This is a genomic window from Fibrobacterota bacterium (assembly GCA_019509785.1).
Lineage (GTDB): Bacteria > Fibrobacterota > Fibrobacteria > UBA11236 > UBA11236 > Chersky-265.
In genome coordinates this window covers 57,672-98,205 of sequence record JAEKLQ010000043.1, presented here as the reverse complement: position 1 = coordinate 98,205, position 40,534 = coordinate 57,672, and the positions used below count along the sequence as shown (strand labels likewise).

Annotated in this window: 38 protein-coding genes (1 of these 38 running past the window's edge); 30 read left to right on the top strand and 8 right to left on the bottom strand. The window is 62.4% G+C overall.

The window, feature by feature from the left end:
* Positions 1–1,566, top strand: a 1,566-nt coding sequence (locus JF616_13010; GenBank protein ID MBW8888669.1) for a class I tRNA ligase family protein, incomplete at its 5' end; no start/stop codon positions are given.
* Positions 1,567–1,588: 22 nt separating this feature from the next.
* Here the strand turns inward: JF616_13010 and JF616_13005 are convergent.
* Positions 1,589–2,224, bottom strand: coding sequence for an SGNH/GDSL hydrolase family protein (locus JF616_13005; GenBank protein ID MBW8888668.1), 636 nt, complete (start codon positions 2,222–2,224; stop codon positions 1,589–1,591).
* A 298-nt stretch (positions 2,225–2,522) separates the two neighbouring features.
* Between JF616_13005 and JF616_13000 the strand changes: the two genes are divergently transcribed.
* The 6 genes from JF616_13000 (at position 2,523) to JF616_12975 (ending at position 7,673) form a co-directional block, all read left to right on the top strand.
* Entirely contained in the window at positions 2,523–3,977 is a 1,455-nt protein-coding gene (locus JF616_13000; protein ID MBW8888667.1) for a DEAD/DEAH box helicase, read from the top strand.
* Between the two features lie 146 nt (positions 3,978–4,123).
* Positions 4,124–4,876, top strand: coding sequence for a type I methionyl aminopeptidase (gene map / locus JF616_12995; protein MBW8888666.1), 753 nt, complete (start codon positions 4,124–4,126; stop codon positions 4,874–4,876).
* Positions 4,877–5,029: 153 nt separating this feature from the next.
* Positions 5,030–5,869 carry a TIGR02147 family protein gene (locus tag JF616_12990; protein ID MBW8888665.1) on the top strand — a complete coding sequence of 280 codons (840 nt, stop codon included), beginning with the start codon at positions 5,030–5,032 and terminating at the stop codon, positions 5,867–5,869.
* Complete coding sequence (locus tag JF616_12985; protein ID MBW8888664.1) at positions 5,866–6,513, top strand: carboxypeptidase regulatory-like domain-containing protein; 648 nt, start codon at positions 5,866–5,868, stop codon at positions 6,511–6,513. The genes JF616_12990 and JF616_12985 overlap by 4 nt, the downstream gene beginning before the upstream one ends.
* 62 nt (positions 6,514–6,575) lie before the next feature.
* Positions 6,576–7,310 carry a hypothetical protein gene (locus JF616_12980; protein MBW8888663.1) on the top strand — a complete coding sequence of 245 codons (735 nt, stop codon included), beginning with the start codon at positions 6,576–6,578 and terminating at the stop codon, positions 7,308–7,310.
* Between the two features lie 24 nt (positions 7,311–7,334).
* A complete protein-coding gene (locus JF616_12975; protein ID MBW8888662.1) occupies positions 7,335–7,673 on the top strand; it encodes a hypothetical protein in 339 nt (112 codons plus the stop codon).
* Positions 7,674–7,712: 39 nt separating this feature from the next.
* On the opposite strand, the gene JF616_12970 is transcribed toward JF616_12975, so the two are convergent.
* Positions 7,713–8,234, bottom strand: coding sequence for a hypothetical protein (locus JF616_12970; protein ID MBW8888661.1), 522 nt, complete (start codon positions 8,232–8,234; stop codon positions 7,713–7,715).
* Between the two features lie 74 nt (positions 8,235–8,308).
* Positions 8,309–9,229, bottom strand: coding sequence for a serine/threonine protein kinase (locus JF616_12965; protein MBW8888660.1), 921 nt, complete (start codon positions 9,227–9,229; stop codon positions 8,309–8,311).
* A 124-nt stretch (positions 9,230–9,353) separates the two neighbouring features.
* Here JF616_12965 and JF616_12960 point away from each other — a divergent pair, with 124 nt between their 5' ends.
* Both JF616_12960 and JF616_12955 read left to right on the top strand, forming a co-directional pair.
* Positions 9,354–11,609 (top strand): hypothetical protein, encoded by a 2,256-nt coding sequence (locus tag JF616_12960; GenBank protein MBW8888659.1) that lies wholly within the window; start codon positions 9,354–9,356, stop codon positions 11,607–11,609.
* A 40-nt stretch (positions 11,610–11,649) separates the two neighbouring features.
* Positions 11,650–13,095 (top strand): sigma-54-dependent Fis family transcriptional regulator, encoded by a 1,446-nt coding sequence (locus JF616_12955; protein ID MBW8888658.1) that lies wholly within the window; start codon positions 11,650–11,652, stop codon positions 13,093–13,095.
* Positions 13,096–13,185: 90 nt separating this feature from the next.
* On the opposite strand, the gene JF616_12950 is transcribed toward JF616_12955, so the two are convergent.
* Positions 13,186–13,437: a helix-turn-helix domain-containing protein gene (locus JF616_12950; protein MBW8888657.1), complete on the bottom strand. Its 252-nt coding sequence runs from the start codon at positions 13,435–13,437 to the stop codon at positions 13,186–13,188.
* 243 nt (positions 13,438–13,680) lie between these two features.
* On the opposite strand from JF616_12950, the gene obgE reads away from it, so the two are divergent.
* Positions 13,681–14,676, top strand: coding sequence for a GTPase ObgE (gene obgE, locus JF616_12945; GenBank protein ID MBW8888656.1), 996 nt, complete (start codon positions 13,681–13,683; stop codon positions 14,674–14,676).
* Positions 14,677–14,803: 127 nt separating this feature from the next.
* On the opposite strand, the gene JF616_12940 is transcribed toward obgE, so the two are convergent.
* Entirely contained in the window at positions 14,804–15,262 is a 459-nt protein-coding gene (locus tag JF616_12940; GenBank protein ID MBW8888655.1) for a hypothetical protein, read from the bottom strand.
* Between the two features lie 381 nt (positions 15,263–15,643).
* Here JF616_12940 and JF616_12935 point away from each other — a divergent pair, with 381 nt between their 5' ends.
* The 17 genes from JF616_12935 (at position 15,644) to mltG (ending at position 34,658) form a co-directional block, all read left to right on the top strand.
* Positions 15,644–16,318, top strand: a complete 675-nt coding sequence (locus JF616_12935) for a MotA/TolQ/ExbB proton channel family protein (protein MBW8888654.1) — start codon at positions 15,644–15,646, stop codon at positions 16,316–16,318.
* Between the two features lie 74 nt (positions 16,319–16,392).
* Positions 16,393–16,848 carry a biopolymer transporter ExbD gene (locus tag JF616_12930; GenBank protein ID MBW8888653.1) on the top strand — a complete coding sequence of 152 codons (456 nt, stop codon included), beginning with the start codon at positions 16,393–16,395 and terminating at the stop codon, positions 16,846–16,848.
* On the top strand, positions 16,845–17,336 hold the full coding sequence (locus tag JF616_12925; protein MBW8888652.1) for a biopolymer transporter ExbD: 492 nt from the start codon (positions 16,845–16,847) through the stop codon (positions 17,334–17,336). The genes JF616_12930 and JF616_12925 overlap by 4 nt, the downstream gene beginning before the upstream one ends.
* The gene (locus tag JF616_12920; GenBank protein ID MBW8888651.1) at positions 17,326–18,366 is read left to right on the top strand and encodes a TonB family protein; all 1,041 of its coding nucleotides are present in this window, start codon (positions 17,326–17,328) and stop codon (positions 18,364–18,366) included. The genes JF616_12925 and JF616_12920 overlap by 11 nt, the downstream gene beginning before the upstream one ends.
* Positions 18,367–18,516: 150 nt before the next feature.
* Positions 18,517–19,428 carry an SLBB domain-containing protein gene (locus JF616_12915; protein MBW8888650.1) on the top strand — a complete coding sequence of 304 codons (912 nt, stop codon included), beginning with the start codon at positions 18,517–18,519 and terminating at the stop codon, positions 19,426–19,428.
* The gene (locus JF616_12910) at positions 19,425–21,581 is read left to right on the top strand and encodes a polysaccharide biosynthesis tyrosine autokinase (GenBank protein ID MBW8888649.1); all 2,157 of its coding nucleotides are present in this window, start codon (positions 19,425–19,427) and stop codon (positions 21,579–21,581) included. The genes JF616_12915 and JF616_12910 overlap by 4 nt, the downstream gene beginning before the upstream one ends.
* Before the next feature lie 48 nt (positions 21,582–21,629).
* Entirely contained in the window at positions 21,630–23,255 is a 1,626-nt protein-coding gene (locus JF616_12905; GenBank protein ID MBW8888648.1) for an oligosaccharide flippase family protein, read from the top strand.
* A 19-nt stretch (positions 23,256–23,274) separates the two neighbouring features.
* Entirely contained in the window at positions 23,275–24,624 is a 1,350-nt protein-coding gene (locus JF616_12900; protein MBW8888647.1) for a glycosyltransferase family 4 protein, read from the top strand.
* The gene (locus tag JF616_12895) at positions 24,621–25,856 is read left to right on the top strand and encodes a glycosyltransferase family 4 protein (GenBank protein MBW8888646.1); all 1,236 of its coding nucleotides are present in this window, start codon (positions 24,621–24,623) and stop codon (positions 25,854–25,856) included. The genes JF616_12900 and JF616_12895 overlap by 4 nt, the downstream gene beginning before the upstream one ends.
* Positions 25,822–26,457 carry a sugar transferase gene (locus tag JF616_12890; protein ID MBW8888645.1) on the top strand — a complete coding sequence of 212 codons (636 nt, stop codon included), beginning with the start codon at positions 25,822–25,824 and terminating at the stop codon, positions 26,455–26,457. Before JF616_12895 ends, JF616_12890 begins: the two co-directional genes overlap by 35 nt.
* 1 nt (position 26,458) lies before the next feature.
* Positions 26,459–27,382, top strand: a complete 924-nt coding sequence (locus tag JF616_12885; GenBank protein MBW8888644.1) for a glycosyltransferase — start codon at positions 26,459–26,461, stop codon at positions 27,380–27,382.
* Positions 27,379–28,518, top strand: coding sequence for a glycosyltransferase family 4 protein (locus JF616_12880; protein MBW8888643.1), 1,140 nt, complete (start codon positions 27,379–27,381; stop codon positions 28,516–28,518). The genes JF616_12885 and JF616_12880 overlap by 4 nt, the downstream gene beginning before the upstream one ends.
* On the top strand, positions 28,515–29,633 hold the full coding sequence (locus JF616_12875) for a glycosyltransferase family 4 protein (GenBank protein ID MBW8888642.1): 1,119 nt from the start codon (positions 28,515–28,517) through the stop codon (positions 29,631–29,633). The genes JF616_12880 and JF616_12875 overlap by 4 nt, the downstream gene beginning before the upstream one ends.
* A complete protein-coding gene (locus JF616_12870) occupies positions 29,630–31,195 on the top strand; it encodes a hypothetical protein (GenBank protein ID MBW8888641.1) in 1,566 nt (521 codons plus the stop codon). The genes JF616_12875 and JF616_12870 overlap by 4 nt, the downstream gene beginning before the upstream one ends.
* Complete coding sequence (locus JF616_12865) at positions 31,188–32,297, top strand: glycosyltransferase (protein MBW8888640.1); 1,110 nt, start codon at positions 31,188–31,190, stop codon at positions 32,295–32,297. Before JF616_12870 ends, JF616_12865 begins: the two co-directional genes overlap by 8 nt.
* Positions 32,294–33,478 (top strand): glycosyltransferase family 9 protein, encoded by a 1,185-nt coding sequence (locus JF616_12860; GenBank protein ID MBW8888639.1) that lies wholly within the window; start codon positions 32,294–32,296, stop codon positions 33,476–33,478. Before JF616_12865 ends, JF616_12860 begins: the two co-directional genes overlap by 4 nt.
* 61 nt (positions 33,479–33,539) lie before the next feature.
* Complete coding sequence (mltG, locus tag JF616_12855) at positions 33,540–34,658, top strand: endolytic transglycosylase MltG (protein ID MBW8888638.1); 1,119 nt, start codon at positions 33,540–33,542, stop codon at positions 34,656–34,658.
* A 16-nt stretch (positions 34,659–34,674) separates the two neighbouring features.
* Here mltG and JF616_12850 read toward each other — a convergent pair whose 3' ends face one another.
* A complete protein-coding gene (locus JF616_12850; GenBank protein MBW8888637.1) occupies positions 34,675–35,685 on the bottom strand; it encodes a polyprenyl synthetase family protein in 1,011 nt (336 codons plus the stop codon).
* A 103-nt stretch (positions 35,686–35,788) separates the two neighbouring features.
* Between JF616_12850 and JF616_12845 the strand changes: the two genes are divergently transcribed.
* From JF616_12845 to JF616_12835, 3 genes are all read left to right on the top strand, one after another.
* Complete coding sequence (locus tag JF616_12845) at positions 35,789–36,700, top strand: 50S ribosomal protein L11 methyltransferase (GenBank protein MBW8888636.1); 912 nt, start codon at positions 35,789–35,791, stop codon at positions 36,698–36,700.
* 79 nt (positions 36,701–36,779) lie between these two features.
* Positions 36,780–37,841 (top strand): uroporphyrinogen decarboxylase, encoded by a 1,062-nt coding sequence (gene hemE, locus JF616_12840; GenBank protein MBW8888635.1) that lies wholly within the window; start codon positions 36,780–36,782, stop codon positions 37,839–37,841.
* 163 nt (positions 37,842–38,004) lie between these two features.
* Complete coding sequence (locus JF616_12835; GenBank protein MBW8888634.1) at positions 38,005–39,132, top strand: hypothetical protein; 1,128 nt, start codon at positions 38,005–38,007, stop codon at positions 39,130–39,132.
* Between the two features lie 56 nt (positions 39,133–39,188).
* Here JF616_12835 and JF616_12830 read toward each other — a convergent pair whose 3' ends face one another.
* Positions 39,189–39,893, bottom strand: coding sequence for a hypothetical protein (locus JF616_12830; protein ID MBW8888633.1), 705 nt, complete (start codon positions 39,891–39,893; stop codon positions 39,189–39,191).
* 73 nt (positions 39,894–39,966) lie between these two features.
* A protein-coding gene (gene queA / locus JF616_12825; GenBank protein ID MBW8888632.1) for a tRNA preQ1(34) S-adenosylmethionine ribosyltransferase-isomerase QueA crosses the window boundary here: on the bottom strand, positions 39,967–40,534 show its 3' portion. 473 nt of this gene lie beyond the right edge of the window; only the last 568 of its 1,041 coding nucleotides appear in the window; the start codon falls outside the window, past its right edge — the gene reads right to left on this strand; its stop codon occupies positions 39,967–39,969.

Below are 40,534 nucleotides of genomic sequence, written 5' to 3'. Positions count from 1 at the left end.
GGGCACATCGAAGCCAATCCCGATTTCATCCTGCCGGATTTCCGGCGCAACGAGGTGCTGGGCTTCCTGCGCCAGCCCCTGAACGACCTTTGCATCAGCCGTCCTAAATCCCGGCTCTCTTGGGGCATCACTTTGCCCTTCGCTCCGGACTTCGTCGCCTACGTCTGGGTCGACGCGCTCTTCAATTACCAATCGGCCGTGGATGGGAAAACCTTTCCCGACGGAAGCCCCATCTGGCCCGCCGATTACCATCTGATCGGCAAGGACATCCTCACCACCCACGCCGTCTATTGGCCCACCCTTCTCAAAGCGGTGGACGCGCCGTTGCCCAAGCATATCCTGGCCCACGGCTGGTGGTTGGTGGACAACGCGCGCATGAGCAAGACCACGGGGAACGTCATCAATCCCTGGGCCATGAAGGATAAATACAGCGTGGACGCCCTACGCTACTTCCTCATCCGCGAGATGGTCGTCGGCCAGGACGCATCCTTCACGGAAGCGGCCCTGATCGGCCGCATCAATTCCGATTTGGCCAACGACGTGGGCAACGGCCTCAGCCGAATCCTTAAGCTGGCCGCGACGGGGCTCGATAAACGGCTCTCCCCGGTAGCCGCGGAAGGCGACGAGGAAAAAGCCCTGGTTGCGGGCGCCGCCAGCGCCATATCCGCCGCCCTCGACAAGGTCAAAGCGCTCAAGCTCTCCTTCGCCGTGGAAGACGTCCTGCAGTTGATCCGCTCGGTCAATCGCTACCTGGAAGTGAAGGCCCCCTGGAAGCTGGCCAAGGAAGGCGAGGCCGGCAAGGTCAAGCTCAATGGCGTCCTGTACCATGCCGCCGAGGCCCTTCGCATCGGTTTCTCGCTCCTGCATCCGGTGATGCCCGCCAAGATGGAAGAGGCCCTGGCGGCCTTGGGCGCCACTCCGGAAACTTCGGCGCTCCGTTGGGGCGCATGGGATTATTCCCGGCCCCTGGGCGAAGGCGTGAACCTGTTCCCGCGCATTCAGATCGAGGGCCGCATCGCCGCTGGCGAAGCCAACGATACCTCCGGGATATCGGCTCGCCCGGGCGCGGGCCCAGCCAAAGGCGCCCCCCCCGCCGATCCCTTCTCCTTGGTCCACCTCAAGGTGGCCGAGGTGGCAAGCATCGAAGACCATCCCAATGCGGATTCGCTCTACGTACTCAAGATCCGCCTCGGCGCCGAGGAACGAACCATCTGCGCCGGCTTGAAGAAGCACGTCCCCAAGGATGATCTATTGGGACGCAAGGTCGTGGTGGTCTATAACCTGAAGCCCGCCAACTTGCGGGGCGTGGAGAGCCAAGGCATGCTCTTGGCCGCGGAAGCCGAGGGCGGTAAACTCGCACCCGTCGATCCCCTGACGGGAGCACCCGGGGACGATGTGCGCCTGCCCGATCTCCCCTTTACGCCCAAGGCGGATTTGACCCTAAAGGAGTTCGACAAGGCCCCTTTGTCGGTGGTCGGCGGCTGGGTGGCCTATAAGGGCCAGGCGCTGCGAAGCCCGAAAGGCCCCATCCAGGCGCAAGCCCCGGACGGGACCGTAGTCCACTGAGCCAGGTTCCGCGCGCCGAACCTCAGGCGTCCAGGGCGTTTTTCACGATCCCCGCCACCGCTTCGGCCAGCTGCCGATGCGCCTCTTTGTCGAGATGGATCCCGTCCCGCGCCGAGGCCCGCGCCACGGGGGCGGCATCGAGGAAAAGGCATTTGCGTTGCGCGGCGATTTCCGCGTAAGCGGCCGCGAAGGCATGGGACTTCGGGATCGCCCCGTCGAACTTCCGGCCGAACGGCGTCGGCGTTTCCACCACGTGGGGAGGGGACACCACCAGCAAAGCCGGCCGCCCTCCGGATGGGCCGCAGGGGGCCCCCTCGATGGCTTCGATCAAGCCATCCAGGGCCAGGGCGCAGTCCACCGCTTCCAGGCGCATGAATCGCTTGAGATCATTGGTCCCCAGCATCACGACGATCATATCCAAGGGACGATGGGTTTCCAATACGGCCGCGATTTGCTTCAAGGCATTCCGATCGGGACAAAGCGGATCGTCCCAACCGGTCATACGGCCGTTCAACCCCTCCTCATGCACGCGTATCCCCGCCCCCAAACGGCCCTGCAGGATCCCCGGATAACGCTCCTCAAAAGGAAACCGCTCCCCTTCCGTCCCCGGGATATAGCCCCAGGTATTGGAATCCCCAAAGCAAAGCACGTGTTTCATGAGTTCTCCCAGTCGTTACGCCACTCGTTTTAGAGGGGCGCCAACCGGGGGAAAACAATAGCTATTCCACCCCACCCATCGAAAGCCCGCACAGCAGCCAAGAACGGACATCCAAATTGCGGGCATCGCCGCGCCGGACGGAGCATCGACCCACACCCGGGAAACGCCTTGTCCGAGCCTTCCCGCACCCCGCGACGGACGCAGGTCTACCCCAGAGCCAGGCATGCACCCGAGCCGCAGTTTTCTAGATTTCCCACGTTTCCCACGATACTTACCTTAACCCGATTGGTTACCCAGGATGAGCGATTCCACACCGGATTCGGTTCCCGAAGCAAAAAGCCCCTACGATCAGCCTTCCGTTCGCATCATCGAGCCGAACCCTCCCCTCCCGGATTTCACCTTCGACCAGTTCTCCCCCGCCTTGCAGGACGTCATCCGCTCGAACGGATGGAGCGACCTCATGTTGGTCCAGAAGAAGGCGACCCCGTATATCCTCAACGCCCAGGACATCATCGTCCAGTCCAAGACCGGATCGGGCAAGACGGGCGCCTTCGTGCTGCCCCTGCTGCAGGTGATCGAGAAGAGCCATCGTTCCCCCCAGGTCTTAATCATGACTCCCACCCGCGAGCTGGCCTTGCAGGTTTACGAAGAGACCGTCAAGTTCGGCGAACCCATGGGCATCAGCTCGGTGGCCGTATACGGCGGCGTGGCCTACGGCCCGCAATTGGACGCGTTCAAACGCGGCGTGCACATCGTGGTGGGCACGCCCGGGCGCTTGCTCGATCATATCATCAACGGCAACCTCAACCTCAAATCCATCCGCGATCTGGTCCTGGACGAGGCCGATGAGCTTTTATCCATGGGCTTCTATCCGGACATGAAGCGCATCCACAGCCTATTGCCCAAGGATCGCTGTACCTACATGTTCTCGGCCACCATGCCGGTGAACGTGAAACGCCTGGCGCAGGAATTCATGCGCGCCCCGAAATTCCTCTCGCTTTGCCCCACCGACATTTCCGTATCCAACATGGAGCATATCTACTACGTATGCGAGCCCCATGAGAAGGATCGGACCATACTGCGCCTGATCGAAGAGACCAACCCCGAATCGGCCATCGTCTTCTGCAATACCCGGCGCGATACGGCCTACGTGCACGAATACCTGCGGGCCCGCGGCTTCAAGGTGGGCCTCATCTCCGGCGAAGTGAACCAGAAGCAGCGCCAGAAGGTGATGAAGGATCTCAAGAACAACGAAATCCGGTTCCTGGTGGCCACCGACGTGGCCGCGCGGGGCATCGACATCCAGAACCTGTCCCACGTCTTCATGTACGATCATCCGGACGATCCGGAAGTGTACGTGCATCGCGCCGGCCGTACCGCCCGCGCGGGCGCATCGGGCCAAGCGATCTCCATCGTGGGGCTGGTGGAAGAGATTGCCCTCAAGAACACCGCAGCCAAGTTCGACATCCCCTTCGTGAAGAAGACCCTCAAGTCGGACGCGCAATTGGCGGCCATAATCCAGGAACGCACCACGGTCTACCTCGAGCAGGAATTCCGCCAGCTCAAGCAGAACGACTTGGCGGGCGCGAACCGGATGATTCCGCTGCTGGAATCGCTCATCAGTTCCGATGACGAGAAGCAGGTGCTGGGCATGATGTTGCACAAGTTCTATTGGACCCATTTCACGGGATTGACGGAACCGCTCCCCCGGGAAGACGAACCTTCCGAAGAAGGCGCGGGCCCCAGGCGTTGATGAGGCGGCCCGGAAGCCCCGGGCCGTCGCATTTCCCCGATTATTCCCGCTTAGATTCCCAAACGGAACGAGGGCCCGGCCGCCGGCCGCCCCTCAGGCGGTCCATGAGGTATTATTTTGTAAATTGCACGGAAATCCGGGGTTATATGGCCATTAAGATCAAGACCGAGAAAGAAATCGGCCTCATGCGGGAGGCCTGCAATCTGGCCGCCGAAATCCTGGCCCGCGCCGAGGAAATCGTGAAGCCGGGGATGACCACCGACGACCTCGATCGCTTCGTGCACGACTATACCGTGAAGAAGGGCGCTTATCCCTCGCCGTTGAACTACCACGGGTTCCCCAAATCCGTTTGCACCTCGGTGAACAACGTGGTCTGCCACGGCATTCCCGGCAAGACGGTTCTCAAGGACGGCGACATCCTCAATATCGACGTCACCTGCACCTTGAACGGCTATCATGGCGATACCAGCAAGACCGTCTTCGTCGGCAAAGCCTCCGCCAGCGCCAAGAAGCTGGTGGACGTGACCTACCGTTGCCTGGAAGAAGGCATCGCGGTGGCCTACCCCGGGAACCATTTCGGCGACATCGGCGCGGCCATCCAGGACCTGGCCGACGAGTTCGGTTACGGGGTGGTGCGCGAGTTCTGCGGACATGGCATCGGGCGCGGCTTCCATGAAGATCCCATGGTGCTGCATTACCGCTCCGGCAGCCGCGGGCAGAAAATCACCGAGGGCATGGTGTTCACGATCGAGCCCATGATCAACGAAGGCAGCCCGGACGTCTATGTCGCCGAAGACGGCTGGACGGTATTCACCCGGGACGGCAAGCTCTCGGCCCAGTTCGAGCACACCGTGGCAATGACCCGGAACGGGCCCGAGGTCCTCACGAAGTTCCTGTGATTCCCCCAGGAAGCGGCGGAATCCGCCGCCACAGGCCGTCCGACGCTCTCCCGGGAACGCGGAATCCTTAAGCGTCACCCTTCCGCATCCATCGGCCCGGCCGCATCGGGAGTATACTTTCGGTATGCACCCGCAGCGCAGGAACGGGCCCCTATGAAGCCGCTCACCGCCTATACCGATTACCGCGCCTATTTGCGGGACGTGGTCGATGATCGCAAGAAAAAGGGGCTGCCTTGCTCCAACCGGTGGTTCGCGTTGCGGGCGGGCATGCAATCCACTTCCTGGCTTACGTCCTTGCTGCAAGGCCGCAAGGGACTCTCCCAGGCCTCGGCCGATAAGCTCTCCAAAGCCCTGGGACATACGGGCCTGCAATCCCGTTACTTCCTCGCCCTAGTCGAATTCAACCAAGCCAAGGGCGCAGGGGATCGCCAATCGGGATTCCTGAAGCTCCAAGCCATGGCGCGCCTTTCCGATCCCCAATTGGTGCGTGAGACCCAATACGGATTCTATTCGGCATGGCACCACAGCGTTATCCGCGCCTTGCTCGCCATCGCTCCATTCCGCGACGATTATGCCGCCCTGGGCGCCGCCCTGCGGCCGCCCCTCACCGCCCAAGAGGCGCAGAAGTCGGTGAAGCTGCTTTCGGATTTGGGGCTGGTCGAACCCGGCCCGGACGGTGCCTTGAAGGTGGCCGCGGCGGCCATCACCACGGGGCGCAAGGCCTCGGCCTTGCAAGTGGACTTGTTCCATCAGCAAACCTTGCGCTTGGCCATGGAGGCGATGGATCGGTTCGCCAAGCCCGATCGCGAATTCTCCACCATGACGATCGGCATCGCTCCCGAGCTGCTTCCGATGGTCAAGGACATCCTGGCCGAGGCCCGGCGCCGCATCGGCGAGTTGGCCGAAGCCTCGGAGACCGCCAGCCGGGTCTACCAGGTGAACATGCAGGTATTTCCGCTCAGCGCCGCTTACGGCACGGGAGCGGCCGCATGAAGTTTTCGGATCGATGGATCCTGTTCGGCTCGCTCGGCTTGCTCCTGGCTGCCGCGGGCTTGGGCGGCTGCGACGGCGGGACCAGCTCCGAGACCGTAGGGGTAAAGGAAGAGAAGGTAGAAGCGACGGCGGGACCGAACGCCATCACCGGCCGCACGGATTCCGGCAATAGCTTGGAACTCTACTCCGTCGATTTCCTCCCGCAGGCGAATCTGGGTTTCGCGAAGGCCGTCACCGCCGACTCCACCGGCGCGTTTACCTTCGCCGAACTGCCTCCCGGCCGTTACCAGCTTCTGGCGCGCCATCGCGCGAACGGAAAGGCCGCCTTGCTCACCGAACTCACGGTACCGGCCGAGGCGAACGCGAGCGACAGCGCCCCCCTGGAACCGACCGGAACCCTGTCCGGGACGATCCCGGAATCCACGCCGGGCTACCCGGCATTCGCTTACGCGCCCGGCACGCCCTTCTTCGCCCAAGCCGATAGCCTGAACCACTTCGAATTAAAGGGAATGCCGGCCGGCGAATACACCGTCGTGAAAACCTGGAGCACGACGACCTGCGCGCCGAGCGCGACATGCGGAGGAGAAACGAGACGGGATTCCGCCCTGGTGCAAATCCGTTCAGGCGAAAGCTCGACTTGGTGATCTCGCTTTAAACCGGGGCGGTCGCGCCCGTATTTCTAAACCCATCCAACCCTGGAGTAGTCATGAATTCCTCATGCTTCGTTAAATCCCTATGCTTCGCCGCGGCCACGGCCTGGTCCGCGCACGCGGACATCCTGCCGCCCGATTCCCATCTCGTTCCCCGCACCGTAACCATCGTCAACACGGGGGATTACCCGGCCCTGGCGTTCTCCGCCCTCGAATTCTTTCCCGGCAACGAAACCACACCGGTCGCGACCACGCGCATGGGAACGGGAGTGCAAGCGAAGATCACCGGTTACAAGCTCGACGAGATCGATTTCTACGCCGCCGAGGCATCGGATACCAGCGCAAAGGTTATGATCCAGGGCAAGGTTGAGGCCCAATCGCAGTGGGTTTCCAACACCAGCACCTTGATCTCCGAAACCTATGAGTACCAATTGGAAGGGGCATCGGCCGAGAAGGTCGCCTTGCATGCGATCCTCCAAACCCACCAGGACGGATCCAAGCAGGAGGTTGCGCCCGGCGCCACCGCCTTGCGCGCCCCGGTCGCAGCGGCGCCGATGGCGCGCCTCGCAGCGGATGGCCGCGCCTTGATTTGGGTACCGCAACATAGCGGTATCGCCTCCGTCAGCCTCTTCGACGCGGGCGGACGGCGGGCCTGGGCCCAACACCGCGTAGCGGTCTCGGGTGAGGCCCAGATCCTGGCTTTGCCGGCGATGGCCGCGGGCCGCTATCTCGTGTCGGCGCAGGGGCGTGGCTGGACGCAAAGCGCACGGCTCGATCTCGGAAAGCGCTGAATCACGGGGATGCGGTATGAAGGAATGTTCCTTCAGGCCCTAGGCCTGACGGTGGCGATCGAAACGACGGTGCTGTGGGGCGTGACCCGCCTGTTCAGGCGAGGCGGTACTCCCCCGTCCACGGGCCGGGTACTGGCTTGCGGAATCCTCTGCTCTTCGGCAACCCTACCCTACCTGTGGTTCGTCCTCCCGGCTTGGGTGCAGGACCGGCACGCGCTCATGGCGATCGGCGAACCGGCGGTGACCCTGGTCGAGGCGGGCATACTGGCGCTGGCGCTCCCCGCCGGACCGGCGCGGGCGCTGGCGCTGTCCTTCGCCTGTAACCTGGTTTCGTTCCTGATGGGATTGGCCGTGATGCCCTGAAGTCGGCGGGCGGCGCGGGGCGCCGCTCAATCGGAAGCGTTATCCCGCGTCGGAATCGTCTTCGTCGTCGTCGGCGGTGGGGAAGGAAATCCCGCTAACGTCCCCGCCCTTTTCCTCGATCTTCCGCTTGAGCCGGTAGAGCTCGTCCAGGCGTACGTGGAAGCCCTTGGCATCGTCATCGGTGATGCCTTGCAGGATGAGGAACTCGCAAACCTCGATGGCCTTGTCGAGGCTCTTCTGGTTCTGGTAATAGGTGATGAGGGCCTTGGCCTGGGTCGCGACGAACTTAGGGTTGTATCCGTAGGTGCGGATGGTCTGGCGGAGGAAGGCCAGGGAGAATTGCGCCAGGACCTCCTTGTTCATCCGCGATTTGGATTCCTTGATCTTGAAGGTCAGCAGATCGAGGAACTCATGGGCGACCTCCACCTTATCGAAAAAAGGCGCTGCCGAATTCTGGTACCCGGTGAACTGATCCAAGACGATGATATCGTCCTCGCGCAGGCCCTTTAGCAAGCCCTCCAGGAGATCGTGCTTTTCCGTCTCGGAGCCCTCGAAGGCCATCGCGTTTCCCCTTTAGGACAAGCGGTCAAGTAAAGGACAAGTGCCCAGGTAAATTTATAAAAATCGGAACGGCATCATGTTCCGGGAACGGAGCTTTCCTTGTCCGCCGCCCGCAGCCCCGGGGCGATGGCGCGCATGGCGGCCAGCATTTCCTCCGCGTCGCGAAAGCGCTGCTCGCGTTTAGGCACCAGGGATTTGGACATGAAATCGCTCCAGGCCCGCGGCACCGCCGCGCTTAGGTCCCGGGCCATGCCCGTGAACATGTCCGGGCTTTCCTTGGCCCGGGTCTGGAAGATGCGCTCGGGCCGTTCCACCTTCACCGGCAGGAAACCCAAGCTCAATTCGAGCAGAACGCAGCCGAGCGAGAACAGATCCGCGCGGCCGTCCACCGCATCGCCGCGCGCCTGCTCCGGCGAAACGTAGAGAGGCGAACCCAGGATAAAGGCTTTCTCTTCGTCGTAAACGGTGTGGTAAACGGCCGCCAGCCCGAAGTCGGCCACCATCACCTTGCGCGTCTTCTCCACCCACATCAGGTTTTCGGGTTTGATGTCGCGATGGATGACCCCTTCCCCATGGGCGAAGACCAGCACCTCCAAGGCTTGCTCGGCCACCCGCAACAAGTCGTCCATGGAAGGCAGGCGCTTCTTGGGCAAGGGATGTTTCTTCTTCTGCTTGAGCCAGGCGGAAAGGTTAACCCCATCAACCAATTGCATGACGAAGTACATGTAATCGGGCTGTTCGCCGAATTCGAAGATCGTGACGATGTTCGGATGGAGCAGGTTCGCCACCACCTCCGCTTCTTGGCGGAACCGTTCGGAAGTGAACAGCTTGTTGAGCCGGTTGCGGAAGACCACCTTCACCGCCACCGGCCGGCTCAAGGTATTCTGGAATCCCCGATAAACGACGCCCATGCTGCCTTCGCCGATCTTTTGCAGCAAGGTAACGGTTCCCAGGGTCAGGCCGGTCAAATCGGGCAGGCTCGGAGGGATCGACATTCCCGGGAATTATACCATGGGCAGAGCCTCGAAGGCGCGTTCCGCCGATGGAACCAGCCCGGGGGTCCGCCCCCAAGCCGCATGTGGCCGCCGGAGTCGGAAAAGGCTAAAATAACGGGAACCCATGAACCAAGATTCCAAGGGCCAGAATGGCCCCGGCCAGCAAGGCTCCGGATTCAGCCGCGTCGAAGCTGATACCCTGGTCCGGCTGCTCAATCTGTTCTACCAGCGTACGGTAGCCTATGCCTTCGATCATCCCGCTTCGCAAGAGCTTATCCCCCGGGCTTACGAGGCCTTGCGGAAATGCCTGGGTTCATCGGAATCGCTTTCCCTGCTCTTCCAGGAATTCGGGTATTACATCGGGCACGTGGACCTGGTTTACGCGCCGAACAACCGCAAGTTCGCCGATCACCTGCGCCGCTTCGGAATCGAATCCATCACCATCACTACGCCCGTTTCCCTGAAGGCGTTCGCGCGCTTCCTGGACGCGTGCAGCCTGACGCATGCCGATCCCATGCGCTTCCTGGCTTACCTTTCCAACCAAGGCGTCACTTGCTTCAACGTCAATAACGTGGTTTTGAAGACGGTCAAGGAAGGCGATGAAGTCGTAGCCGCAGGGTCTTCCCGGCCCGCCGGGCCGCCTATGGAGGTGGCGGACGGGGTCTTTCCCGGCGACGCGGGCCGCACCAGCGCCTTCGACGATGCGGCCATGCGCGTCGTCCTGGGTCATCTCACCGCGCGGGAGATGAACGCCAACCTGAGCCTTTTGCGGACGCTCGAGAATCCCACGGCCATTCCCGATGCCATCCTCAAGAACGCGACGGCCAATCCCGGTCAGGAAGCCGAGACACTCCGGCAAAGCCTCATCAACGTGGTGGGCGCGTTCCGGACCGAAGCCGGCCAGAACGGCGTACCTCTCGAGGATTTGCTGGCGGGCATGTATTCCATGCGCACCGAACTGCTCAAGGCGGTGAAAGCCCAGCAGGGGCTGGCCCAGCATCTATCGGGAGGCCTCAACGGCAATCCGGGTAACGGCTCCAACGGGCGGGCGACGGAAGGCAAAGCCTCGGACGGCGGGAAGCTGGCGGAGGCCGCGGACGACGTGTTCGTGCAGACCGCGGCCCAACTGGTCATGGAGGAATACAACAAGTGCAAGGGCAACCCCAAGCGAATGGCCCAGGTGGTCCAGCGCATCGTGCCCGATCGCACCTTGCTGCAACAGGTCCTGACCGTATTCCGCGCCGCCCTGGTCCGGCAAGGAGTGCCGTTGATGGAGTTCTTCAATCTGCTGGCCGAACTCAATACCCTGATGGGTACCGATCGTAGCTATCAGGAGTTCTTGCAAGCCGGCGAAAGCCTGGGCGTCAGCCACGAAGAGCTGCTGCAGGAGCTCCAGGAGAATCCCCGCCAGGCCGCCCAGTTGATCTTATTGGCCAGCGAGGCGCGCAAGTCTAACCGCGAAGGTTCGGCCGAAGAACTCATCAATTCGCTCGCCGACTACGTGGAAAAGACCGGCGAAGCCGCCCAGGAGCGCATCCTGGCCAATCCCCGCGAAGCCGTAAAGCTCGGCTCCATGCTCCAGCAGATGGAAGCGGAGGTCAACCAGAAGCTCAAGGACAAAGGCATCCCGGAAGAGATGCGGCTCATGGGCCAACAGAAGTTGCGTCTGCGCATGCAGAACTCCCTGAACGATTTGAAAGGCAAAGCCGCCATGGCCCAATTAGGGGCGGCCGGCGTGAACGAATCGGAAAAGATCCAATTCCTGCTGGAAATGTTCGGGGACGAGAAGGAAATGGAAGACGTGATGGGCCGGGCCCGCGATGGGCTCGATGCCGAGGCCCTGGCCCGCGAAGCCGGCGGCCAGGTGATGCAGAAGGTGCGCCAGGAGATGGCTTCGCGGCGCGAGAAAGCCGCCTCCAAGGATCTGCCCGCCGGCGTCTACGTCAAAGCCGTGCTCGACTTCTTCGTCAAGAGCGAGATCAGCCGGGCATCCCGCTACAATCTTCCCTTCAGCGCCATGTTGATCTCCTTCCACGGCCTGCCCGAAGACAAGGCCGCCTTCGAAACGCAAGGCGACGCCCTTCGCGGCTTGCAGAACGTTTTGATCGGGGATCTGCGCCGCAACCTGCGCGAATCCGATTTCGTCGGCTACCTGTCCTTCAACCGCATCCTGGTGGTTCTTCCCATGACCCCCCTGGACGCGGTTTCCGCCATCCTACGCAAGCTGGCGGATTCGATGGGCCGGCAAGTGGCCCTGCCCGATGGCGCACGCCTTACCATCCGGCCGCGGGTGGGCGTGGCCGGTTTCGATAAGGAGACGGCGGGAACTTATCCTAAGTTGTATGCCGAGTTGGTGAGATCCTGGCAAGCGGCGGCGTAACCACGCCGGCGCCTCCGGACTCGGGAATGCGGATCGGAAAATGGACAAGCCCTCCATCCTGGTAGTGGACGACGAAAAGATCACCGCCTTCTATCTGAAGGATATCCTCGCCGCGGCCAATTACGACGTGCACCTGGCGCAGAACGGGGAGGAAGCCCTGGAACAGCTGGGGCGCCGCCGGTTCGAGCTGGTCATCACCGATCTGGTCATGCCGGGAATCGACGGGTTCGCATTGGTCCGCCGCGTGAAGCAATCCCAACCCGGTCTCCCGGTTTTCATCCTTACCGCCCACGGCAGTTACGACGTGGCCCGCAAGGCCCAGGTCATCGGCGCGGACGATTACCTGCTCAAGCCGGTTAATCCGGATCAATTGCACGCCGCCCTCGCCAAAACCTTCGAGAAGGGCGCGCGCGCGAAGACCGGGGCCTTGGCCAAGCTGCCCATCGACGGGCAAGCCACCCACAATATCATCGGGACCTCGGAGCCCATGGAAGAGGTGTTCCGGCTCATCGAAAAGGCCCGCCATTCGCGGGGCACGGTTCTCATCAGCGGCGAGAGCGGAACCGGAAAGGAACTGGTCGCGCGCGCCATCTATAGCGCCGAGGCGGCCGCCCCCACGCATAGCTTCGTCATCGTCAATTGCTGCGCTATCTCGGACGGCCTGATCGAAAGCGAGTTGTTCGGCCACGCCAAGGGCGCCTTCTCGGGCGCCGTCGCCGATCGCGAAGGACTATTCGAAGTGGCCGACGGCAGCACCCTTTTCCTGGACGAGATCGGGGATATCCCCTTGCGCAGCCAAACCAAGCTGCTGCGGGTCTTGCAGGAGGGCGAATTCCGCCGCGTCGGAGAGAATAAGGTGCGGCACGTGAACGTGCGCGTCATCGCGGCGACCAATCGCAACCTCGAGGAAGGCATCAAGTCGGGGCATTTCCGCGAGGACCTCTACTACCGGCTGAACGTGATTCCCATCAGCCTGCCGCCGCTGCGGGACAGGATCGAGGACGTACCCCTGCTGGTACGGCACTTCCTCGCCAAGCATCAGAAACGGAACGCGTCCAAGGTGGGCATGAGCGACGGGGCCTTGGAGCTCCTGATGCAGTACGGGTTCCCCGGCAATATCCGCGAATTGGAAAACATCCTGCAACGCGCGATCTCCTTCGCGAAGGGGCCGTTCATCGCGCGCTCCGAAGTGGAAGGCTACCTGAAGTCCGGGACCGCCTCGGCCGGCGCGCTGCCGGTGCAGGCCTTCGATAAGGAAACCTACCCCGCCTTAAAGAGCCATCTACGCAAGGTGGAACGCGATTTCGTATTGGCGCGCCTGCAAGCCAGCGAATGGAACGTATCGGACGCGGCCAAGGCCATGGAAATCACCCGGACGGCCTTGCACAACAAGATGAAGAAACTCGGGATCAATAGCCGGGAATTGAGGAAAAGCGGCGCCGACGCGGACCAACGGGATGGATCGAGCCTGGTCGGGAAAGGTTAAGCGACTAGTCGCGCGGCCGGGCCCTTACCGCGCGGCTCGGCCGAAGCCGAGCATTCAATTAGTCGATCGGGACTTCAGGGTTCGTACCCTTTAGATCGCGGGAACCAACTCCGCCCGGACGGAATGCTCCTCGAGCAGGCGGGACAAATCTTCCAGGGAGGCGATCGGAAAATTCCGGGATCCCAGGAACTCGTACAAATCGGCGAGGGTAACTTTGCGGGGACCCCTCCCTATGCGGAAGGAGCGCAGTTGCTTGCGCTCGATCCAGGCGATCACCGTCTTCGGGCTTACTTCGCAGATCCGGGCAATCTCTCCGGTCGTGACGAATTTTTTCTTGGACATCCTTGGCAACTCCCTCTTTGGTGTGTTCAGCCGGCAGCGTCCGGGCGCCATGAATGCGATTAAGTTAACAACGAGGATCACGCCCCTCAAGATCCTGAAGTGAATACAGGTACGCACAATTCATGCGTATCGCCGTCCCTCCGGCGTTACGCCCGGCCGCAAGGGCTGATCGGACCGGAAGGCTAAAAGGGGCGATTCGATGGCACACGCTTTGCGTCTTGGACGGTTTTCTACCTTTGCCCCATGTTCATAGATGAAACCAAGCTTGAGGCCCATGCCGGCCATGGCGGCAAGGGAATGGTCAGTTTCCGCCGGGAAAAGTTCGTTCCCCTCGGAGGGCCGAGTGGGGGCAATGGGGGGCGCGGCGGCCATGTGATCTTGGTCGCGAGCCACGACATTCATACCCTGTACGATATCGGCAACAAACGCATCTTCAGGGCCGACGACGGAGGCAAAGGCGAGCCGTCGCTGTGTACGGGCAAGAACGGCGGGGATATCCGCCTCCCCGTGCCGGTGGGCACCCTGGTGAAAGACCTGGAAACGGGCGATTTGATCAGCGATTTGAAGGAAGAGGGCCAAGAATGCGTGGTGGCCCAGGGTGGCCGGGGGGGCATTGGAAATGCCGCTTTCAAGAGCAGTACCAACCGCGCGCCACGCAAGTCCACTCCGGGGGATCCCGGTCAATCCCGCAAGCTCCAATTGGAGCTTAAGCTGGTGGCCGATTGCGGGCTGGTGGGCTTCCCGAACGCCGGAAAGAGCTCCCTCATCCGACGGCTTTCCGCCGCCACCCCCAAGGTGGCCGACTATCCCTTCACGACCTTGAAGCCCGTCCTCGGCCTTGTCAACGTCGCTCCCGGTAAGAGCTACGTACTGGTCGACATACCGGGTCTCATCGAAGGTGCCGCCGAAGGCAAGGGTCTGGGTCATCAATTCCTGCGGCACGTGGAGCGCTGCGCTTGCCTGGCCTACGTCATCGATACCAGCGTTGAGGATCCGTTTGGCCAGTACCTGGTGCTACGGGCCGAGATGGAAAAATTCCATCCCTTGCTGCTGCAAAAGCCCAAAATGTTCGTCCTAAACAAGCAGGACTTGGGCGATTTCCCCATCGACCCTCGCTTCGAAGCGGAGGCTTGCCCCATCCTCCGTACCTCGGCTATTACCGGATCGGGTTTGCCGGAGCTTAAAGAAGGGATCCGGTCCATGATCGGCGAAAAGGGGATCCGCAAGCAAGGGTGGTAGCCCGTTGAGGGCCCCTCCCAAGGGGCCCATTACACGAGAAAGGGGGCAAACGAAAAAGGACCCCCGAAGAGGCCCTTCCCGTCGGCGGCACCGGGTCCCGCCCGGCCGCCTCTGTGTCTTTCCGTACTCAGTTCTCGTCGTAGGTGCGTTCGACCTCTTCGCGATCCTTCTTTTCCACGATTTCCTTGGTGAAATCGCGATCCAAGGGAAGCGCGTTCAGATCCGGGTTGCTGTTGTCCAAGATGTACACGGCCGACGGATTGTCGAGCCAGCCCACGACTTCCACGTCCTTCAGGTTATGGGAACCGCCGCTGGTGACCTTGACCTTTTCCAAGGTGTTGTTGTCGACCCAGCCCTTGATGGCGCCGCTGGTCTTGATCATCGAGCGGGCCTTGCCCTGCTTCAACATGGTGACCTCGTCGCCCGTCCCGAGATCGGCAACCTTGTCCGCCGCGTCCGAAGCTTCCGACTTGTACAGGGTGGCGCCGCCCGACTTGATGCGGATGACGGTGGATGTTTCAGTCTTGGATCCGGCAAGGGCGATGGATGCGAATGCGAGGAACAGAAACGCGATGGTCTTCTTCATAAATCCTTCCTTAAAAAAACCGGCTGGAGGGAAGCCGAGTCCGATGCGTAGGAATATACCGCCAAGGCCGTAATTACACAAGGGAAGGCGGGGGAAAGAGAGCGAAACTGGCATTTTGGCCCCTGCCGATTGGGAATAGAAAAGGGATTAAGGGTAAAGGGTACAGGGTAAAGGGTTATACGGTGGCCCCACCGGCGCGCAGCGTCGCCCGTACCCTTAACCCTGTACCCTTTACCCTCTCCCCCGCCCCGGTCAAAGCTCCGTAAGTTCCTCCCCTGCCTTCGCTTCCCTGGGCGTGTCTCATTGCTTCCGAATCCTATGAAATACGATAATCCCCCTGCATCCCAGTCCCGCGGAACCAGAGGTTTTATGGAAATCCTGATGAAAATCGCCAAATTCATCAACGAAGGAGGCACGGTCGAGTACCTGATCCTGGCTTTGTTGGGTTTAGGGCTCTCGGTCATTTGCGAGCGGGTCTGGTTCTTTTTCATCAAGTGCCGGATCAATTCCAAGAAGCTCTTGGCCGACACGACCTCCCTCATCCGCAAGGACAAGCTGGCCGATGCCCGGAAATTGTGTAGCCAAACCGGTACACCCCTGGGGCTCATCCTGGAGGCCGGGATCTGGAAGTACGAGCAATCGGCCACGCCCGAAGAGGTCAAGGATGCCTTGGAAGAGGTCTCCTTGCGCGAGGTTCCCCGCTTGCAGAAGCGCACCCATTGGCTGGGCCTGTTGGCCAACCTCTGTACCCTGGTCGGCTTGCTGGGCACCATCTTCGGATTGCAAGAAGCCTTCTCCGCGCTGGAGTCCGCCGATCCCTCGCAAAAGAGCAAGCTCCTGGCGCGCGGCATCACCCTGGCCTTGAACGCCACCGCCTTGGGGCTGATGTCGGCGATGATCTGCATGGCCGCCTTCACGTGGCTGGGATCCAAGGCCAACCAATTGCTGGAGCAAATCGACGAGACCGTGCTGCGCATGGTCAACTTCATGAACGCGCAACGGAAGGCGGGCATCAAGCCCACGGCAGGGACCGCGTATCCCGGACAGCCGGGATGAGCGGAGGGGTTTCCGGGCCGGCGCCGGGCGGGGGAAAACATCGCGGCGGCATCGCGTCCAAGGGCGGATCCGCCATGGGAACGCCCATCGATCTGGACATGACGCCGATGATGAACATGCTCATCATCCTGATTTCCTTCCTGGTCACCATGGTGGTCTTCACCCAATTGGCGGTGATCAAATTCAACCTTCCGCCCCAAGCGGGCGGCGGAGGCGATCAGTCCCAAGCCAGTCCGGATTCGGCGCAGAAGGGGCCTTCGGTCGACATTACCGTGGTGGTCTCGGAGAACGGATTCCAGATTATCGGCGAAGGCCGTAAGCTCGATCCCATCCCCAAGGGCACGAAGGATTACGACTACCCGCGGCTGGGGCAATTCATGCGCAAGCTGAAGGAAGAATACCCTTCCGCCGAGGACGTGGTGCTGCTGATCGATTCGGCCATCGTGTACCAGGACATCATCACCACCATGGACGTGATGCGCGAGAACAAGTTCACCAACATCCTGCTTTCCGGCGGGGTGTACCGGTGAAGACGGGACGACAGCGCCGCCGGCCTCCGGTGGAATCGGCCAAGCCGCAGATGACGTCCCTGGTGGACGTGCTCACTGTCCTGGTTTTCTTCCTCTTGAAGAACTTCTCGACCGAAGGGGATATCATCACGCCGGCGAAGAACCTGGAGTTGCCGATCAGCAGTTCCAAGATCAAGCCGGAGAACACCCTCAATATCGCCATCAGCCGGAAGCACATCATGGCGGAAGGCACGCCGGTGGCCTTGGTGGACGAGGAGCTGGGGCGGGAAGGCACCGACATCCCGGGCCTGGCCCGCTATCTCGAGGACAAACGCAAGCAGACGGAGGAAATCGCCCAGTACGATAAGAACGTCACCTTCACGGGCAAGCTGACCATCCAGGGCGATCGCCTTATCCCCTACTTCTTGCTCCAGAAGGTGCTCGCCACCTGCGGGGCCAACGGCTACAGCAGCTTCTCCCTGGCCGTGAGTAAGAAAGATGTCGAGTAGCCCCACCAAGGAAAAGCAAAAGCCCGCCAAGGCGAAACCCGACTCCGGGTACCGGGGCGGACTGTTCGATCAAATCGACGTTCCCGGCGTCACCAGTTTCACGGCTTGCTTGCTGCTGTTCATCCTGGTCCTGGTGGGGATCCGCAGCATCGATTATAGCCAACTAGAGAAACCGTCCTTGGAACAAATCTCCGAGCGGGTGGCGAAGATCATCATGCCATTGAAGCCGGCGGGCAAGCCTATTCCCAAACCCGAACCTGTTGCGGGCACGAGCGGCGGGCGGCCGCGCGGGGCCGCGGGTGCGGGCAAGGGCGACGCGTCGGCGTTGGCGCGCATCGAGCGGTCGCGCGCGACCGTGACCCAGCAGATCACCCAAGTGCAGGAACGGATCACCAAGGCCGCGGTATTGTCGATTCTCTCCGGCAAGGGGCCGGGTACCGCGGGGAAGACGGTCGGGCGCTCCCCGGGCGGCAAGGGGGGCGACCGCTTCGCCGGCTTCGGCGACTTGGATGCGCGCCTGGGCAGCATCGAGGGGCTGACCAAGTACGACGGCAAGAAGGGCAATGTAAACCGCGATGGCTCGGCTCCGGCGCGGAGGAACGCGGAAGGGGAAGCCCAAGGCATCGATAACGTGGTGAAAGGCTTCGCGACGGCCAAATCCAATATCGGGAAGAAGATGGGCGTGGCCAACCTGGAGGCCCCGATCGCTACGGATCGTTCCGCCAAATTCACCGGGAACCGCAGCCCGTCGGACGTGGCGGCCTTCATCGCCCGCAAGCAGGCCACCGTGAGTTTACTCTACGAAGAACGTCTCAAATCCAACCCCGCCCTGGAGGGGAAAATCACCATCCTCATCGTGATCGAGGACGATGGCACCGTTTCCAGCGCATCCGTGCTGGGTTCGGAGACCACCTTGGATGATCCCGATTTCACCGAGGAGCTGCTCCGTCGCATCAAACGTTGGATATTCCCGCCCTCCAACGGCGGGCCCGTGGAGATGAAGTCCCCCTTCGTCTTCCGGCCGGCTTAACCCGGCGCAGACCCAAGCTGATCTTCGATTGGGCGGATTCGAAGCGAATCCAGGCGGACCCGGGACGGATCCGGGCGTTATAATCGTGACGATATGGTACCAGCGGAATGCAAGATGAAAAAAGCGCAATGCGTAGTGCAGAATGTAAGCATGCCCCAAGGTCCGATGCTAAGGTTCCTTAGCGCCGTATTCGCCGTTCTGCTGCTGGCCGGCCACGCATCGGCCACCGTCATCAAAGCGGGCATGTCCCTTTCCATCGTCGTCAAGAGCGACAAGGATCTCTCGCAGATCGTGAAGGTGAACGACAACGGCACCATCGATTATCCGTTGTACCAGGACATGTCGGTGATCGACAAGACCACCAGCGAGCTGCAGGATATCCTGACCTACAAGCTGGCCAAGGTGGTGGAATCGCCCATGGTGCTCGTGAGCGTTCTGACCGAGAACCCCATCAACATCTACGTGTTGGGCCAGGTGAAAAAACCGGGCCTATTGATCTTGCCGCCCAAGTCCAGCTTGCAGGAAGTGATGCTGGCCGCCGGCGGGACGATGGAAACGGCGGATCTGCAACGCGTGAAAATCGTGCATAAGAACCAGGGCGATGAGAACGCGAGCTATTACGATTTGGCGAAGTTCCTGAACTCCGGCGATCTCACCTTGCTTCCCGCCTTATACGACGGGGATCGCATCATCCTGCTCGCGTCCAAGAAATCCAAGTACGTGAAGATCCTGGGCGCGGTGAACAAGCCCGGATTCTATCCCGTTGGCGAACAAGCCGGCCTTTTCGATATGCTCTACCTGGCCGGCGGCCCCAACGCGGACGCCAACATGTCCAAGGTGCGCATCTTCTCGAGCGCGGGCGGCCAGCGGGCCGATTACCTGCTCGACATGCAGAAGTACATCGATAACGGCAAGACCGAGGATTTGCCGTTGCTGGGCGAAGGCGACATGGTGATCGTGTACGCCAAGGTCATCACCTGGCAGAAGACCTTGGACGTGATGCGCGATATCGTGACTTTCCTGACGGCATGGTTCGTCATCTCTTCGGTGCTGAAGAAATGACCGAACCGGCCAAGCCGCAGCGGGAACTGCAATTCCGCGACTACTTCCGCCTGTTGGCGAAAGGCCGGTACATCGTCCTGTTTTCCGTGGCGGCATTCGTCGGCCCGACGTGGTGGTTCGTCAAGCACGTTCCCGACTATTACATCACCTCCAGCCAATTGGTACTGGACAAGGCGCCGGTCAACGCCGCTTCGGTGCTGATGTCCAACGACGGCCAAACGGAACGCAACATCGGTTTCTACCGGGCCATCTTCCAGAGCCAGGCCTTCCTGGACCGGGTGGCGCAAGGGGCCGCCGCGGAACTGGAGCAAGCGGGCGTCAAGACCAAGGTGAAGGAGTACATCAGCGCCAACATGCGCGTGGACGAGGGGACGGTGGAATCCTTCATCACCATCATCTCCAAGACCCATAGCGCGCGCCTGAGCTATACCCTGGTGAAAGTGGCCACCGATAGCCTGATCGTCTTCTGCCGCAAGGTCGAGAACGAAGAGGGCGCCAAAACCATCCAGGCCATCAAGGAGCAGATAGAGGTCTGCCTGAAGAAGCGCGACGATATCCAGATCGAACGCAATCGCAAGTCGGACATCTCCAAGCTGCAAAGCATCGGCGACGCGGCGGGCCTGGAAGCCCTGGAGAAGAATTACCAGGAAGAATTGGTGAAGTTCGAGCTGGACAAGGCCAACCTGGAGGCCAAGCGTAGCTACTTCCGTACCTTGGACAACACCATTAACAAGCCCGCCTCGGGGGCCAACGAGAAGGCCGTCGATTCCCTGCGAGCCCAGATGAAGACGCTGGAACGCGAGAAGGAGAAGATGATCCGGCTGGGAGTGCCCGTTACCCCGGACAGCAAGGTAAGCCAGGACATGGCGGCGGCGGAAAGCAAGTTGGTGCGGCTGACCAAGGGCAACGAGCCCCAGCAGGACATCGGGCTGCTCAACCAATGGCAGGTCATCCGCAAGGAGCTGGCTTCCTCGGAGGCCGAGATGAACATGAAGCGCGCCCGCCTGGAGGCCTTCAAGCGCGCCATCATCAGCTACCGCGAGGGCCATCCCCAGTTGGGCCAGGAGGAGTTCGAACTCACCCAACTCGATAACATGCTGCAGCGCTACGTAACCACCCACCAGCGCCTGACGGATCGCCTGGAGGACGCCACCATCCAGATGGAATCCAAGAGCGGAGGCCTCAAGCTGGTGGACGCCGCCCAGGTCCCCGTCGAACCCGTGCCGCGGCGGGATTTCATCTTCTACTCCGTATCCCTGTTGGTGGGCCTGGCCATCGGGATCGGCTTGTCCATCCTGCGGGAATTCATGGACGATACCGTGAAGTCGCCCGACGACGTCGAGAAGCAGATGTCCCTCACCCTGCTCGGGACCATCCCCCACATCGTCCCCAAGAAGAGCGATCTGGAGGTGAAGCGCACCTTCACCAAGGGCAAGAAGCAGAATATCCGCAATCGCTACCCGGGCCTGATGATGGGCTCCCAGCATGAGGAGAGCGTGGTGGCGGAAGCCTATCGCTCCTTGCGCACCAACATCGTTTTCTCCAGCCCGGATAAGGCGATCCAGACCTTGCTGATCACCAGCAGCGGGCCGGGCGAGGGCAAATCGCTGACCATGGCCAATACGGCCCTCTCCTTCGCCCAGCAAGGCGAGCCCACCCTGGTGATCGATACCGATCTGCGCCGTCCGGTGAACCACCATTTGTTCGGCCTCGATCGCGGGCCCGGCTTCGGCGAGCTTTTCGCCGGGACCAACACCTTGGATGAGGTGTGCCGGAACATCCCGGGGACCAACCTGGAAATCATCACCGCGGGCGCCTACATGCCCAATCCCGCCGAGCTGCTCGGATCCAAGAAGATGGATCATTTCCTGGACGAGTTGAAGAAGCGCTACCGCTATATCCTGTTCGATACCCCGCCCATTATCGCGGTTACCGACGCTGCCATCCTGGCGACCAAGCTGGATGGCGTGGTGCTGGTGATCCGGGCCCATAAGACGACCTTGGGGATGACCATGCGTACCTTGCAGTCCTTGCGCAACGTGAACGCGCGCATGCTGGGATGCATCCTCAACGACGTGGACATCACCAAGGGCTATAGCTCGTACGGGTATTACAAGCATTACTACCACAACTACCTGGCCAAGAAGGACTAGGCCCCGGAGTGCGCTTCCCCATCGACCCTTTCCTCGCAGGCTGAACGCATGTCGGCGACCTTACGCACGGTAGCCCGGAACATCGTGCACTTCTTGTGTTCAAACGCCGTCTCCTTCGTGCTGGGGATGGCCGCTTCCGTGGTGATGGCGCGTTCGCTGGGACCCAACGACCTGGGCATCTTCCACCAAGTGCAATGGTTCGCCGGCACGATTTCGGTGGTCATCTCGCTAGGTTTCATCACCTCGATCACGAAATTCACTGCCCAGTACCGCGCCGAAGGCCGCCAGGCCGACGCCCTCTCGGCCGTGCGCTTCATCTTCTACGTGGAGTTCGCCATCGCGGCGGTCACGACCATCGGGCTCCTGATTTTCGCCACCCGCATCTCCGATCATTACTTCACGCGGCAGCAGTCCTTCATTTTCCGCCTGGCCTTCCTGGCCATCACCCCGGGAATCCAGACCGCAATCTTCTCGGCCACCCTGGAAGGCGCGCAGGTATTCCGTTACCAGACCCTGCACTCGCTTACGGTCACCCCGTCGGCCCTGCTCCTCAAAGTCTACGTGATGTACCACGGCTGGGGCCTGGAGTCCTTGTTCTGGATCAACCTCCTGTTCGCGTTCGTCAATCTCGCCTTCTATTACTTCGCCGCACGGCGCGAAGGCCTGCTCACGGGCTGGTTCCGCTTCGCCCCGTCGGACGGAAAATGGAAGAAGGAAATCCTCGAGTATAATCGCTCCGCCATCGGGGTCCATTTCGTCGATCTGGTGGTTTGGTCCCGTTCGGAGAACTATTTCCTGGGCCGCTATTGCGCGGCCGCCCAGATCGCCTATTACAACCTGGCCCAGAACCTGATCGTGAAATTCACGGGCACCCTGCCCAACCTGATGTGGCGCATCCTGCTGCCCCTCTCGGCCCAGCATCATGGCCGCATGGAGGCCGACAAGATGCGCAAGACCTACCATCATGCCCTACGCTATTCCGCCTTCTTCGTATTCCCCACCATCGCCATCTGCTACCTGGCGGCCTACGAATTGGTCGTCATCTTCTACGGGCACGCGTATAGCGAGGCCAAGGATTGCTTCCGGATCCTCTGCGCCGGGGCCTTGCTCCAATCCCTGGCCCAACCGGGTTCCGCCGTCCTATACGCCAGCAACCGGCAGAACTTCATCCTCAAGTACGGCGCGGTGCTGGCGGTACTCAACATCGCGCTTTGCTTCTGGCTCGTGCCGAAATACGGCTCGCGCGGCGCCGCCATTTGCTATTCCGGCACCACTTCCCTGGGGGTGATCGGGGGATTCATTTATACCACCCGAAAACTGGGACTGAGCATCCCTTGGGGGGCGTGGACGAAAGCGGCCCTGGCGACGGTCGGGCTTTGCGCGGTCACCATATCTTTGCTGCGGATCGAGAGTACGGCATTCTACCTCTTCCAACCCACGCAATTGATGATCTACGACTGGACCGGCCACGACGTGGATATCCTGTTGGGGGCGCGGGCGGTGCGGCTCTGGTTCGCTTGCGCGGTGGGAGGGCTGGCCTACCTGGTCTTGATCCTGTTGATGTTCCAACCGAACGAGGATGATCGCCGCATCCTGGAGGCCCTGGATCGGTTCCTCCCGCGCCCGGTGGCTTGGTTCCTGGCGCGGAAGCTCTCCGCCGGAAAAGCCACCTAAGGAGGCGCCGGGCCGAAGCATGGAAGTCGCGTTCATCGATCCCGAACCGCCCGGCCCCGCCGGCGGCGGCATCCGCACCTATGCCCGCCTGGCCTTGGCGCTCTGCCGCGATGCGGGCGTTCCCGCGCGGATTTATACGCACAGTCCAGCCGCCTATCCCGGCGAAAACGCATTCCCCATCGGCCGATACCCATGCCTGCCGCGTCCCTTGCGCGGCCTGGCGTATCGCCTAGGTTACGCAGAGAACGTCCTATGGGAACAGGCCCGCTGGCTGGAGCGGGAATTGTCGGCTACCGACGTACCGGGGCGCGTTTATGAATTCGCCGACTTCCTGGGCTATGCCTTTTTCGCCCTACGTAATCCGCGCTTACGCCCGCGCTGCCTGGTGCGCGTACATACCCCTGCCTTCCTGATCGCGAACGCGCCGACGAACGCCCTCGACCGTTTTATTTCCAAAATCTCGGCTTGGCGGGAAAGGGATTGCCTGATGCGCGCGTCCGGATTGACCGCGCCATCGGCGGAATTCATGCGCGAAAAGCTGCCTTGGTTGCAAGCCTGGAAGCACGTGCCCAATCCTTTGCCGCCGGACCCGGCATCGCATCCCGCATCGCCCATGCGCATGGCCCGCGCCCGACAAGCGGAGCGTTTGCGGGCGGCGGAAACGGCGGCGGGTCCGGGACCAGTCCCGGCCAGCGGAGACGAGGCCTGGTCGGCGGCGCCTCCCGATCCGGCCGGGTTGGCGGCGGCGGCGCGCTCGGCCGCGAGGCCCGATCGCATCCTGACGGCTCGCTTCCTGTATCTCGGCCGCCTGGAACCCCGCAAGGGAGTCTTGCCCTTGGTGCTCGCTTTCGCCCGCATGGCCGGCGAACGCCCTTTCGCTTCGCTTACCTTGGTCGGCGCGATCGGCGACGAGGCTTACGCGGAGGCGGTCAAGAACGCCATCGCAAGCCAACCGCGATCCGTACGGGATCGGATCGCCTGGGAACCGCCCTGCGCCCCCGCGGAACGGACTGACCTTTTCGGGCGCCATACCGCCTTGGTCGTTCCCTCGCTCTGGGAGAACAGCCCCTACGTTTACTTCGAAGGCATGGCGGCCGGACTCGTTTGCATCGGCTCGGCCACCGGCGAGATGAAGGCCGTGGCCCGGGCCACGGGCGCCCCGAGTCCCCGGCCCGGGGATGAGGAAGCCTGGGCCGGGGCCTTGCTCGCCCATTGCGACGGGAAGGACGGCGATCTGCACATCGCCCAGAAGGCCTACCTCGCATCGCGCCGGGCCGGCGCCGCCGAGGGCCTGCTGGCGTCTTGGCGCGCGGCCTTGCCGGTCGAACGGCCCACCCGCGGGCTATCCGTTTCCCGGGGCGGCGCATGAAGATCGGGATCCTTTCCCGGGAATATCCCCCGCTCACCCACGTGGGCGGGATCGCGACCTACTCCGCGGCGGCCGCGGCGCTCATGGCCCGCGAAGGCCATGAGGTCCACGTCGTGTGCAACGGACCGGAATACCGCATGGAATCGAAGTACGGGGTGTTCGTGCATCGCGTCCCCATGGGGCCGCATCCGTTGCCCGGAGGACGCTTGTTCTACCCGTATCGGGCGTGGTACCGTCGCACCCTGCCGCATTATCTGGACGCCCTGACCTGGGCGCGCACCGCCGGCCGTTACCTCGAAGAACGTCTCGACCTTGCCGGCTTCGACGCCTGGGAATATCCCGAAACGGCGGGCGAAGGGGCCTTTTTCCCGCGCCGGCCGGGGGCCCGGGCCCCCCGCTTGATCTGCCGCGTGCATACGGGCTGGATGGAAGGGTACGTGGACAATCCCCTGGAACGCATGCTGGTGCTCCGCCTGCAAAGGCAGGCCTGCCAACGCGCGGACCGCCTGGTCTCGCCGAGCGCCAGCGTGGCGCGGGGTTACGTGCGCGATATCCTGGGGTTGGCCAAAGCGGCGGAGGTCAACCGTAATCCTATGCTGCTCTGGGACGATCCCATCGATTGGAAGGCCAAGTCATCGGCGCATCTGCTATATGTGGGGCGCGTGGAGCATCGAAAAGGCCTGCAAGTGCTGCTGGGGGCCCTCGATTCCCTGGGCGCCGATGCCGAAGGGCTGACCTTGCGGGTGGTCGGAAATATGTACCCGCCTACGCGCGAGCTGGACGCCCAATGCATCCGCGATTTCCAGGCCCACCGCGATTTGCCCCAGGGGCCCGCGGGCAGGCGTTACGCCTTGGAATACGCGGGCCCTTGCGATCATTCCCGTATGCCCGATCATTACGATTGGGCCGGCGCCTTGATCTTGCCCTCCCTCATGGAGAATTACCCCTATACCGCCTTGGAAGCGTTGTCGCGCGGCTGCTACGTGATCGGCAGCGACGTGGGGGGCATCCCCGAGATCGTCGATCGGCCCGCGCGCGGCACCCTGTTCCCGGCGGAAAACAAGGCCATTTTGGCCCGAAAAATACGAGAATGGAGCGTGGGGAATCGCGGGCTTCCCGCGGGGACCCGCGAAGCGACGGAAGCCATCCGGGCGGAATTCTCCCCGGACGCATGCGCGCGGAGATTGCTCGGGACCTATGGCGAATACGCCGAGGAAAGGGATTCGCGATAGCGCGTACCGCGCCGGCAAACGGGTATTGGACATCGCGGGAGCGTTGGCCGGCCTCATGATCCTTTTCGTGTTGTTCCCCTTCATGGTAGCCCTGATCAAATTCGACTCGCGCGGTCCCATCTTCTTCGTGCAGACCCGCATGGGCCAATACGGGCATCGCTTCAAGTTCGTCAAGTTCCGGACCATGCGGGTGGGGGCGCATCAACAGCAATGGGAGCTGGACAACCTCAACGAATCGGGCGGGCTCACCTTCAAGATCAGCAACGATCCGCGGGTGACCCGGATGGGCCGGTTCCTGCGGCGTACGAGCTTGGACGAGATGCCACAGTTCTGGAACGTGCTGCGGGGCGACATGTCGCTGGTGGGGCCGCGGCCGCCCCTCTTGCGCGAGGTGAGCCAGTACAACGACATCCAGAAGGTGCGCATGACGGTACCGCAAGGGATGACTGGCCTATGGCAGGTGCGCGGACGCTCCAAGCTGAAGTTCAACGACATGGTGGATCTGGACGTGTATTACGCCCTGCATCCGTCCCTGGCGATCGACTTGAAGATCCTGATGGCGACGATCCCGACGGTGCTGTTCGGGCGGGGCGCGGTTTAAAGTGGAGATCTCCCTGGCGGTGCCGACCTACAACCAGGCGGAACTCCTGCGGGCTTTCCTATCGGCATGGCGCGAACGCGGCGCCGACCTTGTGCCGCTTATCGTCGTCGATGATGGATCCAGCGACGAGACCCCCGCGGTGCTGCGGGAAGCCGCCCATCCGCGCCTGACCGCCCACCGTCTGCCGCACGTTTCCGCGGCCCATGCGCGCAATCATGCCTTGCGCCATGCGCCGACGCCCTGGCTCGCCTTCACCGATACCGATTGCATCTTATCGCGTTCGTATTTCGAAACCCTGTCGGGCATCCCATCCCGTTATTCCGGCGGGGCCGCGGTGGAAGGGCCCGTGCGACCCGTGGCCGGCCCCAAACCGCCGTTCACCCATTCCCTCCACAATCCGGGCGGCGCCTATGCCACCGCCAACATGGTCTTCCGGGTGGAAAAGGCGCTCGCCTTGGGCGGGTTCGACGAAGGTTTCACGGCCAATTACCGCGAGGATACGGATCTGGCGCTAACCCTGCTGGATCACGGGGTCGCCATCCCGCTTTGCGCCGACCTGATCGTGGAGCATCCCCATCTGCCTCGCCGCTTCCTGCCCTCCCTGCGCGCCGCCTATCGCACCCAGGTCCGCCTAGTCGGGGCGGAGATGCGGTTGTACCGTAAGCACCCTTCCAGCTACGCTCGCGTTCGCCATCATGGGGATGCCCGCGGCACCTTGGCGGACTGGTGCGTGAAATACTTCGCGTTGTACTTCAAGGAATGCTTCCGCTACCTCTGCAGGCAGCCCGGTTTGCGCGCCGGGGAACGGCTGCGGGCCTTGCTGCCGTCGCTGCAGGCGATGATCGTGGCGCTGGCCGAGCAAGCCTGCATCGTCGGCCTATGCATGGTAAAATGGAGAGAGATCGCGAGGCTTAAGAGTTCGTGAAAGTGCTCATCGTTTGGTCGGGCGCCGTGGTGCCCGCGTATCGGCCTTTCTTCCGTGAATTGGCCCGGCGCATGCGCGTGCGCGTCCTTTCCCCCCGGGGCTGGCGGCACGGCTCGCGCGATTTCGGTCCGGTTGGCGATTGGGCCGAGAGCGGCTGCGAAATCGTGGCAACCCCCTATTTCGCCGGCGGGGGCGCCCGCTACCTGGTGCCCGCCCTGCCTTGGCACCTCTGGACGTATCGTCCGCGTTACCTGTACGTCATGGACGAGATGGATAGGGCCAGCCTGGCCTGGCACGCGCTTTTGGCGCGGCTGTGCTGGCCCCCGGTGCGGGTGGTCAACTATTCCCTGCAAAACCTGCGCGCCCCCCGCTACTACCGCTGGCATCATCGATTGGCCACGCTTTTGAATCAGATTCTGGTATCGCGAAGCATAGCGGCTTCGGAAGAAGCCGATGCGGCGCTCAAGGCGAACGGGTACTCGGGCCCCACGCGCGTCATCCCGTTATGGGCCTCGGAGTCGTGGTTCCGCCCCGCGGATCCGGCGGACCGTCCCGGCTTGCGCCGGGTTTTCGGCATCCGGGACGAGGAGATCGCCCTCATCTTCGCGGGGAGCATGGCGGAAGCGAAGGGCTTGCGCCTCCTCGCCGAAGTCCTCCCGCGTTTTCCCCGCCTGCGCGTCCTGAGCGCGGGCCAGGGACCCTTGGCGGCCGAACTCCCCTGGCGCCTGGGATCGCGCTGGCGCCATCTCGGATCCCTCGGGGCCGAAGAGTTACGCAGTCTTTACCAAGCCGGCGATTACGTCATCCTTCCCTCCCTCACCCTTCCCGATTGGAAAGAGCAGATCGGCCGCAGCCTCATCGAAGGCGTCCTGTGCGGATGCATCGCGCTGGGAAGCGATTCGGGGAACATCCCCGGAATCACCTTGTTCCCGGAGGCGACCTTCCGCCAAGGCGATGCCGAATCCCTGGCCGTCTTGCTTTCGGCCCTCCCCATTCCCGGCGCCGATGGAGTGCGGGCGGCCCAACGTCGCAATGTCGAAGAGCGCTATACGGCCGCCGCGGTGGCCCGCGCCACCGGCGATTTCCTCTTGGATGCCCGTCCGGGGAAAGCGGCCGGCACGGGGGCGGCGGCATGAAGGTGCTCTTCCTGCATCGCGATCTTCCGCCGGATTCCTATACCGGCGTCGCCGTGCAGGTGCATCGCCTGGCCAATGCCTTATCCGATCTCGGCCATGCGGTTTCCGTCTATACCCATTCCGCCCTCCCTGCCGATGCGCGCTATGCCGTCCTGCCCATCCGCTTGCCCGGCCTCCGCCGGGCCTTGCGCTGGGCCCCCTTCCTTAAGCGCTTGTGGTACCCGCTTTGGTACCGCCGCCTGCCCACGGACGGATTCGACGTGGTGCACGTGCACGGGGACGGCGGCTTCCTGCGCTATCGCGGCAATTTCGTGCGCACTTTCTACGGGACCGCCGCGCTCGAGTACCGGCATGCCGCCGGCCTCAAGGGCAAGCTGGCGCAAGGCCTGTCGTATTGGATGGAACGCCGGGAAGCGAGACGCTGCCGGCTCACCGTGGGCATCTCCCCGCACGTGGCCGCCCATCTCCCCGGAATCGACCGCGTCATCCCCTGCATGCTGCCCGCGCCACCGGATTCCGCGGCGGCGGGCAAGACGGCATTTCCCAGCCTGGTCTATCTGGGTTCGCGCAAGTCCCGTAAGCGCGGCGGCCTGGCGCTGGAGATCTGGCGCGGGCTGCGGGAGAAGATGCCCGGCTTGCGCCTGACTTACGTCGGACCGCGCGCGGAAGTGGATGATTTAAAGGGACGCGACGAATATCACGGAATCGATTTCCGCGCGCGGATTTCCCAAGCGGAATTGCTCGACCTGTACCGGGAAAGCTGGCTCTACCTTTGCCTCTCCAGCTACGAGGGCTTCGGGGTAGGGATCATCGAGGCCATGGCCTGCTCGTGCCTGGTGGTGACTACTCCCCACCCCGGCAGCGAATTCCTGGTGAAGGACGGCGAAACCGGCGTGATCGCGCCGCCGGAAAAGGCCGCTTCCCTGATCGCGGGCCTTCTCGAAAACGAGGGCGCGCGGCGGGAAATCGCCAAGCGGGCCAGGGAATTCGCGCGCCGCTTCGCCCCGGCGGTGGTAGCATCCGCCTATCTCGACCTGTACCGGTTGGCCAAGGCTCGCGCCCAGAAAAACCCGGCGGTCCCGAAAGCGGCGGCCGCGCATGGGGGCAGGGCATGAAGAAAGCCGGCTTCTGGCCCATTTTCATCCCGGCCATCCTCCTCTTCGGCATCGGATTCGCCTATCGCTTGATGCACGTTCCGTCCCGCGCCGAAACCGCCATCTTCTGCATCGCGCTCTTCCTCGTTCCCACCCTTAAATGGCCTAAGTTCGGCGTCTATTACCTCTTCTGCCTGCCGCTCTACATTTCCTTGTTCCGCCGCATGTACTACCTCGTCAGCGAGCGGCCCACCCTCGATTACCTGATGCTGATCTCGGACGGCGTGATGGGCGGGCTCATCGTCGCCCTCATCCTGCTGTGGATCCTGAACAAGGAACGTTCCCGGGATTTGCTCTCCGCCTTCATCGTCTTCTACACCATCCTGCTTTTCATCAAGGTGTTCGTGGGGACGGATCTGGATATCCAGGAAAGCTTGTACGGCTTCAAGTTCAACGGGCTCTACGTGTTCTTCTATTTCGCGGGCAGTTACGTCCTCACCAGCCTCAAGGAAACGAAATCGGTGCTGGCCTGGGCCTCCTGGCTGCTCTTCTTCACGGCGTTATACGGGATACGCCAGATCCTATTCGGATTCACCGATTTCGAACAGAAGTGGATGGATTCCATCACCTTCACCACTTTGCGCATCGACGGCATCGTGCGGCCGTTCTCCACCTACGTATCCCCGGCGGCCATGTCCGACGGCATGGTCCTGATGCTGGCCGCGGGCGGATATTGGATCCTGAGCCGGGGCCGGCATACGGTGATATTCGGGATCTTGCTCGTCGGAACCTGCATAGCGCCCTTGCTCATCGCTTCGGTGCGCACCAATTGGCTGGCTGCCGCCGCCGGCATTTTCTTCTACCTGGTCTTCCTGCGCCTGAAGAACAAATGGGCCAAGATCGCCATCATCGCGGCCATGGCCGGAGGGATCGTCGGGTACGCCGTCAAAGGCGGGAGCGGGGAAAGCGGAGGCAGCTTCCAGCGGAACGGGGCGCTCAGCGCGCGCCTCAATTCCAAGGGCCCGAACCTCACCGAGAGCATGATCAGCAATCGCACCGCCGCCCTCGCGAATCCCTTGCAGGAATACAGCGTCCAGAAGCGCATGGAAACCTGGATGGGCATCATTTATAACTCCTTCTACTTCCCCTTGGGGAAAGGCCAAGGGACCACGGGATACGCGCATAGCTATTACTTCCTGGTGCTGGGCGAGATCGGTTACCCAGGACTCCTCTGTTTCCTGATCATCCTGATCCTGGCTTTCTACCGGGGAATGTCCATCATAGCGGAAACCAAGGACGAGGAGATGCGCGAGCTCACCCGCCTGTTGATGACCATCGTCTTCATGCTGACCCTGCTTAATCTCACGGGTACGCATTTGCACACGCCTCCGGGCGACATCTTCTTCTGGTTCAGCCTCGGCTGCATCACCCGTTTCTATCGCGAGACCCGAGCCGCCCAGGCCAAGCCAGCCCAGGCGGAGGCCCGGCCCGAATCGGGCGCCGCGACCGGCCCGGTCGCCCCCGCGAGCCTAGCTCCGGTCCAGGGCTCAACCCTCCCCTTCCCCGGAGGCGCCCTTGCCTGAGCGCCGCCTCGCCGTGATCGGACATCCCCTCGCCGCCGAAGAGAACCGGCTGGCATTCCACGGCTGGCGCGCCCATCAGGTGGATCTGATCGTGCCGCATATCTGGCGCGCCCGCAGCCTGGGCCATGCCTATCGCGCTCCCGTTGCGACCCAAGCCGCCGGCGACCGTCCCGCCTTGCACGTCCTCCCCGTGATCGCCTCCGGCCGCAATTCGTTTTTCCTTTGGGTAGGCTTAGGCGCGTTGCTCGCGCGCCTTAAGCCCGACGCCATCTACTGCTGGGAAGAACCTTGGTGCCTGGCCACGCGCCAGGTGGCGTCGCGCGCGCGCGCGCTGGGCATTCCCTTCGCGTTCTATAGCGCCGAGAACCGGCCCAAAGCCTTGCCCTGGCCCTTCCCGGCCTTGCTGAAGAAAACCTTCGCGGAAGCACGGGGTTGTATCGTTCCCACCGCCGCCATCGCCGCGCGCGCGCGCGCCTGGGGTTATCCGGGGCCCCTATCCGTCGTCCCCTTATGGATCCGGGCGCGCAAAGCCATGAAAGCCGATCCCGGATCGCGTCGTATCGCCTACCTCGGCCGGCTCATCCCGCTTAAGCGCGTCGACTTGATCGTGGAAGCCCTGGTCCGCTTGCCGGGATTCTCCCTGCGCATCGTGGGCGACGGCCCGGAACGGAGGCGCTTGGAGGCTTTGGCGCGGGAGCGGGGCCTGTCGGGCCGCGTGGAATTTCCGGGGCATGTCGCGAACGCGGAACTAGAGCGGGCCCTCGCCGGGTGTTCCCTCCTCGTATTGCCCACGGGCGAGAACGCGCGGCAAGCCGAGCAATTCGGCAAGGCCGCGCTCGAAGGCGTAACCTTCGGGTTACCCGTGCTGGCGAGCACGGGCGGCAATCTGGCCGACCTGGCCGTGGACTTCCCCACCATCGCGGCCCGCGATCTGGATACCCCCGAAGCCCTGGCCCAAGCCGTGCGCGAAATCTTCGCGGACTACCCCGCGGCGGACCGGCTGGAGGCGGCGAAGGCCCGGGCGGAAACCGGGTACGGTCCCGCCGCCGCGGCCCAGGGCTTGGAAAAGGCCCTTTCCGCCATGCTGGGCGGCCGACCATGAGCGATTGCAATCCCGTGCGGAGCAACGCCAAGGTTCGCAGGGTGGAACGGGCCGTATTGCCCTGGATCCTCCGCTGGCTGAGGCCCCGTCCCGGCGCGACCCGGCCCGTAGAACCGACCGGCCCCCATCGAATCCTGGTTTGCAAATGGTGCTGCCTGGGCGACGCCGTGGTCTCCTTGTATGCGGTGCGCGAGTTCAGGCGCCGCTACCCCGGAATCATCATCGATGTTCTGGTCTCCGCGCGCATCGCGGCCATTTACCGCCATGCCCCCGAGATCGATCAAGTGTACGAGCTCCCGATCACGGGACGACGTCTCGCCTTCGAGTTGATGTCCCCCCGGTTATGGGGCCGACTGCTCCGGCTTCTGGGTATCCTGCGCGGCAACGGCTATGCGCAATTCGTGGACCTGGAGTTGTATCGCGGCACGGGCCCGATCCTGAAGCGTTTGCTGCGAATCCCCTTCTCGCGCGGATTCCAGGTGGAGGGCGCTTTCCCTAAGTATCATGATTTCGAAGTCCCGGTGCCGCGGCATATGCCCGAATGGCAGTGCTTTTACCGGGTCCTGGGCATGGACTTTCCCGCATCCGAACCGGATCCTCTCTACCCGCGGGCCCATGCCCCCGGGCCGCGCGCGCGCATCGGCATCGTCTACGGGTCCTCCTTCAATTGGCCGCAAAAGAAATGGCCCTGGGAACGTTTCGCCGAACTCATCCTCCTGCTGGCGGGGGAGGGAAAGGTCTGCGTGCTATTCGGCGCGCGCGGGGAAGAGCCCGAGGCCGCCCGCATCCTGGCGGCCGCGAACGGGATGGCGGAGGATACGACCGGCCTGTTGGATTATGAGTCCCTGCTGACGGCGGTATCCGCATGCGATCTGGTAGTGGGCAACGACACGGGTACCCTGCACGTGGCGGCCGCCTGCGGAGTGCCTACCGTAACCCTTTTCGGCCCGACCGACCCCCGCAAATGGAACCCCATCGGATCGACTCCGGTTTTCCTGGCGAACTTGCCTTGCCGTCCCTGCTACTACTTGGGATCTATGCCCCCGTGCTCGCACTTTTCCTGCCTGCGGCAGATGGACACCGCCGTGGTGGCGGAAGCCGTGCGCGGCAAACTGGCGGGCCGTAAACCCGTCCGGGCTTCCGTGCCAGCGGTCGAGGATCCGCGTGCCCGGAGCGCGTGACAGGGTTAAATTGGTGTTGGAATCGACCAGATAGGACCCCTCCCCCATCCATCGGATTTACATGGCGAAAAAAACCAAAAAGGGATTCTCTCTTTCCGGCGCGGCGGCGTTGCTCTTGCTGATCGCGGCGGCGGCCGGTTCCATCGTATGGGTGCTGACCGCCAAGTCGGTGGCCAAGCCGGCGGCGGAGACCGGGCTGGAGGCCGATCCGGGCACCGGGGACGTGCTCTACGAAGTCCCTCCCAAGGCCTCCCTGGCGGCCCTTTCGCAAGACCTGCAGCAGAAAGGGCTCATCCCCAACGCCCAGGTATTCCGGTTGTTCCTGCGCTTTTCGCGGCAGGATAAGAAGATCCGCGCGGGCTACTTCTACGTGCGCCCGTCCAATTCGGCATTGGAAATGACCTGGAAACTGACCAGCGGAAAGATGGCCACCCAGGTGGTGACCATCCCCGAAGGCAAGGCCTCCTGGGAGATCTACTCCATCCTCAAGGCAAAGTTCCCGCTGGACAGCCTTAAGTTCGATTCCTTGGTGCATTCGGCCGAGTTCGCCCGGGCCTGCGGCCTCCATTCGCCGGATCTGGAAGGCTTCCTCTTTCCCGAAACCTACGTGTTACCCTGGCGCGTGACCGAGAGGGACGTGCTGAAGGTGATGGCGAAGCGGTTCGTGGCGGTGGAAAAGGAGTTCGACGTGGCGACTCCCGTCTACCAGAAATACGGGCAACGCGGCTGGGTGACCCTCGCTTCTATCGTGGAAAAAGAAGCCGCCGTGCCCCAGGAGCAGGAACCCATCGCGGGAGTGTTCTGGAACCGGTTGAACCAGGGCTGGAGCCTTGGCGCCGATCCCACCGTGCGTTTCGCGGTGCGGAAACCCACCGGCCCTTTGTTGGTCTCGGACCTTAACTGCGATTCGCCGTACAACACCCGCAAGTTCACGGGGCTTCCGCCCGGCCCCATCTGCAATCCCGGCCGGGGCGCTTTACGGGCCGCCCTGCGGCCGTTGAATACCGACAAGATGTACTTCGTCGCCAAGGACGACGGGTCGCGCGAGCACTTTTTCTCGGTGGATAATTCCGACCACATGCATTTCAAGGACGTGGCGGCGGCCAATCGCGTGAAGCGCGGGATGGAGAAGCCGAAGGGCGGGAAGACGAAGACCGTCCGGAAGGCGGAGGCCAGGTAGGCAGCGCTTGACCGCGCTAGAGGGAGCGTTCGGTCATCAGTCGGCACACCCGCTTGAGATGGCCCGCCGCCGGCGTGTCCGGAAGGCTTTCGAGGAACGGCATGCAGGCGTTGACTTTATCGATGGCGATATCGCGCGCCTTCTGGAACGCCGAATGCGCTTGCAGCAGGTTTTTGATCTCCGCCTGCCCGGCTTCCGAACCGGCGTTCGCGAGCAGGCCCAACATGCGTTGGCGTTCCGCCGGCGTGCACGACTCGAAGAAAAGGATCAGGGGAAGCGTGAAATAACCGTTCTTCAAATCCGAGAAGGTCCGCTTATCCAGGTTCTCGGCCCCGTACCCGAAATCGAGCAAGTCGTCGATGATCTGGAAAGCCATCCCGAAGTTGCGGCCCAATTCCAGACCCTGCCGCACCATGGCCTCGTCGAATCCGGCCAGGACGGCGCCGCATTCCCCGCACGCCATCAGCAAAGCCGCCGTCTTCCCTTCGATGACGGCGAAGTATTGTTCCAGCGAGAGATCGGCGTTGCCGGCGCCTTCCACTTCCATCACCTCGGCCATGATCAAACGGCTGGAGGCCTTGGAAAGGCTCAAGGGAATGCGATGATCGCGATCGCTCCACACCATCTCCATCGACTTGGCCAAGGTATAGTCGCCCAAGAGCACCGCCATGCGGTTGCCCCAGCGTTTATGGGCGGTCTTCTCGTTGCGGCGCAAGTCGCTGTCGTCGATGATGTCGTCGTGGACCAGGGATGCCAGGTGGATGAGTTCGATGGCCGCGGCCGCCCGCACCGCCCTTTCCGAAAGCCCGTTCTTGCCGCACGAAGCCAACAAGAAGAGGAACGTGGAGCGGATGCGTTTGCCTTTCCGCACCAGCAGGGAATTCAATTGGCCGGAAAGCTTGCCGGGAGCATGCTCGGCCACTTCCAGCATGACCGTATGGACCTGATCCAGGGCTTCGGCCACGCAGGCGCGGGCATCCATGAGCACTTGCTCGTAGGATGCCGGCGCGGTGATGGACTCGCTCACTGGACTCCTTGTTTCCGGGCGGCTGCGCCGGCCTCGGAAGGCGATTGGTGGACCGGGTAATATAAGAAAAGACTCCCTGGGACAGGAGGAGAAGTGCCTATATTTGCCCCTCTGGCACGATTTGGCAGGGTCGGGAGGCGCTTTGGATTCCTATTGGTGGCTGACGTTTCGCGCTGGGGCGGACCGCCTGGAACTCGATCAGGACGGCTTATTCGAGACCGGAGCCACGGGCGTGGAGGAAGTGGAGGAAGGGGGCCCGCATCCGGAGGGCATCCTGCTGAAGGGCTTTTTCGGATCGGCCGCGGAACTGGCCGCGGCCCGCGATCGATTCTCGGATCGGCCCGGGCTGGCCTCCGGCGAAGCCAGCATCGAGGATTGGGATCGCAGTTGGCGGGATCGGCAAACGCCAGTACCGGTGACCGAAGCCCTGACGGTCATCCCGCCTTGGATCGAAGCCCCGCCGGGAGCCCGGCATATCATCCGCCTGGAAGCAAAGATGGCCTTCGGGACGGGCTCCCACGAATCCACCCGCATCGCCGCCTTGCTGCTGGAGAAGGCCGATATGCGAGGGGCCTCCGTGCTGGATATCGGCACCGGGACCGGCATCCTGGCCCTTTACGCGGCCCAATTAGGGGCTTCCGAAGTCATCGCCCTCGATATCGATCCCGTGGTGGGCCCCTGCCTGGACGAGAATCTGGTCCTCAATCCGCCTCCCCCGGGATGCCGCTTCCGCACTCTTATCGGCGAAACCGGAGCGCTCTCGCCGCAGGCCCGCTTCGGCGTCGTGATCTGCAATATGATCCGCACCGAGCTGTGGCCATTCCGAGAGGAACTGCGCACGCGCCTGGCCCCCAAGGGCTCCAAGTCCCTGGCCGGTCCCGGGATCTTCGTGGTCTCCGGGCAGCGCTTGGAAGACAAGCGCCACTTCCTGGAATGGCGGGAAACTTCGCCTTTCCGGATCGTCCAGGAAACCGAAATGGACGGATGGTGGGGCTTCTCCGCTTGCGTGGAATGACAAGCCGGCACTATTCGCCAGCGGATCCGTCCGTCGCTTGGCTGGGGGACCGGACCGCTTTTGATCTAAATTGCCCAATATGCCCGAAGCTTCCCCCGCCCCCGCCGGCCAAGGACTGAAGAACCGCTCCCTGCTCGATGCCGCCCTGGGCCGTATGCCGGCGCGGCCTCCCGTGTGGATCATGCGCCAGGCCGGCCGCTACCTGGCCGACTATCGGCGCGTGCGCGCCGGCTTCCCGTCGTTCATGGATTTCTGCCGCGCGCCGGAACAGGTGGCGGAAGTGACCTTGCAACCCTTCGATCAAGTCGGCGTGGATGCGGCCATCCTCTTCTCGGATATCCTGGTCTTGCTTCCCCCTATGGGATTGCAGGTCGAGTTCCAAGAGCACAAGGGGCCGGTCATCGCCAACCCCCTGCGCGATGACGCGGCCATACGCGCGCTTCCCGAAGGCGATCTCAACTCCAGCCTGGCTTACGTTTTCGAAGGCATCCGCCTGTCGAAAAAGGCCCTGGCGAATCGCGGCCCCTTGATCGGCTTCGCCGGCGGCCCCTTCACGGTGGCTTCCTACATGGTGGAGGGCGGATCGTCGAAGGAATTGGCCAGGCTCAAGGCTCTGCTCTTTTCGAGGCCGGAAGTATTCGCGATCTTGATGGGCAAGCTTGCCTCGGTGACTTCGGCCTATTTGCGGGAACAGGCCAGGCAGGGCGCCGACGTGCTGACCATCATGGATTCCTGGGCGGGCTATCTGGGTCCGGACGAGTATCGCGATCACGTGCTTCCGCATACGCGCCGCCTCATTGCCGAGGTGAAGGCCGCGCATCCGGGCGTCCCCGTAATCCATTACGCCAACGGGGCGCCGCACCTGCTGCCGCATTTCGTCTCCCTGGGCGCCGACGTGGTGGGACTGGATTGGAGGGTGAACCTGTCGGATGCCGTGAAGGCCTATCCGAAGCAAGTGTTCCAAGGGAACCTGGATCCCTGCACCCTATACGCGCCTCCGGAAATCATCCGCGCGAAGGTGAAAGCGATGAAAGCGCAAGTTGCCGGCCGCCCGCACATTTTCAATCTGGGCCACGGGATATTGCCGGACATCAATCCTGATCACGCGCGCGCCTTCGTGGACGCGGTCCACGAAGCTTAAGCGCGACCCTACCGGTCCATTCTCCGGTTCCGTTTCTTCCGGAATCCTCGCGTTCCCTCCGCTTCAATAATTGAGTAACCCCAAGGTTACGGTTTCATCCCGGTATAGAATCAAAGGCGGGCCAATGATGCTTTAGGAACAATTCTTCTGAACGGGAGACCGGATGATCCAATTCGTAGTTTTCATCGCCCTCTTGAACATATGCGCATTCGCCTCGGATGTCCGCACGCTTGATGGCCTCGGCAAAACGAAGCTACCGGATGACACCGTGTTCGTTGAGGAAAACGCGCCGAAACCGGCTTGCGACACGAATGCGATCATATCGGGCCGCTTACCCGTGATCAAATCTTCCGCCGGGCACGTCGTATTCGAGAGCGGCATCTTGCTCAAACCGACGACTTTCTCGTATGACTTCGTTTCGGATACGAAGTACTTCCGCAGCTATAGCCATCCCTCCTTTTTCGTAAGCCCGGGCATAAAGCTCTCCTTGCTCGGGCGGAAGACGGCGCTCTCTTTCGCCATGATCTACCAGGGCTTGTACGACTTCTACTTCGATTCGGAGCAATCCGGGCCCGTCATTTCCCGTCTGCAAAATCCGGAGTTTTCCGTCCAACTGTCCCGGCTCGCTTCCCGCAAGTATTTAAAGGGATATGACTATTCGGTCGCGATCGCCCACGAATCCAACGGCATGTTCATCGAAAGCGACAGCCAGTATAACGCGATCAAGAAATCATTCCCCGAGGGGTATATCGTCCAGGATTTCGCTTCCATGGGTTGGAACTACCTCTCGCAGGCCGCCACCTTCCATTTCAAATTCGGTAGCTGGAAATTCGACACCTTCTTCTTGCTGAAGGAATACATGAACCAGACCGAATTACGGTTCTCGGGACTGGAAGACTCCTCTATTTTTTACAGCGACGGGGAAAAGCCCCACATCTGGCAGTATGACGGATCCCAGTTCGAATTGACGACGATCGTGCCCACGGACTTCTTCTTGTTGAAATACATCCACCTCCCCAACCTTCCCTGGACGTACGGTTCCATTGGTCTCGGGATCCAATCCGGAGGCGTCCAATGCGGGAACCTCGAAGACATGTTCGCCAACCAGTCCTATCATGCCACGTTCAAGGGACGCTGGTGGCACCTGCCCATCCTGGGGTTCGTTACCGTGGAAAGGGGCTACGCCCAGCCCATCGCGTATTACTCGCTAAGAACCTGGAAAACCCGGATCGGATTCGAATTCAACAATTTCCGTTTCGATTCCGGCCATCGCAAGAATGACGATAGCTGAAACCCGCGGAAAGGCATCCCTCCGAAGGCGCCGGCGGATCGGGTCAAGGGGACCACTCAATCACCCTGATCGCGGGGCTCCCGGTACAGCATCAATCCAGCCAACAGGCAGGCGCCGGGTTCGCGCTCGGCGTCCGCCATCTTCTCCGTGAACCAGATGCGGCCCGGCTTCAGCATTTCCACCGCGCCGCGGGGGCCGTCGGTCCCGTCGAAACGGTAACCCGCCGGTTCCCCCCCGAAATATTTGCGATCGGTTTCCTTGACTGGTCGCAATACGTAGGCCTGCCCTGCCGGGGACAGGCTGCCTTCGAATTCCCCGCTCGTATTGCGGGTCAATTCGATCCGTCCCGACCGGCTCCCGTCGGCGCATCCGCAGGAGACGCCGGCCTTAGACTCCCCCATGGACATGCCTTTGCCCAGCTTGATGCTCGTTTCATCCTTGCTGAGGGCGCAGGTGCCCTTCCAAGCGCGCGCTCCGCCTAGGAGCTCATAGCTGTAGGTGGCTTTGGAATTTTTCTCGCTATAGTCGCCGAAACCGGAACCCTTCCCATGGATCCAGCTGCGATCCACCTTGGCGACTTTGTAAGGTCCAAGGTCGAAATCCTCCTTGATCAACGCTCCCGAAGCGCTGCTCCGGTTTTTCACTTCCAGGGTGATGCCTTTGGCAACGTCCTCGGGCGGGACCATGCGCGGTTGGGCGCAGGCGGCCAACAGGATAAGCGCTGCGGAAATGGGCAAGGACGGGATGTTTTTGACGGGCATGGGCGCCTCCGGGCGGAATGGTTCGGCACTTGGATGTTACTGGTGACGGAATTGTCTCATTTGTTTTTCCGGATTAACGGATCAACATGGCGTCCCCGTAGCTGAACAGCCGGAATCCTTCCGCGAAGGCCTGCGCATAGATCGCCTTGGCCCGCTCGGCGCCCAGCAGGCTGCAGACCAGCATGAAGAGGGTGGACTTGGGCCAATGGAAATTGGTCATCAATCCGTCGACGCCTTTCCATGCATAGCCTGGGCGGATGAAGATGTCGGTCTCGCCCGCTCCGGGGGTAAAGACTTCCGCGCCGGAACCCGTCGCGCGGGTTTCCAGGACGCGAGCCACCGTGGTCCCCACCGCCCATACCCGGCCGCCGCGCGCCCGCACCGCGTTCAAAGCGGTCGCCGTTTCGGCGGGTAGGACATAGGCCTCGCTGTGCATGACATGGCCCTCGAGGTTTTCGCTCTGCACCGGCTTGAAAGTGCCGGCGCCCACGTGCAAGGTCAACATGGGGACGTGAACGCCTTTGGCGCGGATGTCCGCCAGCATGGCCTCGCTCAGATGCAGGCTGGCGGTAGGCGCGGCCACCGATCCCGGATGCGCCGCGAATACGCTCTGGTAGGCATCCGCATCCGCGCTTTCCGCG

Bases quoted from the DNA above. Each gene is read 5' to 3' on its own strand.
- JF616_13005 (MBW8888668.1), bottom strand. From the start codon at position 2,224: ATGAAACACGTGCTTTGCTTTGGGGATTCCAATACCTGGGGCTATATC.
- JF616_13000 (MBW8888667.1), top strand. From the start codon at position 2,523: ATGAGCGATTCCACACCGGATTCGGTTCCCGAAGCAAAAAGCCCCTAC.
- map (MBW8888666.1), top strand. From the start codon at position 4,124: ATGGCCATTAAGATCAAGACCGAGAAAGAAATCGGCCTCATGCGGGAG.
- JF616_12990 (MBW8888665.1), top strand. From the start codon at position 5,030: ATGAAGCCGCTCACCGCCTATACCGATTACCGCGCCTATTTGCGGGAC.
- JF616_12985 (MBW8888664.1), top strand. From the start codon at position 5,866: ATGAAGTTTTCGGATCGATGGATCCTGTTCGGCTCGCTCGGCTTGCTC.
- JF616_12980 (MBW8888663.1), top strand. From the start codon at position 6,576: ATGAATTCCTCATGCTTCGTTAAATCCCTATGCTTCGCCGCGGCCACG.
- JF616_12975 (MBW8888662.1), top strand. From the start codon at position 7,335: ATGTTCCTTCAGGCCCTAGGCCTGACGGTGGCGATCGAAACGACGGTG.
- JF616_12970 (MBW8888661.1), bottom strand. From the start codon at position 8,234: ATGGCCTTCGAGGGCTCCGAGACGGAAAAGCACGATCTCCTGGAGGGC.
- JF616_12965 (MBW8888660.1), bottom strand. From the start codon at position 9,229: ATGTCGATCCCTCCGAGCCTGCCCGATTTGACCGGCCTGACCCTGGGA.
- JF616_12960 (MBW8888659.1), top strand. From the start codon at position 9,354: ATGAACCAAGATTCCAAGGGCCAGAATGGCCCCGGCCAGCAAGGCTCC.
- JF616_12955 (MBW8888658.1), top strand. From the start codon at position 11,650: ATGGACAAGCCCTCCATCCTGGTAGTGGACGACGAAAAGATCACCGCC.
- JF616_12950 (MBW8888657.1), bottom strand. From the start codon at position 13,437: ATGTCCAAGAAAAAATTCGTCACGACCGGAGAGATTGCCCGGATCTGC.
- obgE (MBW8888656.1), top strand. From the start codon at position 13,681: ATGTTCATAGATGAAACCAAGCTTGAGGCCCATGCCGGCCATGGCGGC.
- JF616_12940 (MBW8888655.1), bottom strand. From the start codon at position 15,262: ATGAAGAAGACCATCGCGTTTCTGTTCCTCGCATTCGCATCCATCGCC.
- JF616_12935 (MBW8888654.1), top strand. From the start codon at position 15,644: ATGAAAATCGCCAAATTCATCAACGAAGGAGGCACGGTCGAGTACCTG.
- JF616_12930 (MBW8888653.1), top strand. From the start codon at position 16,393: ATGGGAACGCCCATCGATCTGGACATGACGCCGATGATGAACATGCTC.
- JF616_12920 (MBW8888651.1), top strand. From the start codon at position 17,326: ATGTCGAGTAGCCCCACCAAGGAAAAGCAAAAGCCCGCCAAGGCGAAA.
- JF616_12915 (MBW8888650.1), top strand. From the start codon at position 18,517: ATGCCCCAAGGTCCGATGCTAAGGTTCCTTAGCGCCGTATTCGCCGTT.
- JF616_12910 (MBW8888649.1), top strand. From the start codon at position 19,425: ATGACCGAACCGGCCAAGCCGCAGCGGGAACTGCAATTCCGCGACTAC.
- JF616_12905 (MBW8888648.1), top strand. From the start codon at position 21,630: ATGTCGGCGACCTTACGCACGGTAGCCCGGAACATCGTGCACTTCTTG.
- JF616_12900 (MBW8888647.1), top strand. From the start codon at position 23,275: ATGGAAGTCGCGTTCATCGATCCCGAACCGCCCGGCCCCGCCGGCGGC.
- JF616_12895 (MBW8888646.1), top strand. From the start codon at position 24,621: ATGAAGATCGGGATCCTTTCCCGGGAATATCCCCCGCTCACCCACGTG.
- JF616_12890 (MBW8888645.1), top strand. From the start codon at position 25,822: ATGGCGAATACGCCGAGGAAAGGGATTCGCGATAGCGCGTACCGCGCC.
- JF616_12875 (MBW8888642.1), top strand. From the start codon at position 28,515: ATGAAGGTGCTCTTCCTGCATCGCGATCTTCCGCCGGATTCCTATACC.
- JF616_12870 (MBW8888641.1), top strand. From the start codon at position 29,630: ATGAAGAAAGCCGGCTTCTGGCCCATTTTCATCCCGGCCATCCTCCTC.
- JF616_12860 (MBW8888639.1), top strand. From the start codon at position 32,294: ATGAGCGATTGCAATCCCGTGCGGAGCAACGCCAAGGTTCGCAGGGTG.
- mltG (MBW8888638.1), top strand. From the start codon at position 33,540: ATGGCGAAAAAAACCAAAAAGGGATTCTCTCTTTCCGGCGCGGCGGCG.
- hemE (MBW8888635.1), top strand. From the start codon at position 36,780: ATGCCCGAAGCTTCCCCCGCCCCCGCCGGCCAAGGACTGAAGAACCGC.
- JF616_12835 (MBW8888634.1), top strand. From the start codon at position 38,005: ATGATCCAATTCGTAGTTTTCATCGCCCTCTTGAACATATGCGCATTC.
- JF616_12830 (MBW8888633.1), bottom strand. From the start codon at position 39,893: ATGCCCGTCAAAAACATCCCGTCCTTGCCCATTTCCGCAGCGCTTATC.